The organism is Chryseobacterium sp. AG844 (assembly GCF_003182335.1).
GTDB classification, from domain to species: Bacteria; Bacteroidota; Bacteroidia; order Flavobacteriales; family Weeksellaceae; genus Chryseobacterium; species Chryseobacterium cupriresistens.
This window is the reverse complement of record NZ_QGTV01000002.1, coordinates 173,014-230,684: the sequence shown is the minus strand read 5'-3', so window position 1 is coordinate 230,684 and position 57,671 is coordinate 173,014. Positions and strand designations below refer to the sequence as shown.

At 35.3% G+C, this 57,671-nt stretch carries 47 protein-coding genes and 1 riboswitch (2 of these 48 only partly in view); of the genes, 30 read left to right on the top strand and 17 right to left on the bottom strand.

Translation table 11 applies throughout. From position 1 onward, the window contains the following. The 4 genes from DEU40_RS03085 to DEU40_RS03070 form a co-directional block, all read left to right on the top strand. A protein-coding gene (locus tag DEU40_RS03085) for an RHS repeat-associated core domain-containing protein (RefSeq protein ID WP_110008493.1) crosses the window boundary here: on the top strand, positions 1-2,882 show its final stretch. 3,736 nt of this gene lie to the left of the window's left edge; 2,882 of the gene's 6,618 nt are visible here — the last part of the coding sequence; the start codon falls outside the window, past its left edge; its stop codon occupies positions 2,880-2,882. Between the two features lie 2 nt (positions 2,883-2,884). Further along, on the top strand, positions 2,885-3,433 hold the full coding sequence (locus DEU40_RS03080; RefSeq protein ID WP_110008492.1) for a hypothetical protein: 549 nt from the start codon (positions 2,885-2,887) through the stop codon (positions 3,431-3,433). Between the two features lie 200 nt (positions 3,434-3,633). Continuing rightward, positions 3,634-4,485 (top strand): adhesion glycoprotein serine-rich repeat-containing protein, encoded by an 852-nt coding sequence (locus DEU40_RS03075; RefSeq protein ID WP_146207824.1) that lies wholly within the window; start codon positions 3,634-3,636, stop codon positions 4,483-4,485. A gap of 7 nt (positions 4,486-4,492) precedes the next feature. Then, the gene (locus tag DEU40_RS03070) at positions 4,493-4,975 is read left to right on the top strand and encodes a hypothetical protein (protein ID WP_110008490.1); all 483 of its coding nucleotides are present in this window, start codon (positions 4,493-4,495) and stop codon (positions 4,973-4,975) included. A gap of 988 nt (positions 4,976-5,963) precedes the next feature. On the opposite strand, the gene DEU40_RS03060 is transcribed toward DEU40_RS03070, so the two are convergent. Together DEU40_RS03060 and DEU40_RS03055 are read right to left on the bottom strand one after the other, a co-directional pair. Beyond that, positions 5,964-7,457, bottom strand: coding sequence for a RagB/SusD family nutrient uptake outer membrane protein (locus DEU40_RS03060; RefSeq protein ID WP_110008488.1), 1,494 nt, complete (start codon positions 7,455-7,457; stop codon positions 5,964-5,966). Between the two features lie 18 nt (positions 7,458-7,475). Continuing rightward, positions 7,476-10,409, bottom strand: coding sequence for a SusC/RagA family TonB-linked outer membrane protein (locus tag DEU40_RS03055; RefSeq protein ID WP_110008487.1), 2,934 nt, complete (start codon positions 10,407-10,409; stop codon positions 7,476-7,478). Positions 10,410-10,492: 83 nt separating this feature from the next. Further along, positions 10,493-10,591, bottom strand: a riboswitch (SAM riboswitch). Positions 10,592-10,834: 243 nt separating this feature from the next. On the opposite strand from DEU40_RS03055, the gene DEU40_RS03050 reads away from it, so the two are divergent. Beyond that, entirely contained in the window at positions 10,835-11,242 is a 408-nt protein-coding gene (locus DEU40_RS03050; protein ID WP_110008486.1) for a type II 3-dehydroquinate dehydratase, read from the top strand. Positions 11,243-11,306: 64 nt separating this feature from the next. Beyond that, positions 11,307-11,744 (top strand): hypothetical protein, encoded by a 438-nt coding sequence (locus tag DEU40_RS03045; protein ID WP_110008485.1) that lies wholly within the window; start codon positions 11,307-11,309, stop codon positions 11,742-11,744. A gap of 50 nt (positions 11,745-11,794) precedes the next feature. On the opposite strand, the gene pckA is transcribed toward DEU40_RS03045, so the two are convergent. The 8 genes from pckA to DEU40_RS03005 form a co-directional block, all read right to left on the bottom strand. Beyond that, entirely contained in the window at positions 11,795-13,411 is a 1,617-nt protein-coding gene (pckA, locus tag DEU40_RS03040; protein WP_110008484.1) for a phosphoenolpyruvate carboxykinase (ATP), read from the bottom strand. Positions 13,412-13,538: 127 nt separating this feature from the next. Next, positions 13,539-14,444 (bottom strand): GYDIA family GHMP kinase, encoded by a 906-nt coding sequence (locus DEU40_RS03035; RefSeq protein ID WP_110008483.1) that lies wholly within the window; start codon positions 14,442-14,444, stop codon positions 13,539-13,541. Positions 14,445-14,454: 10 nt separating this feature from the next. Beyond that, on the bottom strand, positions 14,455-15,330 hold the full coding sequence (fabD, locus tag DEU40_RS03030) for an ACP S-malonyltransferase (protein WP_110008482.1): 876 nt from the start codon (positions 15,328-15,330) through the stop codon (positions 14,455-14,457). Between the two features lie 70 nt (positions 15,331-15,400). Further along, on the bottom strand, positions 15,401-17,362 hold the full coding sequence (locus tag DEU40_RS03025) for a LysM peptidoglycan-binding domain-containing protein (RefSeq protein WP_228406431.1): 1,962 nt from the start codon (positions 17,360-17,362) through the stop codon (positions 15,401-15,403). Between the two features lie 38 nt (positions 17,363-17,400). Further along, entirely contained in the window at positions 17,401-18,987 is a 1,587-nt protein-coding gene (gene bshC, locus DEU40_RS03020) for a bacillithiol biosynthesis cysteine-adding enzyme BshC (RefSeq protein WP_110008480.1), read from the bottom strand. Between the two features lie 12 nt (positions 18,988-18,999). Beyond that, positions 19,000-20,937, bottom strand: coding sequence for a putative porin (locus DEU40_RS03015; protein WP_110008479.1), 1,938 nt, complete (start codon positions 20,935-20,937; stop codon positions 19,000-19,002). Positions 20,938-21,029: 92 nt separating this feature from the next. After that, the gene (locus DEU40_RS03010) at positions 21,030-22,685 is read right to left on the bottom strand and encodes a RagB/SusD family nutrient uptake outer membrane protein (RefSeq protein ID WP_110008478.1); all 1,656 of its coding nucleotides are present in this window, start codon (positions 22,683-22,685) and stop codon (positions 21,030-21,032) included. Positions 22,686-22,697: 12 nt separating this feature from the next. Continuing rightward, entirely contained in the window at positions 22,698-25,562 is a 2,865-nt protein-coding gene (locus DEU40_RS03005) for a SusC/RagA family TonB-linked outer membrane protein (protein ID WP_110008477.1), read from the bottom strand. A gap of 401 nt (positions 25,563-25,963) precedes the next feature. Here DEU40_RS03005 and DEU40_RS03000 point away from each other — a divergent pair, with 401 nt between their 5' ends. After that, a complete protein-coding gene (locus DEU40_RS03000; protein WP_137904384.1) occupies positions 25,964-26,644 on the top strand; it encodes a hypothetical protein in 681 nt (226 codons plus the stop codon). 69 nt (positions 26,645-26,713) lie between these two features. Here the strand turns inward: DEU40_RS03000 and infB are convergent, their stop codons facing one another. The 3 genes from infB to rimP all read right to left on the bottom strand — a co-directional run bounded on the left by infB (position 26,714) and on the right by rimP (position 31,479). Beyond that, positions 26,714-29,683: a translation initiation factor IF-2 gene (gene infB / locus DEU40_RS02995; protein WP_110008475.1), complete on the bottom strand. Its 2,970-nt coding sequence runs from the start codon at positions 29,681-29,683 to the stop codon at positions 26,714-26,716. A 76-nt stretch (positions 29,684-29,759) separates the two neighbouring features. Then, positions 29,760-30,995 carry a transcription termination factor NusA gene (nusA, locus tag DEU40_RS02990; protein ID WP_002982960.1) on the bottom strand — a complete coding sequence of 412 codons (1,236 nt, stop codon included), beginning with the start codon at positions 30,993-30,995 and terminating at the stop codon, positions 29,760-29,762. A gap of 16 nt (positions 30,996-31,011) precedes the next feature. Beyond that, entirely contained in the window at positions 31,012-31,479 is a 468-nt protein-coding gene (rimP, locus tag DEU40_RS02985; RefSeq protein WP_110008474.1) for a ribosome assembly cofactor RimP, read from the bottom strand. Between the two features lie 213 nt (positions 31,480-31,692). Between rimP and DEU40_RS02980 the strand changes: the two genes are divergently transcribed. The 21 genes from DEU40_RS02980 to DEU40_RS02880 all read left to right on the top strand — a co-directional run bounded on the left by DEU40_RS02980 (position 31,693) and on the right by DEU40_RS02880 (position 51,796). Then, positions 31,693-33,006 (top strand): UDP-glucose dehydrogenase family protein, encoded by a 1,314-nt coding sequence (locus DEU40_RS02980; RefSeq protein ID WP_110008473.1) that lies wholly within the window; start codon positions 31,693-31,695, stop codon positions 33,004-33,006. 4 nt (positions 33,007-33,010) lie between these two features. Next, positions 33,011-34,090, top strand: coding sequence for a dTDP-glucose 4,6-dehydratase (gene rfbB / locus DEU40_RS02975; protein ID WP_110008472.1), 1,080 nt, complete (start codon positions 33,011-33,013; stop codon positions 34,088-34,090). A 94-nt stretch (positions 34,091-34,184) separates the two neighbouring features. After that, on the top strand, positions 34,185-35,048 hold the full coding sequence (gene rfbA, locus DEU40_RS02970) for a glucose-1-phosphate thymidylyltransferase RfbA (protein ID WP_110008471.1): 864 nt from the start codon (positions 34,185-34,187) through the stop codon (positions 35,046-35,048). Positions 35,049-35,222: 174 nt separating this feature from the next. After that, positions 35,223-36,071, top strand: coding sequence for an ABC transporter permease (locus DEU40_RS02965; RefSeq protein ID WP_110008470.1), 849 nt, complete (start codon positions 35,223-35,225; stop codon positions 36,069-36,071). Positions 36,072-36,103: 32 nt separating this feature from the next. Beyond that, positions 36,104-37,363 (top strand): ABC transporter ATP-binding protein, encoded by a 1,260-nt coding sequence (locus DEU40_RS02960; protein WP_110008469.1) that lies wholly within the window; start codon positions 36,104-36,106, stop codon positions 37,361-37,363. Continuing rightward, the gene (locus tag DEU40_RS02955; RefSeq protein ID WP_110008468.1) at positions 37,360-37,761 is read left to right on the top strand and encodes a sugar 3,4-ketoisomerase; all 402 of its coding nucleotides are present in this window, start codon (positions 37,360-37,362) and stop codon (positions 37,759-37,761) included. Before DEU40_RS02960 ends, DEU40_RS02955 begins: the two co-directional genes overlap by 4 nt. After that, a complete protein-coding gene (locus DEU40_RS02950) occupies positions 37,751-38,173 on the top strand; it encodes a sugar 3,4-ketoisomerase (RefSeq protein WP_110008467.1) in 423 nt (140 codons plus the stop codon). The genes DEU40_RS02955 and DEU40_RS02950 overlap by 11 nt, the downstream gene beginning before the upstream one ends. Next, positions 38,163-38,711 carry an N-acetyltransferase gene (locus DEU40_RS02945; RefSeq protein WP_110008466.1) on the top strand — a complete coding sequence of 183 codons (549 nt, stop codon included), beginning with the start codon at positions 38,163-38,165 and terminating at the stop codon, positions 38,709-38,711. Before DEU40_RS02950 ends, DEU40_RS02945 begins: the two co-directional genes overlap by 11 nt. Further along, a complete protein-coding gene (locus DEU40_RS22830) occupies positions 38,708-39,766 on the top strand; it encodes an acyltransferase family protein (RefSeq protein ID WP_110008465.1) in 1,059 nt (352 codons plus the stop codon). The genes DEU40_RS02945 and DEU40_RS22830 overlap by 4 nt, the downstream gene beginning before the upstream one ends. Then, positions 39,763-40,863 (top strand): DegT/DnrJ/EryC1/StrS family aminotransferase, encoded by a 1,101-nt coding sequence (locus tag DEU40_RS02935; protein ID WP_110008464.1) that lies wholly within the window; start codon positions 39,763-39,765, stop codon positions 40,861-40,863. Before DEU40_RS22830 ends, DEU40_RS02935 begins: the two co-directional genes overlap by 4 nt. Next, positions 40,863-41,759 carry a glycosyltransferase family 2 protein gene (locus DEU40_RS02930; RefSeq protein ID WP_110008463.1) on the top strand — a complete coding sequence of 299 codons (897 nt, stop codon included), beginning with the start codon at positions 40,863-40,865 and terminating at the stop codon, positions 41,757-41,759. Before DEU40_RS02935 ends, DEU40_RS02930 begins: the two co-directional genes overlap by 1 nt. Position 41,760: 1 nt before the next feature. Then, the gene (locus tag DEU40_RS02925; RefSeq protein ID WP_110008462.1) at positions 41,761-42,351 is read left to right on the top strand and encodes an acyltransferase; all 591 of its coding nucleotides are present in this window, start codon (positions 41,761-41,763) and stop codon (positions 42,349-42,351) included. A gap of 1 nt (position 42,352) precedes the next feature. Beyond that, positions 42,353-43,531 carry a glycosyltransferase family 4 protein gene (locus DEU40_RS02920; RefSeq protein WP_110008461.1) on the top strand — a complete coding sequence of 393 codons (1,179 nt, stop codon included), beginning with the start codon at positions 42,353-42,355 and terminating at the stop codon, positions 43,529-43,531. A gap of 1 nt (position 43,532) precedes the next feature. Continuing rightward, complete coding sequence (locus DEU40_RS02915) at positions 43,533-44,402, top strand: glycosyltransferase (RefSeq protein WP_110008460.1); 870 nt, start codon at positions 43,533-43,535, stop codon at positions 44,400-44,402. Positions 44,403-44,429: 27 nt separating this feature from the next. After that, positions 44,430-45,098: an NAD(P)-dependent oxidoreductase gene (locus DEU40_RS02910; protein WP_110008459.1), complete on the top strand. Its 669-nt coding sequence runs from the start codon at positions 44,430-44,432 to the stop codon at positions 45,096-45,098. Position 45,099: 1 nt separating this feature from the next. Beyond that, positions 45,100-46,029: a glycosyltransferase family 2 protein gene (locus tag DEU40_RS02905; protein WP_110008458.1), complete on the top strand. Its 930-nt coding sequence runs from the start codon at positions 45,100-45,102 to the stop codon at positions 46,027-46,029. A 30-nt stretch (positions 46,030-46,059) separates the two neighbouring features. After that, the gene (locus tag DEU40_RS02900; protein WP_110008457.1) at positions 46,060-46,785 is read left to right on the top strand and encodes a class I SAM-dependent methyltransferase; all 726 of its coding nucleotides are present in this window, start codon (positions 46,060-46,062) and stop codon (positions 46,783-46,785) included. A 2-nt stretch (positions 46,786-46,787) separates the two neighbouring features. Next, complete coding sequence (locus tag DEU40_RS02895; RefSeq protein ID WP_110008456.1) at positions 46,788-47,711, top strand: glycosyltransferase family 2 protein; 924 nt, start codon at positions 46,788-46,790, stop codon at positions 47,709-47,711. Positions 47,712-47,913: 202 nt separating this feature from the next. Beyond that, the gene (gene asnB, locus DEU40_RS02890) at positions 47,914-49,710 is read left to right on the top strand and encodes an asparagine synthase (glutamine-hydrolyzing) (RefSeq protein WP_110008455.1); all 1,797 of its coding nucleotides are present in this window, start codon (positions 47,914-47,916) and stop codon (positions 49,708-49,710) included. Continuing rightward, positions 49,710-50,648: a glycosyltransferase family 2 protein gene (locus DEU40_RS02885; RefSeq protein WP_110008454.1), complete on the top strand. Its 939-nt coding sequence runs from the start codon at positions 49,710-49,712 to the stop codon at positions 50,646-50,648. The genes asnB and DEU40_RS02885 overlap by 1 nt, the downstream gene beginning before the upstream one ends. A 206-nt stretch (positions 50,649-50,854) precedes the next feature. Continuing rightward, the gene (locus tag DEU40_RS02880) at positions 50,855-51,796 is read left to right on the top strand and encodes a glycosyltransferase family 2 protein (RefSeq protein WP_110008453.1); all 942 of its coding nucleotides are present in this window, start codon (positions 50,855-50,857) and stop codon (positions 51,794-51,796) included. 45 nt (positions 51,797-51,841) lie between these two features. Here DEU40_RS02880 and DEU40_RS02875 read toward each other — a convergent pair whose 3' ends face one another. From DEU40_RS02875 to DEU40_RS02860, 4 genes are all read right to left on the bottom strand, one after another. Beyond that, positions 51,842-52,759 carry a hypothetical protein gene (locus DEU40_RS02875; RefSeq protein ID WP_228406430.1) on the bottom strand — a complete coding sequence of 306 codons (918 nt, stop codon included), beginning with the start codon at positions 52,757-52,759 and terminating at the stop codon, positions 51,842-51,844. 1 nt (position 52,760) lies between these two features. Next, positions 52,761-54,194: an MBOAT family O-acyltransferase gene (locus tag DEU40_RS02870; protein ID WP_110008451.1), complete on the bottom strand. Its 1,434-nt coding sequence runs from the start codon at positions 54,192-54,194 to the stop codon at positions 52,761-52,763. Between the two features lie 201 nt (positions 54,195-54,395). Beyond that, positions 54,396-55,424, bottom strand: coding sequence for an acyltransferase family protein (locus tag DEU40_RS02865; RefSeq protein ID WP_110008450.1), 1,029 nt, complete (start codon positions 55,422-55,424; stop codon positions 54,396-54,398). 88 nt (positions 55,425-55,512) lie between these two features. Next, positions 55,513-56,283, bottom strand: a complete 771-nt coding sequence (locus tag DEU40_RS02860) for a class I SAM-dependent methyltransferase (protein WP_110008613.1) — start codon at positions 56,281-56,283, stop codon at positions 55,513-55,515. A 309-nt stretch (positions 56,284-56,592) separates the two neighbouring features. Between DEU40_RS02860 and DEU40_RS02855 the strand changes: the two genes are divergently transcribed. Next, a complete protein-coding gene (locus DEU40_RS02855; RefSeq protein ID WP_110008449.1) occupies positions 56,593-57,429 on the top strand; it encodes a glycosyltransferase family 2 protein in 837 nt (278 codons plus the stop codon). Positions 57,430-57,554: 125 nt separating this feature from the next. Next, positions 57,555-57,671, top strand: partial view of an acyltransferase gene (locus DEU40_RS02850; RefSeq protein WP_110008448.1) — the start only. It continues 426 nt past the right edge of the window; the window shows 117 of its 543 coding nt (coding positions 1-117); its start codon is at positions 57,555-57,557; the stop codon falls past the right edge of the window.

The window sequence follows — 57,671 nt, the reverse complement described above, 5'->3', positions numbered from 1 at the left end:
ATATAATTAGTTATGATGATACAGTTTTTCCTGCTAAACTAACTACTACATCATTGGCATCATTAGATACATCAGGAAATATAACTTCATTTTCAGGTAAAAAAACAGAAACATCTGTTACGGGATTAACCACAACTCTAACAGAAGTTAATAATTATAATAAAGTCACATCTAAAACATCTGATGCTTTAGGAAATATAGTTTCTACCACAGACAAAGGAGGAACTATACAGTTCTCTTACAATGCCGCCGGAGAACAAATTAAAGCACAATATGCTGAAAACATTGTAACTACCCAATATGATGTCTGGGGAAGAAAATCAGAATTTATTGATCCATCAAACGGATTGTATAAATATGAATATGACGGATTTGGACACCCCAAAAAGACCATAAGCCCAAAAGGAACGAAGGAATACACTTATAACGCTATGGGGCAAATGATTTCTCAAAAAGAGTTATCTACAGCCGATGGCGGGCAGGCAACCAATAAATTGATTTCTTATTCGTATGATAATAAGGGAAGAGTCATTTCAAGAACCGGAACATCTAAAGGGAAAGTTTACAGCTCTAATGTGGTATACGATCCGCAGGGAAGGCTCTTATCTTCATCTGAAAGCAGCAACGATAGATACTTTATTCAGAAAGGAATTACTTATGACGACAAAGGAAGGGTGATTTCTTATGAAAAGCAATTATACTCTTCCGGGGTTCTTACTAAAGTTCAAATCGAAAATGTATATAGTACATGGGACGGAGAACTTTATCAGGTAAAAAACAAAGTAACTGGTAAAAGTCTGTGGGAGCTGCAAGGAACCAATGCCAAAGGTCAGGTATTATCAGCAAAGCTTGGTGCATCGAATATTATTAATTTATATGATGATGCCACAGGGTTTTTAAAAGAAATTAAACACCTGTCCCCTTCGCAGCAAAGTATTTTAAACATTCAATACACTTTCAATGCTGTAAAAAATGAATTAAACCTTAGAAAAACATTGGGAGATTTTAACATTATTGAAACATTTAATTATGATGATAATAATAGATTAATTAGCTGGACAAACCCTAAAACAGGACAGCTTTCACAAAATACTTATGACGCTAAAGGTAGAATCATGGAGAATGACCAGGTGGGAATCATCAAATATGAGAACCCTGCAAAGATTTACCAACCAACAGGAATGACCTTAAATGCTGCAGGGACTCAGAATTACAATAATGATCTGATTCAGAGTATCGCCTACAACGAAAATAATGACCCTGTGTTCATTGATGGAATGAAAGGTGATGCAGCCTTCCAGTATGGTTTAACTTCAATGAGACAGAGAGTCACTTATGGAGGTAATTTCAGTGCCGATAGTGATGGTAAGTTCACTAAATTTTACAGTGAAGACGGAAGCTATGAAGTAATAAAAGATAATACAACCGGAAAGGAAAAGCATATTCTTTATATTGGTGGAACACCATATGAATCAAATATTGTATATTTAAAGAACTTCGCGGAGAGCAGTGGTTCTTATAAATTTTTGCATAAAGATTATATCGGAAGTATTTTAGCCATCAGTGATGAAGCAGGAAATAAACTGGAGCAGAGGCATTTTGATGCGTGGGGTAATTTCACCCATTTAAAAATCGGAAACGGATCCATCATTACAGACAAAAATGTCATCCTGAGCTTGTCGAAGGATCTCATTATTGATCGCGGTTACACTAGCCATGAACATTTTGGAGAAGTAGGCATCATTCACATGAATGGTAGATTATATGATCCGTTATTAAGAAGATTCCTGAACGCGGATGAAAATATCCAGGATCCTTACAATACCCAAAACTATAACAAGTATGGGTATGTATTGAATAATCCTCTGATGTTTAATGATCCTAGTGGAGAGTTTGCCTGGGTAGCCGGATTTTTCTTAACGTATGTTGCTCCGGTAATTTGGGGAGCAGTAGTAGGAACACTGATCAGTGCAGGGATGTATGCAATACAATCACTGGTCATGAACAGCTGGTCATGGAATGGTTTTGCAAATGCACTCTTAATGGGTGCAGTCACAGGAGGCGTCTCCGGTGGATTGGGACAAGTCTTCAGTGCCAGTGGTTTCTGGGGATCTGTGGGAAGCAGTGCCTTCACTGGAGCAGGAACAGGTGGTGTTACAGCCTTACTTACCGGACAAAACTTCCTTGAAGGGGTACTGAAAGGTGCTGTTATTGGTGGAGCTGTAGCAGCGGTGAGCTGGGGAATTGACAAAATGGTAACTGCGGCTAATATTACAAAAGGAAATCATGAATATAGAATATCTGATAGTCCAATTAGTGATTCAGCAAATTCAACAGATAATTTAAAATATTCATATGGTACTGTACATGAATTTCAAGAAGCGTATGGAGGATTGGGAAATTATGGTGTGGAGAATGTATACCTTAAAGCTCCTGAAGGATATGGCATTGCACAAAACGGAGGCTTCTATAAGAAATCTTGGTGGGAAAATTTATGGGGAATAGATAGAAAAGTTGCTGAGGCCGACCTTCTTGGAGTAACTACACCTTCAAATAATATCTATCTTGCAAAAAGAGCATTTGCCTCCAAGTCGCAGTTTGTTGATACAATAACTCATGAGGTAGGGCATGTAGTTTTAAACAACTCAAAGTATGCATTATTAGCACAAACAGTTACCAAAAATATGGGTGTGTTTCAGGGAATTTTAGACTACGAAGGTCATGTTTCGATAAGAAAAATGACAATAGATTTATTTAATAAAAATTCATGGTTAGATAAAGCCGATTGGATGAAATCTCTTTATTTTCAAAGATTTTTACAAAATTCTAATCCTAATTTAGATAAATTGCTTTTGCCTCTAATAAAATCATTTAAATTTTAACAATGAAAAAGAAATTAAAATATTTTGGAATTATTTTCCTAATTGCATCATTTTGTACGGTGTTTTTATTTATTTATAAACTTGATGATGTAAAAATTGATAAGAGAATAAAAGCAGAAGTGATACAAGAGTTAAAAACAAAAAAATATTTGTCATTTTCACATTTTGGTAAAAAGCAAGTTTCTACAGATCTTTCTCTGGTAGAAAACGATACAGACACAGTCTATTGGCAATGTAACATTAGAGAATGGGAAAAATTAAAGTCAATACAAGAAATTAATTTTCATATTGGTGATGGATATAGCGGAACGAATATCAATATAATTAGACTATCTACCAAATATAAGGTCTTTATAAAAGATTATAATGACGATCATCACGTTCCTCAAAAAAAATATTGTATTGAGAATCCAAACTTGATTTTAGATAAGAAAAATTATATAAAAGGAGATAGTATTTATGGTAAAATTGATTTCACAATAAAAGAAGAAATTGATAGAGAAAGTTCTGTTTATCATGTTAGAGGACATTTTAAAAGTAAAATAAATTGAATAGGACTTACAATATCCATAATTTAACAAATATGAGAATCAGGATAATAATCTCTTGATTTTAACGATCTAAACGGAGAGTCTTGGGTTTCTGGATTCTTTTTAACCTATTTAGCTCCAGTAAATTGGGGAGTAGCAGTAGGAACACTGATCAGTGTAGGGATGTATGCGATACAGGCACTAGTAATGAACAGCTGGTCATGGAATGGTTTTGCCAATGCGCTGTTAATGGGTGCGGTCACAGGAGGAGTCTCCGGGGGACTGGGACAGTCTTCAGTGCCAGTGGTTTCTGGGGAACGGTAGGAAATGGTGCACTGGCAGGTGCAGGAACAGGAGGAGTAACAGCCTTGCTTAACGGGGATAATTTCTTAAAAGGATTAGCAACAGGGGCAGTAATTGGTGGAGCTGTAGCTGCTGTAAGTTATACCGTAAATTATTATGCTCAAGGATATAATAAGACTAACTATAAAACCGCTTCTTCAGAGATTAAAAGTAATGATACTCCAACATATGATATAAATATTAGTCGTGATACCATGCAGAATGATATAGATATTATGCGAAGCAAAAACTTTACATTATCAGAAATGGATCAATTTGGAGTAGGAAAGGACACCTTAGGATATGGGGGATTTGATGGATATATATATCCTGGGGATGGAAGTAAAGTTTATGCATATACCACCCCAAAAAATTTCTGGACGGGTAAATCTGATATTGTATACGCACCTATAACAGCACAAAACAAAAAGCTTTTAGCAGCAACGATGGTACATGAGACAGGGCATGCATATTCTCAAAAAATAGGATTGCTTGATGTGCAGCTAAAATCAGATAGCAGCGAACATTTAGGGATGGCTAAATTAGAGCACTTATACGCAGACAGAAATTTTGTAACACCGACAGAAAGATTAAACAGCGGCTTTTACTGGAGACCATCCGTTATTAGTAGACTATATAATAATTTAGACCAAATCTCCCGAAGTATAGTTGACAACGCATATAATAAGCTTATGCCAGTATTCAACCGATTTATGTTTTATACAAAATAAATGTCATATGAAAAATTATAAAATAATCACTTTAGTTTTACTTATCTTAAGTACACAAAGTTGTTTCACCCAAAAAAAAGATAAACTTCATTTATTCTACAAGGATATTTTGTATTATAATAAAGTCATTGATGAAATTAAATCTTATGATAGTAAAACTGCAATTTATCAAGTAAAACAATTATATCCTGATGGGAACTATAAGACAAAAGCAGTCAAGGTAAACCTGACACAACAAAATCTTCAAGACATTTATGATTTATATTTAAAGCTTAAACCTAAAAATTTACGCAATTGTATATTTGCTGATAATAACGAACTCTTATCAAGCTCAACAATCAGTTTTAATAAGGATAAAAATATTGAGAATTTCCCATGCAATGAAAGCTTTACTGATAAGGAGAAATATGTCCAGATTGAAGCAAAACTATATGAATTCATTTTACCTACGTATAGGTTGCAATTTCCGGATGAATTTATACAAAAATAAATAGCAATGTTTTACATGTGCTAGCAAAACAAAACTATTATATAAATCAATCCCCCGAAAATTGGGGGATTTTTATTTAATAAAAATCATTAAAAAACCACCGCAAAAGCAGTGGCTTAAAAATCAATCTAATTATGGACTATATCTTATAAATTCGGGTTATTCTCAAACTCTCTCTGAGGAATACTGAATAAATAATAATTACTATTTGGTACAAAAGCAGATTTATCCGGTAAATTAAGAACAGAATATTCTTTATGATCCCGATTTTGCCTATGGTTAAATAGGGAGCGCAATCGACAAATATTTTAATGGAGGAAAATCTTTAGGAAAAGCCATGTACAAGAGTATCAAAAATACCATTAAACCCTTAATTAGTAATCAAAAGTTTAATTTTGCACACTAAATGAAATACTTTTTATTTATACCTTTCATGATCTATCAGTTTTTGAAAAAACGAAATAAAACTGATAGTGATGCTTATATGAATAGCATTCTCATTTTTTTTATATATACATTCCTCTATACTTTTTTTTTAATTCCTCAAAGTGTAGATTTTGTATTTATTATAATCAATAAAATTTCTACTGTTCTGGGATTTTCAACGAATAACAAGTTGGTGAAATATGCCTTTTTCATTATATTAACAATACCCTTTTTTGCTTTAATCAGAAAAAAAAGATTGGATACTATAAAATTTAATGACTTTGAATATAAAATAGCTTACGTGCTCACAGGTTTTATCCTCTGGTTTCCTATAGCTTTGTTTATTTTTTTACTTATCAAGCTTTTACTCGTTGAATAGAATGTACTATAAATTTGTAATCTATAAGTTACATCCCAGTGATCAGCTTATTGATAACTCAAACATACTTAAATCAGAGTAGGAATTTTCCTATTCTGATTTTGTTTTTTTGATACGTTTTAAAAATAAAAAACCACCGCAAAAGCAGTGGCTTAAAAAATCAATCTAATTATGGACTATATCTTATAAATTCGGGTTATTCTCAAATTCTCTTTGTGGAATACTGAATAAATAATAATTACTATTTGGTACAAAAGCAGATTTATCCGGTAAATCAAGAACAGAATGTCCTTTACCGTCTACAGTTTTCACGGTACCGTCCGGTGTAGTTACCTGAACTTTTATCGGTTTTCCATCTGCATCTACAAACGGTTTTCTCACTACTGTCCCTTGCGTTCTGATAATATCTGAAAGGGAAAATCCTTCTCCGAATAATTCTTTTCTTCTTTCAATCAGAACGGCATCTACTACTGCATTCTGTGTTAATGAACCATTATAAATATTAGCATTTCTGGCAGATTTCAACTGATTCAATACTACTACCGCTTGAGAAACATTTCCGTTTCTGGCTTCCGATTCCGCTTCGATCAGATACATTTCTGCAGCTCTCATGTAGACAATGTCTGCAATAAGAGTTGGCTTAAATTTAAACTTGGCATACCTCAGCAATCCTTCTCTACCTTTCTGTCCGTCCCATGAAAACAATTGAGATCTGATATCATTAGTATCAAAAAGGTCTTTAAAATAAGGATCCGCCATAAAGCTGTAATAATAACTTCCTGAGGAAGATACATCCAGATAATGGAAGGCATAACTTTCATCAGACTGTTCCTGGGTCTGTGCATGTCCCCAGATCCATTCTGCGTTGTTGATATCATTGAAACCTTCTTTATACTTTTCCGGAGCCATCAGCGGGAAACCTTCCCTTGCAATTTTTGCTGATGCTGAAGCTTTGCTCCATTCTCCTGTATTCAGGTAAGTTCTTGCTAAAAGTCCGTTTACCACAGAACGATTGATCTTATCCTTATTATTTCTTGTATAATTTTTCAATAGGTTATCGGCGTCGGTAAGATCACTTTTAATCAATGTATAGATTTCTTCAAGGCTTGCTCTCTTCTTCCCTACTGTGCTTGTTGTGGAAGGTTCTGTATAAATCGGGGCTGTCAATGCTGATTTGTCTTTAAGATAGCTGAACTGATAAAAGCTTGCCAGATTCAGGTAACAGAAAGCACGTAAGGCTTTTGCCTGGCCTTTCACCTGATCCTTTTTCTCCTGGCTGCCTTCTGTGCCATCAATTCTTGTAATCACATTATTCATATTATTGATAGTGGAATACAACATCGTCCAGATAAACAGCGGGCGGCTTGCTGTACTGTTAACCATTTCTGTAAAGGCATAGGTAGAAGCGAAACCATACTTGTTGGTCAATACTGCCACATCACTTCCCATAGCATCACTGGCTCTCAACACAGTGGAATACCCGATATTGGCATAGGTTGTTCCGTCATTATTAAACTTTGCCCAGGTACCGTTCACTACCGTCTCAGCACTTTCGGCTGTTTTGAAAACTTCTACACTGCTGGCCTGATCAGTAGGAGCTGTATCCAGCTCGCTTTCGCAGCTTGCCAACGACAAAAATCCGATAAGAGCAAATGATATATATTTTAATTGTTTCATTGTTTCAATTTTAAAAGGTTAAAGAGTTGCCTGAAGACCAAAAGTGATCGTTCTCATGGCAGGATATCTGTAATACGTGGTTCCGTCCAAAGCCTGCTCAGGATCCATTCCTTTATGTTTATAGAATGTGAGAAAGTTTTCTGCCTGGATATAAATTCTGAATTTTTTCAATCCTATTTTCTCAAAATAATCTTCAGGAAGTGTATATCCCAAGCTTACATTTTTAAGTCTTGCATAAGTACCTGAATACAGGAATCTTGAAGACGTTGATGTCCAGTTATTTGTTGTTGTGCTCAATGCGGGAACATCTGTATATGGATTATCCGGTGTCCATCTGTTCAGAATTTCAGAACTCCACGCACGTCCTCCGGCACTTCCGTTATGCATAATGGAAGTATAATCGGTATCCAGAATTTTCCCTCCGATTTTGAAGGTCAATAATCCTGAAAAATCAAAATTCTTATAGGTGATACTTGTGCTGATTCCACCTGTCAGTTTAGGCAATGCAGAACCTTGCAATAGTTTTGTCGCTTTTGAGTATTCTGAAGTCGTTCCTTCCACTGAATTTCCACTGGCATCGGTAGAAACTGTTTTCCACAATGGCTTTCCATTGCTTGGATCTACACCTACCCATTCCGGAATAAAGAAATCGTACACAGAACCTCCTACCGTTAACAGCTTGGTTCCTACTACAAGAGAACCGCCAGGTAATTTTGTGACTTTATTGTTTAAAGTACTTAAGTTCACATCCACATTCCACTGGAAATCAACATTCTTAACCGGTGTTGTAAATAATGAAAATTCAAACCCTGTATTCTGAATGGTTCCGATATTAGCAGGGTAATCACTGATTCCCAATGATGGTGCCACCGGCATGTTAAACAGAAGATCCTGGCTTTTTCTTTTGAAGTATTCAATATTTCCTTTAACTCTGTTATTCAAAATAGCGAATTCCAATCCTACGTTTAAGTTAAGGTTGGTTTCCCATTTCACATTATTGGTAGATGTTTTCTCCAATGTTGTTCCCGGTTCTCCACCAAGACTGATAAATCTGTACAGCTCCTGATAAGCGTAATAAAGCGGTTGTCCGTTGGGTCTAAGTAATTTATCATTCCCCTGACCTCCGTAACTGGCACGCAATGTCAACTGATTGAAAACATTCAGGCTTTTAATAAATTCCTCATTCGAAATTTTCCACGAACCTCCCACTGACCAAAACCTGCCCCATCTGTTATCTTTCGCAAATCTTGAAGAACTGTCTGCTCTTCCCGATGCAGATAAAAAGTAAGTATTATTGTAGTCATACTCTACTTTTCCAAGGAAACTCAATAAGCTTAATTTATTACTGTTTCCACTGAAACTTCCCAGCAGAGAAGCAGCATCCGGCTCATAGTAATAAGGCAGTGAAAACTGACTTCTCGTTCCTGAAATCGTCTGATAATCGTATTTGTAGAATTCATGACCTGCTAATGCATTAACGTGATGCTTTCCAAACTTTTTATCATACGTCAGAATATTGCTGGTTGTATAGGAAAGTGTTCTGGTATTGGTCTTCGTCACCGAACCTCCAATTTCAGCACCTTGCCCAAGTAATGGATTTGAATAATAATGTCCGTTATAATTCACCAGATCAACAGAGAAGCTTGTTTTGAATTTTAACTCCGGCAAGAAAGTGAATTCCATGAATCCTTTCCCTGAAAAGTTATCTTCTTTATTTTCGTTTTTGTCCAATGGCAACGTTGCAGCCGCATTTTGGTTCTGAAGTGCATTCGTAGGCCTGTATTTTCCAAAATCATAGATCGGATTTCCGTCGGCATCCAAAACGTAAGTGCCGTCTGCATTTCTTTCATAATAAGGATAGAATGAAGGAATGAATCTTGCCGCATTGATGATATTACTCGCTTTTGAATCCGAAGAAGTAGGCGCCTGCTGAATACTGTTCGTATAGCTTAAATTTACTCCAACATTCAGCCATTTTTTAACTTCGGAATTAATTTTCAGCCTGGTATTATATCTTTTAAAACCAGATTCAATGGCCATACCTTTGTCGTCCAGATAACCAAGGGAAAAGAAGTAATTACTTTTCTCACTTCCTCCGCTGATATCAAGATCCATCTGGTTTCTTGAGGCCACTCTCTGTAAAATATCTCTCCAGTCGTCATTCCAGAGTGGTGATGCTCCCGGTAATAGTTTTCCATCTGTTCCTACCGGTTTTGGATAAGCAGTTCCATAGGGATTGATCCCAAGGGTAGAAACAAGATTATCTGTTGCCATCTGAGCGGCCTGCTGAGAAGAAACTTTACCAGACTGATATCCGTTTCGTAATGCTTCCCAATATAATTGAAAGTACTGATCTGTGTTTACCTGTTCATAATCTTTGACAGCTCTTCCTGAGAATCCCTGGTTGATATTAAAATTAACTTTTGCGTCTCCTTTTTTTCCTGATTTTGTAGTGATGATGATAATTCCGTTTGCCCCTCTTGAGCCATACAAAGCACTTGCTGTAGCGTCTTTCAAAACACTGATGGATTCAATATCACTTGGGCTGATAGAGTTAATATTTCCGTCAAAAGGAATTCCATCCACTACATATAAAGGATCACTGGAAGCACTGATAGAACCGATTCCTCTGATTCTGATAGTAGAAACCGCACCCGGCTGCCCTGAGGCACTGGTCGTCTGAATCCCTGCAACCTGCCCTTCCAATGCTTTGGTAATATTGGTTACAGGTCTGTTATTGATTTTATCACTGGAAATGGTGGCTACAGAACCGGTATAGCTGTTTCTTTTTGCTTTTCCATAAGCTACCACAACTACTTCATCAAGCTCCTTTTCATGAAGACTATCTTTTTTCGCCCTGGAATTCTGTGCACTTACACTGGTGACTCCAAGAAAAAAAGCAGCAACCGGAGGTATCCAGGCTTTAGAATTGAATAAATTTTTGCTAATCATAATCAATTTTAGTTATCATATATTAAAATTTAGCCCTTTGCAGAAAAATCAGCAAAGGGCATCGATAAATACGATAAACCAAATGCTTATTTTTCCTTAAAAGGCTGAACGTAACACCTTGCCCCACGGGTAGGTTGTCAAGACTTCATAGGGTCAGTTCCCTCCATCTTTCTTTATAAGCCGATCGAAATATGGTTGCAAAGCTAAAAACTTTTAGTCTACAAAACAAGTAGACTTATTTATTTTTCATGATAAATTTTCAAAAATTAACTTAATTTTTTAATAAAATCCATCACAGTAAAGAGTTACAAGCTTTACTACTTTCTTAAACATGACAAATATCATTATCAATAATTCAATACAACAAATTAAATCTGTCCAGAAATTTTTGATCTTTAATTGAAAAAAGTTTTTAATTTTATGGTATGAAAGTTTTGATCATTAACGGCCCTAACCTCAATCTGTTGGGCACAAGAGAACCGGAAATCTATGGAAATGTTTCTATGGAAAGTTATTTGGAAAATTTAAGATCCGAGTTTCAGACTCATGAATTAAAATATTATCAGTCTAATATTGAGGGAGAACTTATCAACAGGCTTCAGGAAGATGACTTCGATGCAGTAGTGATCAATCCCGGGGCTTATACTCACTATTCATATGCGATTGCAGACTGTTTAAAAAATATCAGAAAACCTAAAGTAGAAGTTCATATCAGCAATATCTATAAAAGAGAGGAATTCAGACAGAAATCTGTAACAGCAGCTAATACGGATGCAGTCTTATCAGGCTTTGGAATGGATGGGTATCGGTTGGCCTTATTAAGTTTAAAATAACTTATACTTTTTTATTTAACCACGGATTTCACAGATTTTCACAGATGATTATGAAAAATAATTTATGAAGATAAAGGATAAGATTTACTGTAAAAGCATTGGGGTAAATTCCAGACAATTAACAAAAAGAAAATCTTATATCGTTGAAGAAATAAATGCTGAAAATATAAGAATCTGGAATGATGAAGGAAAGCTCAGATGGTATTCTAAGTTTTATTTCTGCTTGGAGAAAGAACCGGAAATTATTTCCATTCATATTGATGATGAAATAGTAGAGGATACTGAATCTGCAATAGAAGTCACCATTGAATTTTCTGACAAAACAAAATATTGGATGACCTTCACTACCCCAAAGTATTTAAATAAAATATTGGACGGAAAGTCTTACTTTTCTTCAAAGCATTTTATGATTATAAAATATCTGACTGAAGAATCAATCAAATCAACAGTCCTGAAACTGGATGAACAGAATGAATTGATTGAAAGTTGTAAAAAATACTAATAAGAAAGCCTCATCAGTGATGAGGCTTTTTGTATGTTGATTGGTAACTATTAGATAGTCTGTTCCTGCAATTGAGGTCCTGAAGCAACTAATTTCTTACCTTCTTCAGTATTACAGTACTGCTCAAAATTCTTGATATATCTTGAAGCAAGATCTTTTGCTTTTTCTTCCCATTCTGAAGCACTTTCATAGGTATCTCTAGGATCTAAAATACCTGTAGAAACATTTGGTAATTCAGTAGGAATTTCAAGGTTCATGATCGGAACCTGAGTTTTAGGAGCATTATCAATAGAACCGTCAATGATGGCATCAATGATTGCTCTGGTATCTTTAAGAGAAATTCTCTTTCCGGTACCATTCCAACCTGTGTTTACCAAATAAGCCTTAGCTCCGTGCTCTTTCATTTTGCCGATTAATGTTTTAGAATACATTGTCGGGTGTAAGGTAAGGAATGCTTCACCAAATGCAGGTGAGAAAGATGGTTGAGGTTCTGTAATTCCTCTTTCAGTTCCTGCCAATTTTGAGGTATAACCGCAAAGGAAGTGGTACTGCGCCTGATCTTCATTCAGGATAGAAACCGGAGGAAGTACTCCGAATGCATCTGCTGAAAGATAAACAATCTTTTTCGCATGACCTGCTTTAGACGGCAAAACAATTTTGTTGATATGATAGATTGGATAAGAAACTCTTGTGTTCTCAGTGATAGATCCGTCTGTATAATCTGCTACTCCATTGTTAACAACAACGTTTTCAAGAAGTGCATCTCTCTTGATGGCAGCGAAGATATCCGGTTCTTTTTCTGCGGATAAGTCGATAACTTTAGCGTAGCATCCGCCTTCATAGTTGAATACTCCGTTGTTATCCCATCCGTGCTCATCGTCACCGATAAGGTATCTTTTAGGATCTGCCGATAAAGTTGTTTTACCAGTTCCTGAAAGACCAAAGAATAAAGCTACATCACCTTTTTCTCCTACGTTAGCAGAACAGTGCATAGAAGCCATACCTTTTAATGGAAGATAGTAATTCATCATAGCAAACATTCCTTTCTTCATTTCACCTCCGTACCATGTACCTCCGATAATCTGTAGTTTTTCAGTAAGGTTGAACATGATGAAGTTTTCAGAGTTTAATCCCTGAGCTTCCCAGTTCGGGTTGGTAGTCTTTGATCCGTTGATAACTGTGAAATCCGGCTCGCCAAAGTTTTCAAGCTCATAGTGAGAAGGACGAATGAACATATTAGTAACAAAATGTGCCTGCCATGCTACTTCAACGATAAATCTTACTTTAAGTCTCGTATCCGCATTCGTTCCGCAGAATGTATCTACTACATAAATCTTTTTAGATCCGGCAAGCTGGTTCAGCACTAGTTCTTTACAAGACCCGAAAATTTCTGCTGTTGTAGGTAAGTTTACTTTACCATCCCAGAAAATTGTATCTCTTGTAACATCATCCTGAACAATATATCTGTCTTTAGGTGAACGACCTGTGAAAATTCCTGTTTTTACTGATACTGCGCCTGATTCTGTAAGCTCAGCTTTCTCAAACCCCTGATTTTCAGGAGAAACTTCAGCCTGATATAATTCTTCATAAGAAGGATTATACACTACTTCATAGTTTCCTTTAATCCCTAATTTCTCTAAATCCTGGATGATTTTAGTGTTTTTCATTTTACTTATATTTTCTATTTCTTTATTGCTTTCAACAAAAATAATATTAATTATTTGTTAAAGGTGGTTTAAATATACTGATATAAGTCAGAATGGCAAATAAAAAAACAGGATTGTAATATATTGATTATAAACCAATTATATTATCCCATTCAAAAACGGTCGTAAAACCTTTCTCCCAAAAATAGTTCTTATAGTCCCCAAATTTCGCACTCATCACAAAATCTCCACCCCATGCACCTAAACTTTTGACAAATGAAGGGCAATCTGAGAAAAATTTTTCTCTAACTGTGAGAATTTCAAGAAAATCGGCAATTTTTCGCTCATGAATCATCATTAATGCAGAAAAATTTTCCAATTCATCGCATAACATAATTTTCTTTGTGATATCCGAAAATTCATCAACCAATTCCGGGGACTTCTTTTTTGATTTGTAAAAATTGATTCCTTCTCTACTATCCTGCTTCTGATTTAAATGAATAAAAATCAGTTCATTTTTAAAGGACGGATTAAAATCTACTTTCTCATATTTTATCTCAGGTTTACTTTGGAAAAGCACTGCGGACTTTTCTTTTGCAACTGCAATGTCATATCCACTGCCTCCCAAACTGATGGTGTTAAGATGAAAAGGATCTATTTCAGCCCATTCCGCCAGGTTATTCATCAGGGTGGAACTGCTCCCAAGCCCATAATCCGCAGGAAACTGAAGATTTGTTTTTAAATAATAAGTAAGGTCTGTTTTGAATTTACTGTCAGAAAGCAGCTGAACATTTTGTAATGTTTTGGTAATAAACTCAGCGCTTGATGGAATATTGGTTTCTAAGATCTGCCAGTTTTTATAATCAATGACAGCTTTTAACCATAATGTATTCTGATGATAGGCTTCCCAAAGAATAAGAGATTTTCCATCTTCTTTTTCTTCAAAGAAAAACTCTTGTCCCAGCCTGGTAGGTACCGCTAAGACAAGAGCTCCATCGATTGCGAAATATTCTGAAGTAAGCATAAGCTTGCCCGGTGAAAAGATCGCGCTCATATTTTTTTATTTAGATTGCAGAAGTTGCTTCTACAGATCCGTCAATTTTTTTGATCAATCCCTGAAGGGTTTTTCCTGGTCCTACTTCCACGAAGTTAGAGGCACCATCTTTAATCATATTCTGAACAGACTGTGTCCATTTTACTGGACCGGTAAGCTGAGCGATCAGGTTTTGTTTGATCTCATCAGGATTGGTTACCGCTGTTGTCGCGATATTCTGGTATACAGGAATAGTTGCTTTTCTGAATTTTGTCTTTTCGATAGCTGCTGCCAGTCTCTCCTGTGCAGGCTGCATCAATGGTGAGTGGAAAGCTCCGTTTACCGGTAACAGCAATGCTCTTTTAGCGCCTGCTTCTTTCAGCTTTATACAAGCTTCTTCTACTGCAGGAGTTTCCCCTGAAATAACCAATTGTCCCGGACAGTTATAGTTAGCAGGAACAACAACCCCGCTAATCTGTGCACAGATTTCTTCAACCTTGGCATCATCCAATCCTAAGATTGCCGCCATAGAACTTGGATTGGCGTCACAAGCTTCCTGCATTGCTTTCGCTCTTTCAGAAACTAATTTCAAACCGTCATCAAAGGATAAAACTCCGTTGGCAACCAAAGCTGAAAACTCTCCCAAAGAGTGTCCTGCTACCATTTCAGCACCAAGACCATTTACGGCTTTTAATGCTGCTACTGAATGTATAAATATTGAAGGCTGGGTAACCTCTGTTTTCTTAAGATCCGCATCCGTACCGTTAAACATAATGGAAAGAATGTCGAAACCTAAAATTTCATTGGCAGATTCCATCAGATCTTTAATATCTTTTCTAGAATCATACAATTCTTTTCCCATTCCTACGAACTGAGAACCCTGCCCTGGAAATACAAGTGCTTTCATGTATTGAATTAAATATTATGCAAATATAACTATAATGTTAACAATATTCGTTTTAAGTGCTATAAATCATTTATTGTACTAACCTGATTACTCTGTAACCTGTATTTACATAAGCACCGTTAGCTTTAGATTTTACAAACTCAAATTTGGTCGCAAGCTGAGTCTGAACTTTATTCATTTGTTTAAAGATCTCTCCTTTTTTATTCTCTCTGGTTAACATGTCATTTACCACATCAAAACCTACGATAGCATATTTCGGTGGCGTTTTGCAGTATTTGCTTTTATAAGCAGCCAGAATTTCTTTCTCAAAGCTTCCGTCTGTATTGATCTTTCTATCCATCAGATATACAAGACTTGCCTGGCTCAGCTCATCCACTTTCTTCTCAAAAACAGGAGAATAGAACATACTGAAGGCTTTTATTCCCTGAACTTCTTTAGACATCGCAATCATTCTGTTGGCAAAAGCATCTCCTGCAGTATTATCATCATTTGCTAAAATGGCAATAACCGGTGCAGACTGTCCTGTCATCATATTCTGATCCGGCTGAATATCTGCCGACGAATTAACAATAATGATATTAGGATTTTTCACCGCTTTTTCAAGTCCGGCTTTGATATAGTTGGCATCTTCTTTTTTAGCATCTGCCACTATATATATTTTCTGATCTGAATACACTGCTTTTACTTCTTCTACAATCTTATCAGCATACGTCTGATTATTGGTTTCTACAATAATAAGGTTACTGTAGTTATAGAGTTCCGGAGAGTTGGCAAATGGTGCTACAATCGGGATTTTTTGATTTTTGGTGAAATCAAGAACATCAATGACATTGGATTTGAAGAAAGGTCCGATAATAAGATCTGTATTATCAGGATTAATCTGTGTCAAAGAGTTTTTGAACGAAGCTTCATTCCCTGAGTCTACTACTTTAATATCTAATTTTTGTCCTCCCCTTGCATTTCTTTCAATAGCAAGTTTAGCTCCTGTCAAAAAGTCAAGTGCCATTCCTCTGTACTGAGTTTCATTGGTACTGTACCCGAAAGGAAGCATCAGGATAACGCTTAAAGCATCACCATTTTTCTTTATATAAGCTGCATCCTGCTTTTTGATCTTTAGAACCATTCCGGTTTTCAAACCGTGTGAAAGATCCGGGTTGAGAGCGATAAGCTCATCAATAGAAACACCGAATTTATTAACGATAGAGAATACTGTATCTCCCTGCTGAACCGTGTAGGTAACATAATCATCACCTGCAACAACAGTGGAAGCAGCGGTTGATTTTTCGTTCCCTGAATCCATTTTTGCTTTTGGATTTGAAGTTTCAGCAACAGTATCAGTATTATTGTTATTGGATCTTTTTATTGTTATGGTATCACCAGGTTTCAGTCCTTTTTCTTCCAATCCCGGATTTAAAGCATAAAGGTCCTGCTGGCTGATGCCAAACTGTTTTGTAATTCTGTAATAATTATCTTTTGCCTGAATCACATAAGATTCTCCTTCTGCAGCAGTAGTAGCAGATGTAGCAGCAGTTGCTGTTACTTTTTCTACAGGAGTTTCAACGTGCTTTTCTGCTGTTACAGCCTGTTGCTCGCCACCATATTTTTTTATACTGGCAAGAGGTAATGTGATTTCGTCTCCGATTTTCATGTGAGAATCCAGTTCAGGATTCAGTTTTCTTAAATCAGTTTCAGAAATTCTGTATTGTTTTGTAATACCATAGATGGTTTGCTTTGGCATTAAAACAATTTTACCCAGAGAAGAAGCACCTGTATTTGAAGTTACTTTTCCTGCCGGAGCTGTTTTTGTTACAGCTGGAGTGGCTGCTTTTTCTGATTTTATCGTTAAAACATCTCCGATCGCCAGTTTGCCATCTTTATGTTTTGGGTTTAGCTTCAGCAATTCATCTACAGTCATTCCATACTTTTTTGCAATGTTGTAAGGATTGTCACCTTGCACAACCGTATGTGATTTCTGGGCTGAAACTCCCAAAACCATACATAAACTGGATAGAATAAAAAACCTCTTTATCATATTCGATAATTATAATTTACAAAAATACTTCTTTAAAATTAAATGGCAACAATTATTAATTTTGAATCTTGAACCACCATTTCTTCCAAACAATTTTCAAGCCACGCATAGCCATAATCTGAAAAGAATACACTAAAATTATATACCCTCTCCTGCCATGTTTTTGCGGGATGAACATCTAAAAACAGATTTTCAAGCCTTTCCAGCAATTCATTCTGTTTTATTTTTTCGGCGTGAAGCAGACGTTTTTTCATTCTTTTAAATGATTTTAATTGTCGTACTTCTTCTGCCTTCACCATATTCCCGAAAGATTTTTCAGTTGTTTCTGCTGAAGTTTTCAATGTAGAAAAACTATTGATGAGTAATTCTTCTTTCTCGTCAAGCAATTGTAAAATCGGATTATCTTTTAAAATCTTCTGATTGGTAAGTACTGAAAAGTTCTTGAAAAAATCTTCAATCTTAAGATCAAGTTTCTCTATTTTCCCCAATGTTTTTTCTTTCAGGAAAAGCATAGAATTTCTTGGAATCAGGATAGGAAAAGGAATATTGATTTTTGAGAAATAATCCTTCAGTTCCAGCCAGTACATGATTTCGGCATTTCCACCGATATAAGCCAGATTGGGAAGCACGTTTTCCTGATAAACAGGACGCATTAATGCATTCGGACTGAATTTTTCAGGATGATTTTCCAGTTCAGCCAGAATCTCTTCTTCTGTAAACTGGATGGTCTTATCCACAATGATATACTTCTGACCATTAAATTCAATTCTGTCTCTGGTGTCAGAAAGATAGAAAAGGTTAATTTCACGAGGGTTTACCTGAACCTTTCCATATTTCTCAGTAAGAAAATCTACTTTGTCTTTGGAAGTTTTCTGTAAACTGAAGTTCAGAAGCTCATCTTTAAAAATCGTTTTCATCTGATTCTTAAGTTCTACAGAATCTCCATCCAGAATCAAAAGTCCGAATTCTGAAAAAAGACGGTTGACAAGAATCTTAATGGCTTCCGTTAAGGTGTTTCCTGCTTTATAAGCTTCCTTCATCATTAAAATCAGCTCTGTCCCGAAAACAGAATCTTTAAATTCTTTTTCAAATTCAGAAATAAAATATGTATCACTGATTTCAATTCGTCCTACCGGGCCGCCGGATTTTCCGTTAGTTTCGTAATAGTTATTTTCAGTTTTAAAATGGTTGATCTCGGCAAAATCATGATCCTCCGAAGCCATCCAATATACCGGAACAAAATTAAAATCCGGAAAATTTTCTTTCAGATAGGTACATGTCTTTATCGTCTGAAGAATTTTATACACGAAGAAAACAGGACCGGAAAAAAGGTTCAGCTGATGTCCGGTTGTAATGGTAAATGTATTGGGCAGTTTAAGATTCTCAAGATTTTCTTTCTGCTTCGAAGAAAGAGAAAGATTTTCTAACTGACCTTCTAACACGTCAGCTACAATACTTCTTTTTTCTGATGCGAAAGAATCCTTTTTCAGATGAATCTGCTGTCTGAAATGATCTAAGGAAAATGTATTATTTTCAAAACCCTCAATATTCTGATTTAAAAAATCTTTTACCAGCTGAGGAATGCTTTCTATATCGTTAAATGATATTTTATTAATTGTTTTCAACCTGTACCGTTTTTAGTTGAACAAATACCACACGATTCCGATATTCAATCTGAAATCATACACCGGGTAATGTGGAAATGCATATGCTTTGTTGTTGGAGATCACCGTTCCTATCTGCTGTCCTTCTATGAAAAAGAACATTTTCTTCACCTTCATATTAATATAAACATCGGCGATAGGCTGTCCTCCAATTGAAAATGAATCTGCTCTTGGAAGAATATATTCATTAAGAACAGGGAAATATTCTCTTGATGCGAATTTAGAGAAATAATATACTTTAACCCCTGCCTGAATTTCCGCTGCTTTTTTAAAGGCCTGTGTCTGATAGAAGAAGTTGGCTCTACCGATAAAACCTGGTAAAGGAAGCAGTTCTTTATTGGTTAAAGTATTCTGGAAATGCACTCTTGTATTCAGGTGGAATTTATTGAAGCTGAATGTGGCATCTCCTCCGATCTGAGAAATATTCACAGAATTATCACTTTGTTTTGGACTTCCATTGCTGTCAAAGTACGTATAGTTATCGATTCTGAAATAATTGGCGAAAATCTCTGTTTTAAACCATTTCAGATTGATGCTACCTCCTACTTCCATTACAGACTGGTTCTTCGCATCTTCAAGATAATAATTGAAATTATTATAAACGGAAGTATTCAATAAGTAATTGAATGAAGGATATGCACTTTGGAAGTTTACTTTAGCATTAACGAAATAATCTTTGATAGGTTCGAACTTCAGATTATTGGTTGTCTTCAGGTAACTTTTAAACTGGCTTCCGTTTGAAAATTCCAGGAATGAATTCAATTGAATTTTATCCCAAAGTTTTACCTGCAGGTTTCCTACAGCTCCGATTCTGTTTTCCTTTAGTTCGCCAGGAAAAGGAACATTATTGAGTGCCACAACATCTCTTATCCCGAATTTAATCATCTGATAACGCACACCCGCATCCAGCTTGAATTTTTCATTATTAAAGATTAAGCTTACGGTATTGCTGAAATTCTCGGAATATTTCTTAGTTGTCAGTGGAAAGCCATTCACTAATTCTGTAGGAGCATCATACCAATAAGACTCCAAAGCAGTTTGATTATAGTAATATTTATTTCCCTGATGAGAAATAATATGTCTTATGCTAAAAGGAAATTTCCCGGAATTGAATGGAGTAAACTGATGGCTCAGATAATATCTTCTGTAAGAAAACTGAGAGCTTGAAGAGGCCAGATTTACCTGCGCATTTTGTCTGTTGCTATAATTACTGTCACCATTTTGAAACAGATTATCCTCTGTAATACCTCCACTCTCCTGATTATTTACATTCTGATGAAGATAATGGGCAAAAAGCTCATAATTTCCGCTTTTCGAAACATAGTGACCTGAGAATAGTGTATTGTTATTTGCTGACAATGAGTTTCTGTAAAGTCCCTGAGAACGAAGTCCCATATATTCAAGAGCAAAGTTGAATCTTTTTCCGATGTTCTGAGTATAGGTTGATTTCAGAGCAGCACCGTTTCGCATGGCATTATGATAAATAAATGATGCGGTAGGTGTTTTTACGTCGTAGTATTTCACATCATTGGCTCCAATGATCATGTAAGATTTATTGGAAGGCAGTAATGAAAGATTTTCTTCAGGATTTATTTCAAATACAAGTGGATTGAATCCTGCACCAATGTTGGCAGGCTGAACTTTTCCAAAATTATCTTTATTATTTTGCTGTGAAAAGATATAGGTTTTATCAAAAGTCATTACGGTATCAAAAACTTTCTTTTCAGAAAACTGAGTCTGATACTGGTAGTCATTAATGGTAGGTTTAAAAATTTTCAGGGAATCTTTTTTCCCGGAATCTATCACAAGGGTGTCTTCTTTTTTGGACTGAGGCTTTGTCTCTGCTTTATTCACGACCTGAGCCTTGGCTATAAAACCTAAAGAGAAGAGTATGAAAAGGATGTACTTCATTATTCATTATTGTACAGCAAAAATAAGAAATAAAAGGACATAAAAAACCCCTGCTTTGAGCAGGGGTTGTATATCAAATGATTATTGTATGATTAATAACCAGGGTTTTGCTGACAATTTGGATTGGCAGAAGTCTCTTGCACAGGTATAGGTAATGTATACTTATAACTATCATTTGGTAAGTTAAGAGATGGTAACGTGATAAAGTCATCTTTAATGTTTCTATCCATTGTTACTCCTGCAACTGTAGCAAGTCTTTTTAAGTCAATATATCTGTGTCCTTCTAAAGCAAGTTCGATTCTACGCTCTTTCAAGATATCAGCGTAAGCAAATTGAGCATTAGTATACACAGGAGTTGTTGCAGTACCTAAATAGTTTCTTGCAACTCTCACCTGTTGAATAAGTGCCTGAGCGGAAGCTAAGTTACCTGCCGCTACTTCTGCTTCTGCTAAAATAAAGTACATTTCTGACAATCTGAATACCTTAAGGTCATTTCTCGTTGCTGTACTTGTTTTACCAGGATACTTATCAATAACCAATCTATCATTTCTAGAATCAACATTTTGGTAATTTGCCGAAATAATTGATGTTGGATCTATATAAGTGTATCTTCTAATATCTCCTTTATCAGGTTGTCCGGCAGGAGTATAAATCAAATTGAATAAGTTTCTACCTAAGAACCACATTGGTACTCCACTTACTGTAGATTGGTTTGTATTCCATCTAGATCCAATTGTTGCACCAGCACCTAAAGGAAGTCTGTTCAAAGAGAAAATAATTTCACCTCTTGAAGAATCATTCCATAAGTTTCTGTATGGGTTGAAAGATGATGCCGTAGCATAAAAAGCTGAATTCCATGGAGCACTTCCAATAGGCTGAAATCCTAATTCAGGCTTGGTAGGGTCAATAAGAATAGAGCTAGGATTTGCTACAGTTAACTTAGAACCTGTTGCTGCATCCAAAATAGGAGAATTATTAATCACATCCTGAGCATATTGCTTTGCTAATGTAGTATTCCCTCTATATAAATTGAAACGAGCAGAAAGAGCGTTAACGAATCCTTTACCAACAGTGTATCTTGCAGCTGCAGTATTAGAATATGTTAAAATACTTCTGGCATAATCTAAATCTGCATTAATAAGGTCGTAAACATCCTGATTCTTAGCTCTTGGTAATTTAGCATCAGTTGCTGGAACATCTTTTATAAGAATAACACCTAATCCGTTAGGGTCTTTCATATTAGGAGCAAAATAAGTTTCCAATTGAACATAACAAAATGCTCTGATCGCTCTCGCCTGTGCAATGATACTGTTATATTGAGCAACTTCACCAGAACTAGGAGTGATATTTTTAGCTCCTTCCAATAATCTGTTAACTCTGTTAATTACTTTGTAATTGTTAAGCCAGATTCCATCACTTGAACCAGTACTTACTGATCCCCCTCCAACTACTTGAGTAGATGGATCTAGGAAAAATCTGTGTAGCTCGTACTCCTGACCACCACTACCGCTTCCAGGCTTAACTTCATCTGTGAAAACTGCAGTAAAATATATTTCATCGATTGGATCAAACACAGCATATACCGACCCATTTAAAGCTTCGTTCAAATTTGATACATTAGTAAATACTTCTTCAGGCTTCAATTCCCCAGCCTGTTTAATATCTAGTGCATCCTGGCAACTATTTAAAGCAAATCCTGTTGCTGATAAAGTTGCTAAAATTAAAACTGTATTTATAATTCTTTTCATAATTCTTTTTTATTAAAAATCAACATTTAACCCAACTGAAACTGTTTTAGGGTTAGGATATACATTTAATGAGTACGTAGTAACCGGCTCAGGGTCAAATCCTTTCCAGCTGCTCCATGTATATAGGTTTTCAGCCTGAACAAACACTTTAATACCTTTAACAGGTAATTTTCCTAACTGATCTTTAGTAAATGAATATCCTAAAGAAACATTCTTAAGTCTTATGAAATCTGATTTATATAAGAATCTATCTGAAGAACCATCTGTACCAGCGTTATCAGCAAATAAGTTAGGTACATCAGATCCAGTATTTTCCGGAGTCCAAGCGTTTAATAAATTAGCAGATACGTTAATGTTAGCAGCTGCATAATCAGGATTCATTACCCAAGAGTATAAATTGTCATAAATATATCCTCCTTGTTGGTATGAGAATAATGTATCAAGGAACCATCCTTTGTATTGGAAGTTAAATCCAAAACCTCCTGTAAATTTAGCATATGGAGATTTCCCTGTCAATCTTCTGTCTGAAGGTTGTGGGTTCTCTGTAATATTTCCATTGATATCAAGGAATTGCATATTTCCATTTGCCGCGTTTACTCCTACGTATGGATATAGCTGATACTGGCTAGCAGGACCTCCAATAGCATTAACAACATCTCCTGACAAATCTTCGTTACTCATAGAAACGATTTTGTTAGAGTTGTAAGCTCCGTTAACAAAGATAGATAGTTTTGTGTTCTCTGTTCTTATAGCATTAACCCTGATTAGACCTTCAACCCCTTTATTATCAAGGATTCCGTCATTCCCTCTAATACCGTAAGTACCTGTAACAGCTGATCTCTGCAACGTATTGAACATTCTTGTTGTTCTTTTTTGATAGTAGTCAAAGCTACCTTCTACAAGACCTTTATAGTTGAAATCAACCCCAACATTTGTTTGTTTTACCTGCTCCCATTTCAAATAAGGGTTAGATAAATTCACAAAATTATATCCCAATAAGTTTTGATATCCAGAGATTCCTGAATATAAATCAAGGAAGTTATTCGGAAGTAATGCTAAAGGGTTTTGGTTATTAGCTGCAACTCCTAAATTCTGGTTACCTGTAGTACCAATAGAAGCTCTTAATTTAAGCAATCTGAATCCAGACTCAGCCATGAAATCTTCTTTGTCAATATTCCATCTTACGGCAGCTGACCAGAAAGTTTCCCATCTGTTAGTAGGTAAGAAACGGTATGATCCATCTCTTCTGATAACTCCACTTACTCCATATTTATCTTTGTAATCATAGTCTACAGTACCGAAATAGGCCAAAGTACCTGCGGTTACTTTTGAAGCTCCTACAGTAGGTCTGTAAATATTCGGTGTATCAGGATTAAATGGAATATATCCTGTTCCAGCACCAAACTGCCATTGTAATGGGTTTAATCCATTTTGAGTTTGTGTATTTGTATTTACATGAGCTTTAATATAATCCATGTAAGCAGCAACTGAAATAGTATGGTCACCGAATGTTTTATTGAAAGTAATGTTTGTGATACTGTTAAATGTCAGATCCTGAGTTGTCGTAAAACTTTCTGATCCTCCATATTTAGCACCAGCTCCCGCTGCTACAGCTGTAGATAAATACCCTTGAGCACCTCTTGCAAAGATTCTTTCGTATTCTTTATATTCTATACCAGTTCTGTTACCTACACTTAGGTAATCAGTAATCTTATAATTTACATTTGCATTAGCAGAAATACTTAATTCAGTAAATCTGTTTCTAACTCCTCCATTAATATTATCCTGAAGGATCCAAGCTCTGTTTCCTGCACTGTTTTGTCCAATAGCATTGAATAGTTCTACTCCATTAGAATATGGATTAGGAGCCACATATGAAGGGGAAAGTACACTACCAAATAATGCATTCTGAATTACGTTGGAGCTGATTCCTGTATTCTCTTCATCGTCTAACTGATTTCTTTTGGAATATCCTAAACCTAGAATTGTACCGAAGGTTAATCTGCCATCTTTAGACTTACCACTTAAGTTGTTTCTTAATGTAAATCTCTTGAAATCGGTAGATTTTACAGTACCTTCACTGTCTAAATAACCTAAAGATAAGAAGTTGTTTATATTTTCACCACCTCCTGTAATCGCTAAATTATGTTGCTGAGAAATACCTACACGAGTAAATTGCTTTCTCCAGTCAGTATCTATTGCCCAGTTATCAATATCTTCCTGAGATAGGCCTTGATCTGCCGCAAAACCACCTCCGTAAATTTTTTGTATCTGTAACTGCTGTTTAGCACTAGACATATTATAGTCAGGCTTAGGTATCATTGAGAAAGAAGTCAGGGCATCATAAGAAATCTTCAATCCTGAATTAAATTTCCCTCCTTTTGTTGTAATTACAACAACTCCGTTTGCAGCTCTGTTACCATAAATTGCTGTAGCTTGTGCATCTTTCAGAATACTGAATGTCTCAATATCATAAGAGTTTAAGTTTCTGAACTGTGAACCTGAAGTGATAACACCATCTACTACGTATAATGGATCTCTTGAACCATTCAAAGAACTCATACCTCTAATCAAGATATTGAATTTACCAGAACCAGGAGAACCAGATCCAGAGTTAATCACAATACCTGGTGCTGTTCCCTGAATTGAATTCAGAACAGAAATGTTAGGTCTGTTTTCTAAGGTTTCAGCACCTACAGTTACTGAAGAAGTTGTAGATTTTGCTTTTGTAGCGGTCTTACTATATCCTAAGACAACTACTTCCTCAATTTTTGTCTCCTTGTCTTTTTTATCCTTGGAGTCTTTTTCCTGAGCAAATACAGCCTGTCCTGTAAAAAACAAAACACCAGCCGTTAATACACGTAATTTAACATTCATATTAACAAATTTTAATATATTTTAGGAGCAAATATGTTAATAAATATTAACACTAGCAAATTTTTCAGATTCACAAATCATAGATATATTCATGATAAATCAATCTAAGCCCACTACATACATTATAATTCATAATATTAGATGTAAAAAATTATTATAATTTAAATTACAAACTCAAATTATTCACTTTTTAACACTTTTAAATCAATAGAAAAATAATTATTTATAATGAATCTAAATTAAAACAATACTAATATTCAAGCTTATAGGTATTTTTTTTTAATTAACAACATCATTAATTTCAATCTTTTCAACACAACTACTTTCTCTGATTAAAAAAACAAAAAAGCACTGGTTTCTTTTAAAAAGTAATATATTTATAACTTTAAAAAAAATTAAACATGAAAAAAATAGTTTTAACAGCATTAGCCATATTTAGCTTCAGTTTTAGCTTTGCACAAAATACACTATCAGTGAACGGTGCTACAGGAGCACAAGCTGTATTTGACGGCATCAACTCGACTACAGGTAAAACATTTAAATATGATGAGATTTCAGGGGATTCACCATATATTGGTAAAGAATTTTCTGATGCAAAGATTGCTGTTAATTATGAACAGCTTCCCGTACGTTATAACAGCTACACTGATGAAATCGAATTTAAGAAAAACGGACAAGTTCAGGTTCTTCCAAAAACCACTGATTTTTCAAGAATTGAAGTTCTGTCTCCTAAGCAAGTATTAGTTTTAGTTGACACATCAGATGATCTCAACGGCTATTTTTTTGAATTGGCCAACGGAAAAAACACTCTGTACAAAAAAGTCAAAACTAAATTTACAGATGTTGTACCAGCGCCAAATTCTTATGCTAGTGAAAGACCTGCTAATTTCAGGAAATTACCTCCTGTATATTACATCAAAACACAAAACGGCTTTATCAAAAAGCCTAAAAACCAAAAGGATATTATCAACCAATTTCCAGATAAAAAAGACAGCTTAGCCAGTTTCTTTAAATCCAATAAAATAAAGTTTGATAAGGATGAAGATTTAATAAAGCTTGTGACTTTTTTGAACCAGAATTAGATTATTAATAACTATTATATTAATAAAAAAGCAGGCATCTGAGATGCCTGCTTTCTTTATCTTAAATTATTACTTCAGTTTTTTCTTAACTGCTACTTCTTCGTAAACTTCAAGAATATCTCCGATTTCAATATCATTATAACCTTTAAGGTTCAGACCACATTCGTAACCTTTTGTTACTTCCTTAACATCATCTTTGAAACGTTTCAAACTTTCAAGTTCACCATCAAATTTAACAATACCATCTCTTAGCAAACGTACTTTTGACTGTCTTGTTACTTTTCCGGTAAGAACCATACAACCTGCAATTGTTCCTACTTTAGAAATCTTGAATACTTCACGGATTTCAACATTACCAATCACCTGTTCCTGAATTTCCGGAGAAAGCATTCCCTCCATCGCTTCTTTTACTTCATCGATTGCTTTATAGATTACAGAGTAAGTTCTGATCTCAATTTCCTCACGATCGGCAAGTTCTTTTGCATTGGCACCTGCTCTTACATTGAATCCAATGATAATGGCATCTGATGCTGCTGCTAAGTTGATATCAGATTCAGTGATCTGCCCAACACCTGAGTGAAGAATCTTCACACTGATTTCCTCTGTTGATAATCTTTGTAACTGATCAGAAAGCGCTTCTACAGAACCATCCACGTCTCCTTTAAGGATAATGTTCAATTCTTTGAATTCTCCTAAAGCAATACGTCTACCCAATTCTTCAAGGGTTGTATGCTTCTTGGTTCTGATTGATAATTCTCTCTGCAGCTGCTCTCTCTTATTGGCAATTGCTTTACCTTCACTTTCATCAGCATATACACGGAATTTATCACCTGCAGTAGGCGCTCCGTCCAAACCTAAGATTGTTGCAGGAATTGATGGCCCTGCTTCTTTTAGATTTTTACCTCTTTCATCAAGCAAAGCTTTTACTTTACCGTGATTTTTACCTGCTACTACATAATCACCTACTCTTAAAGTTCCGGTCTGTACCAACATTGTTGCTACATAACCTCTACCTTTATCTAAAGATGCTTCAATAACAACTCCGTTTGCTGCACGGTCAGGATTCGCTTTCAACTCAAGCATTTCAGCCTGTAGTAAAACTTTTTCCAACAATACATCTACGTTATTACCGAATTTAGCTGAGATCTCCTGTGCCTGAACATTCCCACCCCATTCTTCTACTAAAACCGGTGGATTTAATCCTGATAACTGCTGACGGATGTTGTCCGGGTTTGCATTCGGCTTATCCACTTTGTTGATAGCAATAATCATTGGTACTCCTGCAGCCTGTGCGTGAGCAATTGCTTCTTTTGTTTGTGGCATTACATCATCATCGGCCGCAATTACGATAATTGCAATATCCGTGATCTGCGCCCCTCTTGCTCTCATCGCTGTAAAGGCTTCGTGACCTGGTGTATCTAAGAAAGTAATTCTCTGACCATTTTCCAGCTTCACATTATAAGCACCGATGTGCTGAGTAATTCCTCCTGATTCACCAGCAATTACGTTGGTTTTTCTGATGTAATCCAATAATGAAGTTTTACCGTGGTCAACGTGTCCCATTACAGTAACTACAGGAGCTCTCTGCAATAAGCTTTCTTCAGTATCCACTTCATCTTCAGCATCTGTATCTTCAAGATCAGCATCTGAGAATTCGATTTTATAACCGAATTCATCTGCTACTAATAATAAGGTATCCGCTTCAAGTCTCTGGTTCATGGTAACCATTACCCCTAATGAGAAACAAGCAGAGATTACTTCAGTTGGAGAAACATTCATCAAACTTGCCAATTCACCTACTGTGATGAATTCTGTTACTTTAAGAGTTCTGTCTTGTGCTTCAAGCTCCTGCTGGCGCTCATCCTGCTCTCTACGGAAAGTTCTTTTATCTTTTCTGTGTTTTGCAGATTTAGATTTTCCTCCTTTATTAGTAAGTTTTTCTAATGTTTCTTTGATCTGGTTTTTAACCTGCTCATCGGTTAATTCAACTGGCATAACTCTTTGCCCTGGTCTGTTGTTCTGACCTCCTTTTTTGAAGCCACCACCTTGACCCTGACGGTTTCCACCACCCTGGTTATTTCCAAAACGGTTTCCACCCTGGCCACCCTGACCTTGAGGACGGTTTCCTTGTCCTCCCTGACCCTGTCGGTTTCCGCCTTGTCCACCGTTATTATTCTGACGATTTCCCTGGCCCTGACCACCTTGGTTATTATTTCCTGAGTTTTGATTATTCCCCTGACCTTGTTGGTTATTCTGACCAGGTTTTTCAATTCTCTTTCTTTTCTTTTTTGCTCCGGCACCCGGCTTCGGCGCAAACTGAGTCAAGTCGATCTTTTCCCCAACGATTTTAGGACCGTCAAGCTTCTGATATACTGTCTCAATTTTCTGTGGTTCCTGAGATTCAGGTTCAGCCTCTGTTTTTGGAGTTTCCACTTTTTTCTCCTCTGCAACCACTGGTTTTGGAGTTTCTTTTACTGTTTCCACAGGTTTAACTTCTTCTTTTTTCTCCTCCATTTTTGGTTTGTCTTTTTTCACAGGTCTGTTTCTAGATTCTATTTGAGACAAATCAATTTTATCCAAAACTTTAAATTCCTGCTTTTCAGGCGCTGCTTTAACTTCCGGTTGTTCTTCTTTCACGATTTCTTCTTTCTTTTCTTCAACCGGTGTCGCAACAGGAGCCACAGGAACTGCAGGAGCTGCAGGAGCCTCTTCAGCTTCAGGCTTCTTAGGTTCCAAATCTATTTTACCTAAAATTCTAGTTTCTGGTTTATTTGCTTTAGCTCTTATCACTTCAGGGGTTTTCTTTTCTTCAATTTCCAGTTTTTCTTCCGGAACTTTAGTGATCACCACCTCATGGGAAGCCTTTCTTTGTTCGCCGTCTTTAGCAAACTCAGCCTCCAATGCAGAATATGCCGCTTCTTCCAATTGAGCGTTAGGATTGCTTTCAACCTCGAAACCCCTTGACTGTAAAAACTCTACTAATCTGGACATCGAAATGTTGAATTCCTTAACCGCTTTATTTAATCTAATTTTTGGCATTTATATTATTTACTGTTTTTAATTTTTAAAATTAAAGTATTTCTTTTTTACTGTTTATTAAAATTTATTTAAAATCTTAATCTTCAAATTCTTCTCTCAGAATACGTTTCACCTCTTCAATAGTTTCTTCTTCAAGGTCAACCATATTTAAAAGACTTTCAGTTTCTTTATCCAATACTGATTTTGCAGTCGTAAGTCCTACTTTCTTAAACTCATCCAAAATCCACTGCTCGATATCATCGTTAAATTCTTTCAATTCAACATCATCATCCTCGCTGGACTCTCTGTATACATCAATCTCATATCCTGTCAACCAAGAAGCCAGTCTGATATTCTGACCTTGTTTTCCGATCACTTTAGAAATTTCTTCAACAGGAGTATACACCAACGCGTAGTTCGTCTCCTCATTGATTTCAATTTTGTTAATAGTAACATTTCCTAATGCTCTCTTCACCAAGATCTCAGGGTTTTTAGACCACTGAATAACATCGATGTTTTCATTTCTCAACTCTCTTACAACGCCATGAATTCTGGATCCTTTTACTCCAACACAAGCTCCTACCGGATCAATTCTGTCATCATAAGCATCTACTGCAATCTTCGCCTTTTCACCAGGAATTCTCACTACCTTTTTCAGGATAATTGTTCCGTCCTGGATCTCAGGAATTTCCAGCTCTAATAACTTCTCAAGGAATTTAGGTGCAGTTCTGGAAATAATAATCTGTGGTTTAGAACCTTTAAAATCTACTGTCTCAACAATAGCTCTGATATTCTCACCCTTTTTAAAGAAATCGGATGGGATCTGGTTTTCTTTTGGTAAAATAAATTCATTTCCTTCATCATCCAGCAGAATCACGTGCTTATGACGGATGTGGTGTATTTCCCCTACAACAATTTCACCAATTTTATCTCTGAACTGTTCGTACAGCATTGCATTATTGTGTTCCTGAAGTTTTGTAGCAAGGATTTGCTTAAGGGTAAGAATATTTCTTCTTCCCAACTGTGCAACAGGAATTTCCATTGTAAAGTCTTCACCTACTTCGAAGGTAGGATCAATCTTCTTTGCTTCAGAAATTTCAATTTCCAAATCATCATCTTCAGACATTTCATCCTCTACAATTGTTTTATTTAAAAATATCTGAAAATCTCCTTTATCCGGGTTTACAATCACATCAAAATGATCATCTGAATCGAATCTCTTTCTTAAAAGAGTTTTCAGTGAATCTTCAATAATTGCCATAAGATCAATCTTACTGATCCCTTTTTCGTCTTTAAAATCACCAAAGGATTCAATCAACGCTATATTATCCATCTATTCTTTTTTCTTTTTAAAATTTAATTACTACTAATGCTTTTTTGATCTCAGGATAAGAAATTTCTTTCTCCTCCTCCACATCTACTTTTCCTTTTCCGATATCTTTCGGTTTCCGGTAACGTAGAACAAGTGTGATCTTCTCATCGTCTACTTTTGACAATTCCCCTTCAATTTTAGAAGAATCCTCCAGCATCACCTCAATCTCTCTTCCAATGTTTTTACTGAACTGTCTTGGTGTGGATAATGGCTCGCTCAGTCCTGCAGACATCACCTGAAGGCTGAAGTCATGCTCTTCACGATCCATATTGAATTCAATTGCACGGCTTGCATCAAGACAATCCTGCAAAGAAACTCCGTTATCACCATCCAAAATCACTGTAATATCATCCCCTGCAGAAATTTTAAGATCAATAAGAAACAGATCTTTTCTGGTGTCAAGGAATTCATTTAATAATTCTTCAATTCTTTTTCTAAACTCCATATATTTTTATCTTGATTTACAGTACGAAAAAAGGCTTTCTTCCGAAGCCTTCCCATTTTTTCCGTAAATCCATTGCAAATATAAGCTTTTTTTCTAAAAAAGCAAAATAATCTTAAGTATCAGGTAAATAGCGTAAGATTCATTTACAATAAATTAAAAGAATATGTCAGAAGATTTTTATTACTTTTGTCTTAGAATTTAAAAACAGACATTTTGAATATAACGATTGTAGGAACAGGTTATGTAGGTCTGGTTACAGGAACCACTCTGGCAGAACTTGGCAATTCAGTATACTGTGTTGATATTGATGAAAAAAAAGTAGAAGGTATGAAAAACGGCATTGTTCCCATCTATGAGCCGAACCTTGAAGAAATGTTTTTAAGAAACATTCAGTCTGAAAGATTATTTTTCACTACCAACCTTAAGGAAGCTTTAGACAAAAGCGAAGTGATTTATCTGGCATTACCTACTCCTCCGGGAGAAGATGGATCTGCAGATCTGTCTTATGTACTTCAGGTAGCTGATAATATTGGCGAAATGATGACAGAATACAAAGTCATTGTCAATAAAAGTACGGTTCCTGTAGGAACTGCAGACAGAGTAAGAGAAACCATCTCAGCAAAAACAAATATCCCTTTTGATGTTGTTTCAAATCCCGAATTTTTAAGAGAAGGATTTGCGGTTGAAGATTCAATGAATCCCTCAAGAGTAGTGGTTGGTTCAAGTTCGGAAAGAGCCAAAGACATCATGTCTAAAATATACCAGCCTTTTACCAACACCGGAATTCCCATCATTTTCATGGATGAGAAATCCTCAGAACTTACAAAATATGCTGCGAATTCATTTCTGGCAGTAAAAATTACCTTTATGAATGAGATCGCGAACTATTGTGAAAAAGTGGGCGCAGATGTAGATAAGGTAAGACTTGGGATGGGTAGTGATGACAGAATCGGACACAGATTCTTATTCCCGGGGATCGGATATGGAGGTAGCTGCTTTCCTAAAGACGTAAAAGCGCTTATAAAGTCCGGAAAGCAGGAAGATTTTAATTTTCAGATCCTTGAAGCTACGGAAAATGTAAATACAGCCCAGAAGGTGATCTTAGTGTCTGAAATTGAAAAATATTTCGGAGGAAGTATTGAAGGAAAGAAAATTGCTATGTGGGGGCTTGCCTTCAAAGCCAATACAGATGACATCAGAGAAGCTTCATCTTTAGATAATATTGCTCTTTTATTGGAAAAAGGTGCAAAAATTGTAGCATATGATGCTGTTGCAGAAAATAATGTTCAGAAGCTTTTAGGTGATAAAATACAATACGCCAAAGGAATGTATGATGCACTCGAAGATGTAGACGCACTGTTTATTGCTACAGAATGGCCGGAATTCAAAAATCCTAATTTTGACCTTATGGCCAGAAAAATGAAAAACAAAGTCATTTTTGACGGCAGAAATATGTACCCACTGGAAATCCCTGAACAGAATGGATTTCATTATAAAAGTATAGGAAGAAAGACCATTACAAAATAAATCAATGAAAAATATTATCATTACAGGAGGTGCCGGATTTATCGGCTCCCATGTTGTAAGAGAGTTTGTAAAAAACAATCCGGATACTACGATCATCAATCTTGATGCTCTTACCTACGCCGGAAATCTCGAAAACTTAAAGGACATTGAAAATGAACCGAACTATGTTTTCGAAAAAGCAGATATTACAAAACCGGAAGAGCTTAGAAAAGTTTTCGAAAAATATAACCCGGATGCTGTTGTACATTTAGCAGCAGAAAGCCATGTAGACAGAAGTATTACAGATCCTATGGCATTCATCAATACGAATGTGAACGGAACCGCTAATCTTCTGAATCTTTGTAAAGAATTCTGGACATTAAATCCCGATCACACCCACGGCAGATTCCCGGATGAAAAAAGAAACAATCTTTTCTATCATATTTCCACGGATGAAGTATATGGAAGCTTAGGGGAAACAGGTTTCTTTCTGGAGACCACATCATACGACCCTCAATCTCCGTATTCAGCTTCAAAAGCAGCCTCTGACCATTTGGTAAGAGCTTACGGAAATACCTATGGAATGCCTTTCATTGTATCGAACTGTTCCAACAACTACGGTCCGAATCATTTCCCTGAAAAATTGATTCCTCTTTGTATTTCGAATATTATCAACGAGAAACCACTTCCTATTTACGGTGATGGAAAATATACCAGAGACTGGTTGTTTGTCATTGACCATGCCAAGGCGATTCATCAGATCTTTAAAGAAGCAAAAACCGGTGAGACTTACAATATCGGAGGATTCAACGAGTGGCAGAATATTGATCTTGTCAAAGAACTGATCAAACAAATGGATGCCAAACTGGAAAGACCGGAAGGTTATTCAGAAAAGCTGATCACTTTTGTAAAAGACAGACCGGGTCACGACAAACGTTACGCTATTGATGCCACAAAACTGAATAAAGATTTAGGCTGGAAACCTTCAGTTACCTTTGAAGAAGGACTGGCAAAAACCATCGACTGGTATCTGGAAAATAAGGAATGGCTGGAAAATGTAACTTCTGGAAATTACCAGGATTATTACAATAAACAATACAGCTAAATATATTATTGAGATAACAGAGCAATAGAACTCTTTATCTTCACAGAAATTCAACTCACAACACAAAAGAAATAAGCGTATTACGCACCAAAACATGAAAGGAATAATATTAGCCGGAGGTTCCGGAACAAGACTTTACCCTCTAACCATTGCAGTAAGCAAGCAGCTGATGCCCGTTTACGACAAACCTATGATCTACTATCCGCTTTCCACACTACTTTTAGCAGGAATCAAGGATATTCTTATCATCACCACTCCACATGACCAGGAAGGTTTCATCAAACTTTTGGGCGACGGCTCACAAATCGGCTGTAATATAGAATATGTTGTACAGCCCAGTCCAGATGGTTTAGCGCAAGCTTTTATTCTGGGCGAGCAATTTATTGGTAACGACCCCGCAGCGCTGGTATTGGGAGATAATATTTTCTATGGTTCCGAAATGGGAACTTTATTGAAAAACAAAACCAATCCGCAGGGAGGAGTTGTTTTTGCTTACCACGTAGCAGACCCTGAAAGATATGGTGTAGTAGAATTCGACAAAAACCTGAAAGCTGTTTCTATTGAAGAAAAGCCTTTAAACCCTAAGTCAAACTACGCTGTTCCCGGCCTTTATTTTTATGATAACAATGTTGTTGAAATTGCTAAAAACATCAAGCCCTCTGCAAGAGGTGAGCTGGAAATCACAGACATCAACAATGTTTACTTAAGCAATGGAAAACTTGAAGTAGCTGTTCTTAACAGAGGAACGGCATGGCTGGATACAGGAACCTTTGATTCTCTTCATGACGCTTCAGAATTTGTAAGTGTTATTGAAAAAAGACAAGGATTTAAAATCGGCTGTATTGAAGAAATTGCATTCAGAAACAAATTCATTGATGAGGAGAAACTGCTTGAAACGGCTACCAAATATGGTAAAAGCGGATACGGTGAATACCTGAAACAACTTATCAGAAAATAACAATTATAATTTATAAAATTCATAGACTATTGGCTTTATGGCCAATAGTTTTTGCTCATGCCGACAAATATCAATATATTAGTTGTTGATTTTTAGTTTTATGGACTATGAAAATTTATAAACTAATACATACGGTAAGAATTAATTATTATAAATTTGCAAAAACTTACACAGATGAATGAACCACAACAAAAGTGGACAGAAACGATTGATGCTGATCATTCGTTATTTGACTTGAAGCTAAAAGAAGTCTGGAGATACAAAGATCTTGTTTATATGTTTGTAAAAAGAGATTTTGTATCCAGCTTTAAGCAGACTATTTTAGGCCCGATCTGGTTTTTTATCAATCCAATTCTAACGACAATTGTTTATTTAATTGTTTTCGGAAGAATTGCCAACCTTCCAACTGACGGAGCACCACCATTACTTTTCTACCTTGCAGGAGTTACTCTCTGGAATTATTTTTCAGCTTGTTTACTAGGAACATCTTCAACGTTTGTTGGTAATGCAAATATTTTCGGCAAAGTATATTTTCCAAGACTGGTTTCTCCTTTATCCATTGTAATTTCCAACCTAATGCGTTTTGGAGTACAGTTTCTCCTATTTATTATCGGCTGGGGTTATTATTTATCAAAAGGACAAATTCATCCTAATATCTGGATCTTAGCAACTCCCTTTTTAATTTTACTAATGGCATTATTTGCATTGGGAGTAGGAATGATATTTTCTGCGTTAACCACAAAATATAAAGATTTAAGTATGTTGTTGGGGTTTGGAGTGAGTCTGTATATGTATGCAACACCAGTTATTTATCCAACCTCAGCTTTACCAGGATTCTTTAAAAGCATTTCATTTTACAATCCTTTAACAGGGATTTTCGAATGTTTTAAATATGCCTGGCTTGGTGTTGGGGACTTTTCTCCAATAATGCTCACTATCAGTACATTTATCATCCTTATTTTATTGGTAACAGGTACTTTCATTTTCAACAAGGTGGAAAAATCCTTCATGGACACAGTTTAAAAATTTATTAACTTCCCCTAAACAATTTAAAAATGCTAGCTTTAAAAGCAGAAAATATATCAAAACAATACCGTCTCGGACAAGTCGGAACGGGCACCTTATCTCATGACTTAAACCGATTCTGGCACAAAGTAAGAGGAAAAGAAGATCCATATCTTAAAATTGGTGAGGTAAATGACAGAACAACCAAGGGAACTTCTGAGTACGTTTGGTCACTTCGGAATATTAATTTTGAGATTGAACAAGGAACTGCAGTAGGGATTATAGGGCGAAACGGGGCCGGAAAATCTACCCTGTTAAAACTTTTAAGCAAGGTAACAAAACCTACAACCGGTAAAATATACACCAACGGAAGAATTGCATCTTTATTGGAAGTCGGAACCGGGTTTCATCCTGAAATGACAGGACGCGAAAATGTTTTTTTAAATGGAGCAATTCTTGGAATGACCCGTAAGGAAATTTCAAGAAAATTTGATGAGATCGTAGCTTTTTCAGGAGTAGAAAGATATATTGACACTCCGGTAAAAAGATATTCATCGGGAATGTATGTTCGTCTGGCCTTCGCTGTAGCAGCTCACTTGGAATCTGAAATTCTAATTGTAGATGAAGTATTGGCTGTGGGTGATGCAGATTTTCAAAAAAAATGCCTTGGAAAAATGAACGATGTAGCAAAAGGAGAAGGAAGAACCATTCTTTTTGTAAGTCATAATATGACTGCCGTAAAAGAACTTTGCAACAAAGGAATCCTTTTAAACCAAGGAACTTTAGCCTATGAAGGAGATATGCTAAATACAATTATAGAATATCAAAAAAGCAGTACAACAGCAAGTTCTTATTATTACAATGGAAATATTAATGAAGCTCTAGGAAATAATAACATCAGAATAAAAGAATTTTCTGTAAATCCTATTCATGGAGATCTCATCGATATTGATTCTGGAATTCATGTAAAGCTTGTTTTCCAGAATAATTGTGCTAATATCAATCTGGATGCTACTTTTGAACTAAGAAATTATGAAGAGCTTATTATCTTCCATGTAGGAAAACTTATTACTGAAAATAATAATTCTGAAATTGGGGATTATACAGTAGAATTTGATATTCCGGCAGGTTTAATTAATGCAGGAAATTACTATTTTAAATTAATTTTCGGAAAAAATCAAACCGAAGTATTATTTGCAGTCGACAGTATTGTAGGCTTTGAGGTTGAAAATGTAAAAGTGGGCAGCAAACTTCATTTGTATCCGGGAATTACAAGACCGAATTTTGATTATAAAGTACAGACTCCATGATTCCAAAAATAATAGAACTTCCAAAAATTTATGACAAAAGAGGAAATCTTTCCTTTTTTGAGCACCCCAATCAACTACCCTTTGAAATTAAACGAACGTATTGGATTTATGATGTTCCGGGAGGGGAAACAAGGGGAAGTCACGCTTTTAAAGAACAGCAGGAGTATATTATTGCTCTTTCAGGAAGTTTTGATGTAGTGATTCATAATGGTAAAGAAGAGCAGCGGTTTTCCTTAAACAGATCCTATTATGGATTATATATTCCGAAAATGTTTTGGCGGAAACTAGAGAATTTCTCTACCAATTCACTTGCTCTTATTGTTTCTGATCATACTTATAATCAGGATGATTATATCAGAGATTTTGAAGAATTTAAAAAGCTGGCAAATGAAAAATAAGCTTTCAGTATTTGATTGTAGTGTTATAGACCTTGGAAAAATAAGTTTTGATGAGGGTAATCTTACAGTGGTTGAAAACAATTCAACCTTCCCATTTGATGTTAAAAGAATATTTTATTTATACGACATTGCGGGTGGAGAAAGCCGTGGTGCACATTCTCATAAAGAATGTCATCAGTTTTTGATTGCAGCTAGCGGAAGTTTCGAGGTTTCACTGGATGATGGAAAGTTTAAAAGACAGGTTTTTCTGAACCGCCCGGATATTGGGCTTCATATTCCACCGGGAATTTGGGCTTCAGAAATTAATTTTTCATCAGGTGCAATTTGTCTGGTTCTGGCATCTCATCATTATAATGAAGAAGACTATGTCAGAGATTATGATACATTTTTAAAAATACAGAATGAAAAATAAAATTCATCCATTAGCCGATGTCCAAAGTGAAAGCATAGGAGAAGACACCATGATTTGGCAATTCTGCGTTGTTTTAAAAGGTGCTGAAATTGGTAAAAATTGCAATATAAACTGCAATGTTTTTATTGAAAATGACGTGAAAATAGGTGATAATGTAACCATTAAACCCGGCGTACAGGTTTGGGACGGAGTAACATTGGAGGACAATGTATTTATCGGTCCAAATGTAACTTTTACGAATGATCTTATTCCGCGTTCAAAACAATATCCTTTAGAATTCAGTAAAACACTTGTGAAAAAAGGTGCTTCAATTGGGGCCAACTCTACAATTATTGCCGGGAATATAATCGGAGAAAATGCTTTGATCGGTGCCGGAAGTGTCATTACGAAAAATGTGCCTTCAAATACAGTTTGGTATGGAAATCCTGCCAGACAAACTGGTTTTATAACTTTAGACGGAAAGATTTTAGACATGAATATGAGAGACAAGGAAGGAAATTCCTATCAAATTCAAAATGATGAATTTTTGAAAAAATGATTAAGCCATTAACCTCTTTAAGATTCTTTTTTGCATTTTGTGTCTTTTTAAGCCATTTATCTTATTTAAAAGATGATGAGCGCTATAAAGACATTTTCAATAATGTTTTTTCTGAAGGTTTTTTAGGGGTAAGCTTCTTTTTCATACTAAGTGGATTCATACTTGCTCTCAACTACAGAGATAAATTTAAAAATAAAGCTATTACATTAAAGAAGTTTTATATTGCACGGTTTGCAAGAATCTATCCGTTATATTTTATCACAACATTGGTTTCTATTCCGGTTTTGTACAGTAGTTTTAAAATACTTCTTTACAATATTTTTTTAGTTCAAAGCTACATACCGGATCAAAAATACTTTTTCTCATACAATGCGCCCTCATGGAGTATTTCAGATGAAATGTTTTTTTATGCTTTGTTCCCGATTTTAATTGGGATAAGTTATAAATTCAAGACAATATTTAAAATAGGATTATTAATTGTTTTTGTCTCATTTCTATTTTTTTTAAACAGCTTTCTTTTTGAGCATGAAGCTCATTATTGGCTGTATATATCGCCTTTTATCAGAGTTTTTGATTTTATTCTAGGTATTCTGTTATTCGATTTAGCTCTTTATCTAAAGACCCAAAACACAATTTTACACAAAGGCATATTCAAGTTCTCCGAAATCGGAGCACTAGCTGTTTTGGTCCTATTTTTCATTTTTCACAGCAGCTTACCTATCAGTTTCAGATTTTCAATTTATTATTGGTTGCCAATGTGCCTTATTATTTTGACCTCTGCAAATTCTTTTATTTCAGCAAAAAATGTTACCTGGATTACAAAGTTCCTGTCATGGAAATGGTTCGTATATTTGGGTGAAATAAGTTTCGGATTTTATCTGATTCATTATTTAGTTATAACTTACACACATAAAAATAATGGTTTAAGAGGTATTCATCTTGATGGTATTCCCTTGGCATTACTAATGTTTCTCATTACGTTCATTGCAAGTATTTTCACGTATGAAGTAATAGAAAAACCGTTCAACAAAAAAATAAAAAATTTATTCTCATGATTAAGTTCCTCGATCTACAAAAAATTAATCTACAGCACCAAGAAGAAATTGAGGCGAAGCTCTTGCAGGTTTTCCGTTCCGGATGGTATCTTATGGGCAATGAACTGAATCTATTTGAGAAAAATCTTTCTCAATATATCGGAACAAAATACGCAATCGGTGTTGCCAATGGTTTAGACGCTCTTCGTCTTATCCTTAGAGGATATATCGAAATGGGATTAATGAAAGAAGGAGACGAAATTTTAGTTCCATCCAACACTTATATTGCTTCTATTTTAGCCATTTCCGATAATGGACTCGTACCCGTTTTGGTAGAACCAGATATTGCCAACTATAATATTGACATCTCAAAAATTGAAGAAAAAATCACTCCAAAAACAAAAGGTATTTTAATTGTGCATCTTTACGGAAGAGTTATTTTCTCTGAAGAATTGCAGCAATTGACTCAAAAATATAATGTAAAAATCATTGAAGATAATGCTCAGGCTATTGGAGCAGAATGGAAAGGAAAAAAAACAGGAAATCTTGGTGATGCCTCTGGTTTTAGTTTCTATCCCGGAAAAAATTTAGGTGCTTTGGGCGATGCCGGTGCAATTACGACTAATGATGAAGAATTGGCAAAAACCATAAGAGCCTTGGCAAATTATGGTTCAAATAAAAAATATGTAAATATTTATCAAGGATTAAATTCCAGACTAGACGAAATTCAGGCTGCTGTTTTAGATATTAAGCTAAAATACATTGATGAAGAAAATGAGGTGAGAAGAAAGATCGCAAGACAATATATCAGCGAAATTTCAAATTCCAACATTATTCTTCCGGAAAACCCTGAAAATGAGAACGAGCATGTTTGGCATATTTTCCTTATCAGAACAGAAAAAAGAGACGAGCTTCAGGCTTACCTTACAGAAAACGGTGTCCAAACTTTGATTCATTATCCGATTCCTCCCCACAAACAGGAAGCTTATAAAGACTGGAATTCACAATCTTTTCCGATCAGTGAAAAGATTCATCAAGAAGTTTTGAGCCTGCCTATTTCTCCGGTAATGGAAAACGAGGAAATAGCTAAAGTTATTGAATTATTAAACAAATTCTAATGGAGAATCCGTTGGTAAGTTTTATTGTTGTTTCATACAAACACTCAGAATTTATCCCTGAGTGTTTAAATAGTATTAAAAATCAAACTTATAAAAACTGGGAACTCATTATTGCTGATGATGCTTCACCAGACAATTCTGTGGAGATCACAAAAAACTGGCTGAACGAAAACAACATTTCTGCAAAAACCAATTTTCATGAAACAAACATAGGATTCGCTGCAACACTTAATGAATGTATTGAGATGACTGAGGGAAAATATGTAAATATTATAGCTGCCGATGACTACCTTCATCCTTCATTTCTTGAAAAATGCGTAGCCAATTTAGAAAAAAAGGGGAATGATTTCGGAATGATTTTTTCAAGCTGCTTTATCATCCAAGAAGATAAAACGTTAATTAATTATCTTGATGATCTGAGTTTTTATAAAGATGAAAATCAATTTAAAAGTACTTTGAAAAAGATGAACCTTATCCCTGCTCTTGCTACGTTGGTTAAAAGAACGGTTTTAATTGAGACAGGTCCGTACGATAAAAATATTCTTATCGAAGATTACGACAGATGGTTGAGAATTAATGAAAATTATTTTATTGATTTTATTCCTGAAAATCTTGCATATCATAGAAAGCATGGTGAAAACATTTCTAAAATAAAAGAAAGGATTGTTTTTGTAGAAGAAATACTTTTAAGGTTAAAATATGATCATAATCTTGAAAATAAGACAAAAATAAATAACGACATCAAAAAGATCTACATAACATCTACAGATAAAAAGGAAATCCTGAAAGTGTCTGAACAATATTCTCAATATAAAGGAAAAGAACGTTGGCTGAATCTATGCCTGAAATATAACCTGCCTGTAAAATTATATTATCTGAAATATAAATTTTTCTAAAATGCTTACAAACATAAAAAAAAATATCGCACAAAAAATCATTACTCTTGTCGAGAACAATGATAAAAGAAAAAAACAGGAAAAATGGAATATTTTCATGTCCAAACCTAATATAAATATTCATCCAAGTTTTTCTCCAAAAGATGCAGATATTTTTAAAGGTGAAAATAATCAAATAGGAAATATTACAATTAGTGAAAATTTTTTATTGAGAAAATACTGCAATATTGTAGTTTTTCCGAATGCTGAGCTTAGAATCGGAAAAGGTGTTTTTTTCAACAATTATTGTTCTATCAATTGTTTAGATAAAATTGAAATTGGTAATGATACCATTTTTGGTGAAGGTGTAAGGCTATACGATCATAATCATCTTATCGAAAAAGGTGAAAAACTTTTTGTAGAAAAAGAAAAATATATGACGTCTCCTATTAAAATTGGTAAAAATTGCTGGATTGGAAGCAATACTGTAATATTAAAAGGGGTTACGATCGGAGACAATTCTATTATTGGAGCCGGCTGTGTAATACACAAATCTGTTCCCGAAAACACAATTATGAAAAATAGTCAAAATTTAATTTCTCAAACCCTCTAAAATGAGTACAAAAAAAATATTATTTATTTCGCACGAAGCTTCTTTATCCGGTGCTCCCATTCTTGTTTTAGATTTAATAAAAAGATTAAAAAAAGAAAAAGAAAATTATCAGATCGATATTTTATTGATCAGAGGAGGAGAATTGTATGAAGAATTTGCAAAAGTGGCTAACAATATTGTTGTTGCTCATTATCATTTACAGTCTTTTTCATTTTTAAAAAGAAATTTAAAAAGAGTTCAATCAATTGTTTTCAGAAAAAAAGAGACTCAACAAGACAAAATTGATAAAATTACCATCTCTCTTCTTGAAAACAAATACGATCTGGTATATGGAAACACAATGGAATCATTGATTTGGACGCTTCCTTTCTATAAAAAAAACATTCCTACAATTGTTGCTATTCATGAGCTTAGTTTTGGGATTGAAAGTACTTACTCTAAAGAGTTTGTTTTAGAAAACATTTCAAATATCACCCAAATTATAGCAGGTTCGCAAGCTGTTGCCGACAATCTTATCAACAAGTACAATGCAGCCCCACAAAAAGTAACAGCAATACATTCTTTCGTAGACAATGTTCTCAACCTACAGAAGGATAAAGAATTATTGAAAAAGGAATTGAATATTAAAAATGAAGAATTGATCGTTGGAATTGCGAGTTCTCAGGAACTAAGAAAAGGTACGGAGATGGTTCCTGTTTTGGTTCAGAAAATAAAACAGAAAACTGATCTTAATTTTAAATTCATCAATCTTGGAGGAACATCCAAAAGTGCTGCTGTAAGATGTGCCAAACTGGATGCTGAAAAATTAGGGGTAGAAAAGGACATCATTTTTATCGATCATAACAAAACGCCAAATGATTATATAAATATTTTTGATGTTTTTCTTTTAATGTCCCGTGAAGATCCTTTCCCATTAGTTATGCTGACTGCTGCAAAACTAAAAAAACCCATCGTAGCTTTTGAAAAAAGCGGTGGTGCTGTTGAATTTCTGGAAAACAATCATGGAGTACTTGTTCCCTATCTGGATATTGATACTATGGCTGAAGAGACCGTTAAGCTTATGCAGGATGCCAATCTAAGAGAAAGTTATGGCGAAAATATTTATCAGAGATTGGAAAACGAATATTCTGACAAGAAATTGGCAGGTAAAATTTTTACAATAATTGATAACTTACTTTAAGATGATCTCCATCATAATCTCATCATACCTTCCCGGCTATTTTTCTGCACTTGAAAAGAATATTGCAGAAACAATTGGGGTGTCTTATGAAATCATTAAAATAGACAATCCTGGATTGATGGGAATTTGTGAAGCTTATAACAAAGGCGCGGAAAAAGCTGGTTTTGATTATTTGCTTTTCATCCATGAAGACATCTTATTTAAAAATGAAGATTGGGGGAATACACTCATAAATCATTTAAACCAGGAAAATACAGGAATTATAGGGCTTGCAGGATCATCCTACGTTCCTTCTGCTCCATCAAGCTGGACCGTTACTGAGAAATATAATTTCGTAAATATTTTACAGGGAAATAAAGAGAATACCCTGTATTTTCCCATTCAAACAACGAAGGAAAACAGAAATAAAGTCTTTGCTGTTGACGGTGTTTTTCTTGGAATTAAAAAAGAAATATTTAATCAGTTTAAATTCAACGAAAATCTATTGAAAGGTTTCCATGGCTATGATCTTGATTTTAGTTTAAGAGTTTCTACAAAAAAACAGAATTATGTGGTTAACGATATACTGATTCAACATTTCTCTGGTGGAAATCCGGATAAAACTTGGTTAGATGCCAATATCAAAGTAAGGGAAAGTATAGGATCTGACTTTCAAAAAGAAATCGACACCGAAGCTGAAAAGAAAATATTTCTAGGGTTTTTGCACAATTTTTTTAAATACTACCCTGTTAATAAAAAAAACCTATTTCTGACATTAAAATTTTATCCCAAAAAACTTAATTTTAATGAGCATTTGGAAATAGCAAAAAAGTATTACGGCTATATAAGATACGCTGGAAGTATCAATAAAAAACACAACTCAAAGAATTAAAATTTATCTAAAACTGTTTAATAAGATATGATCATAGGAAACGGACTTATTGCCAATTCATTAAAAAATATAGACTCAGAGGAAAATCTATTTTTCGCTTCTGGCGTTTCGAATTCTCTGGAAACAACAAGTTCAGAGTTTGAAAGAGAATTTACTCTTTTGAATAAATGTATTGAGAGTAATCGCAATCACAAATTAATTTATTTTTCTACTCTAAGCATTCATGATCAGTCAAAACAAGACAGTCTTTACGTTTTACATAAAAAGGAAATTGAAAATTATATCAAAAATAAGTGTAAAAACTACCTTATTCTCAGAATTGGAAATATTGTAGGAAACGGAGGAAACCCAAATACATTATTCAATTTTCTTAAAAATCAGATTAAAAATTCACACCAGTTTACAGTTCATACAAAGGCAAGGAGACTATTGCTGGATATAGATGATATTTCTAAATTTTTAGAGTCTTACTGTCTGCATCTTCCTAATAAAGTTATTAATTTTTCTTTCCCCTATAATTTTGATTTAAAAGAAATTATAGGTGCTATTGAAAAAGAAACCCATCAAAAAGCTTATTATTCAGAAGTGAACGAAGGAGACTTTTACAGAGTAGATTTTGATAAAGAAATTCACGACTTCTTCTCAGGTATCAGTCCTGAAAGTTATCTTGAAACGTTAACCCGAAAGTATATTTAAGATGGTGGCTATTCACGTAATCATTGTTACTTATAATGCCATGAAGTGGGCAGAAAGATGTTTTTCAAGCTTAAGAACCTCTTCAGTTCCTGTAAAATGTATTGTAATAGATAACGGATCAACAGACGGCACTCAGGAATATATCAAAAAGTATTTTCCTGAAGTAGACTTCATTCAATCTCCACAAAATCTAGGTTTTGGAAAAGCGAATAATGCAGGGATAGAAAAAGCGTATAAAGAAGGAGCAGATTTTTTCTACCTGATGAATCAGGATGCATGGATTTATCCGGATAGTTTTCAAAAGCTATTGGATGTGTACAACGCATCCCCCGACAAAAATCAACTGGGGATTTTAAGTCCGATACACATGGATGGCAGCGAGAAAAAGCTCGATATTTTTTTCGAACGCTACCTGGCAAGAAATACTCCGGATAACAGAATATTTTCAGACAGCTTTAACAATAGTCTTAAAGATTATTATGAAATCGATTTTGTGAATGCCGCTCACTGGCTGCTTCCCAAAGCAACCATTGAAGAAATCGGGGGCTTTAATCCTTACTTCTTCCATTATTCCGAAGATTATGAATACGTACAACGTATTTCTTTTTTCAGGAAAAAAATCATCGTATGCCCGCCCAGCAGAGTTGTACATGATGGCAAACAGGATTTCCATAAAACCAGCCACATCAATGCTCTGAGAGTACAGCGGGAACAACGCTATCTGAATCCGGCACTCCCGTTTGATTCCAAAGTACTTAACAGAGATTTCATTCCTAAAATGATAAAGCAAGCTCTCCAGCTGCAGTTTTCTGCTGCTTCCGATACTTTGAAAGAATATCAATATCTGAAGACCCGGTTTAATGAAATTATGAACGCAAGAACCATCATTAAAAATAAAGGGGCTGCATTTCTTAATTTAAAACAAGTATAATTCAGAATAAATCTAAACCCAACATTAAAAATGAATAGAATTCGTCTTATCAACAGTATCATCCAGAAAGCTAATTTTAAAAAATATCTTGAAATTGGTACCCGAAGTGGCACATCGCTATATGCCATAAGCTGTAAAAACAAAATTGCAATAGACCCCAACTTCATAATACCCAAAATGGAAAAACTCAAAAGAAGAGTCTTTGACATTAAAAATAATAGAAAAACGCATTATTTTGAAATGACCAGTGATGATTTTTTTGAGCAAAAAAAGGAGTTTCTTAAAAATTTCGGCAGTATTGAAATATCTCTGGTTGATGGTATGCATACATACCACCAGGCACTTAAAGATGTTCTGAATATCCTCCCTTTCATGGATGAAAAATCAATTATTGTCATGCATGACTGTTTTCCTGTGAGTGAGCCAGCCTCAACAGCGTACAACTCAGAAGAATTTTTTACGAAAGAAAAACATCCGGAATGGACTGGTGAGTGGAACGGTGATACCTGGAAATCTATCCTTTATCTGCTAAAAAAATATCCGAACGATCTTGAGGTTTTTGTTATTGACACAGATTATGGTCTCGGAATTATTCAGAAAAAACATAATCTTCCTATGAATTTTGAGCTGGATACTGAATTTTTCAGGCAGTTTATTTCCTACACGTTTCAGGATCTCAAAAAGAATCCGCAAGAATTGATCAATTTAAAATCGAAAGATATTATTCCATCCCTCCTTAACAGATTTCACTATTAGCAATGGAACCTAAAATATCGGTCATCATGCTCACCTATAATCACGCCCCCTATTTAAAGGAGGCTATTGAAGGTGTTCTATCCCAAAAAACAGACTTTCCGTTTGAGTTGATTATTTGCAATGATAATTCACCGGATAATTCTGACAGTATTATTTCAGAATTTGCAACGCAATATCCGGATATCATCCGATATTTTAATCATAAGACCAATATCGGTTTTGTTGAAAACCAAAGATTTGCATTCGCACAAGCTCAAGGAAAATACTTAGCCTACTGTGAAGGGGATGATTACTGGACTGACCCGCAAAAGCTACAGTTTCAGTATGATTTTCTTGAGAACAATTCAGAATATGTCATGGTGACCGCCAGAAATTTACTGTTTCATCAGGATGAAAATAAACTGACAGAAGATGGAAAAGACTCCATGTTCAACGAACAGAAATATATTGATTATACACAGGACAGCTTTTTTGTACAGCGCCCTACCCAAACTTTTACTTATCTGATCAGAAAAGACTGTATTGATGAGAAGTGGATTGACATTTATCCCAATTACAGGGATCTTTACTATTTTTATCATGCCCTTGAATTTGGAAAAGGCAGAAGCTTTAATAAAGTAGTGGGCGTTTACCGGCTTCATAGCGGCGGCGTTTACAGCTCATTAGAAACAGAAAAACAATACCGCACTTCTATTGATATCTTTAAAAATATTAAGAGGATTAATAATGATCAGAGAGCAGACCAGCAGATCGTAAAAACCCTGGATCAGCTCATCAATAAATATTATTACGAAAAGGAGTTTGTTTCTCCTGTATGGAACAGAAAGCTTTATGCAGCCATCTTTGAACGCTTTTCCATTTCCAAAAATATCGGAACGGGAATAAGCCAGCTACTAAAAATTATAAAATATACTTTCACCAGATAATCAATATCTACAATGGCTGATATTGATGAATATCCGTCAAAAATAAAATCATAGTTATCAGACCCTTGTACACAGATGATTCAGAACACAGCCGATTCAAATAGTTTGAGGCAACAGCTGATCTAAACCGATCGAACTTTCCTTAATTTATTGTAATTTAGCTTTACAAAATGATAAAATTAATGATGAAAAATAAAAGCATATGTGCGGAATAGCCGGAATTATAAGCAATAATGCAACAAATTATCAGGAGGAAATCAAAAAAATGACAGACTCTCTGATTCATCGTGGACCCGATTCTTCAGACTTTGAATTCTATGATAATGCAATATTAGGCCACCGCAGACTTTCCATTATAGACTTGTCCGAAAACGGGAAGCAGCCTATGTTCTCCAATACAAAAAATGAATGTATTGTCCTTAATGGTGAAATCTATGGATACCAGGATATTAAGAGACAATATGCAGAATATCCTTACCATGGAAGTTCCGACACGGAAGTCATTCTTGCGATGTATCAGAAAAAGCAGCAGAACCTCATCCATGATCTTCCGGGAATGTTTGCTTTTGCCATCTGGGATGACCGTGAACAGCAATTGTTCTGTGCAAGAGACCGTTTTGGTGAAAAGCCATTCTACTACGCCATCGGAAATAATAATGAATTTATTTTTGCTTCAGAGATCAAAGCGATTCTTGCATCCGGATTAATCCATCCTAAGGTAAATCCTGAAGCCATTTCTAACTATCTCCAATATGGGTATGTAAGCACCTATCAGAGCATTTATAGCAATATATATACTTTACCGCCCGCTCATCAGCTGATCTGGAAAGAGGGAAAGGTCATTGTTTCACGGTATTACAGCCTGCCGTCAAAAGACAGGGTGATCAGCCTCTCCGATGCTAAGGAGGAGTTTCGGTACCTTCTGAAAAATGCTGTTAAAAAACAACTTATTGCGGATGTGCAGGTTGGTAGTTTTCTGAGTGGCGGCCTGGATTCTTCATCTATAGTTGCTCTTGTGGATGAGTTCTTACCTCATCAGACGACAATCAGTTTCGGTTATGACCATAAAGACAGCGAGCTCAAATATGCCAAAGAAATCGCAGATAAATACAACACCAATCATATAGAAGTTCATGAGCAAAAAAAAGATCTGGCTGAATCATTACTGTATGTTTCTCCTTTCTTTGACGAACCTTTTGCTGATACCTCTTACCTTCCGCATTATGAGATCTGTAAAAATGCAAGAAAAAATCTGACTGTAGCCCTTTCAGGCGATGTTGGAGACGAGCTGTTCGGCGGATATCATTTTTATACGGTAGAAAATATGATGAAAAATCATTTCAGTTATAAAAATCTAATCGCCAGATTCGGACTTAACCTTTACAAAAAAGCAAAGACGGTTTCGTTCGTAACCCAACAGAATTTAAAGTACGACTCCATTCTGGATTTTCATCTGAATTCCGTCAGAAATGTTTTTAATAAATCGGAACGTGCCCTTTTGGGATGTTCACAGGATTATCAGCAGGGATACAGCTTTACTCCGAATCCTGATTCGTTGAATGACATTATGAGAGTGGATCTGGAAAATTATGTCCCTGGAAATATGATGGTCAAATCAGACAGAATGGCGATGGCTAATTCATTAGAAGTAAGAACTCCTTTTCTTGATATTGATTTTGCAGAATTCTGTATTCAGCTTCCTGATCAGCTGAAAATTACCGGTGAAAATGATAAAATTATCCTTCGTGAATCCATGAACAATTATTGGACCGATACAATCAGAAAACGTCACAAACAAGGTTTCGGACACAGTGTTAAGAACTGGTTTGATGAAGAAAACCTTATTAAGCTCTCCGACGATCTTCTGAGAGATTCATCTCAAAAGGTTTTTAACTATATTGATTTTGATACTACCAAAAAATTTCTGAACAAAGACTATAAGCACTGGAATTTATTGCAGCTTGCTCTTTGGGCCCATAATAATAAATATGTTCTCTGATGCTTGATATTTCTGTCATTATCCCTGTATATAATGCTGCTGATTTTCTAAAAAAATCAGTACAGTCAGCCCTGCAATTTGAAGAAGTGAAAGAAGTTATTTTAGTTGAGGATAAATCTTCCGATCACTCATTGGAAATTTGTAAAGAATTAGCTGACGAAGATCAAAGAGTTCATTTGCTCCAGCACCCTGACAAAGGAAACCATGGTGCTGCTGCTTCAAGAAATCTGGGTATTGAAAAGGCCGCCTCAAGCTTCATTACATTCCTGGATGCTGATGATTATTATCTTCCCAATAGGTTTGATGCGGAGAAAGAGCTTTTTAAAGAGCCGCAGGTAGACGGGATCTTCAATGCCATAGGGGTTGAATATCTCACTGAAAAAGGGAAAAAGGAATTTCAGTCTAAATTCAGTGACAATACATTGACAACAGTAAACTATCCGGCAGAAGGAAAAGAAGTATTCAGAGGGCTTCTTGGGCTTACACCGAAAACTTTCGGTACATTCTTTCATTTGAATGGACTAACCGTCAGAAAATCTGCCCTGGATCAGAATAAGCTAAGGTTTAATAATATTCTCCGCGTACATCAGGATTCTGATTTTATCATTAAACTGGCTTATCACTGCTATCTGAAATCGGGTAATATAGACCAGGCTGTTGCGATAAGGGGAATACATGATGATAACAGAATTACTAAGATTATCCGATACTCGCCACAGTATAACAGCAGACAATTCCTTTTCTGGAATTCCTTATACGAGTGGTCCCGATCTGTGCCCCTGGATAAAGATGCTGCAAATCAACTTTATTTACGGAAAAAAGCATTTGAACTTTCGGAGAAAAAAGGAATTTCCAAAATGATGAGTCTATTGGCTGCTATTCTAAAAAATCCAGATATTCTGAAAACGCAATACCGCTTTACGTACATGCGCTCATGAAGTTTAATAACCTGCAGAAATATTTTTCATAAAATTCAAAGCAGAAGGATATTCAATATTCCTTTTATATTTAAAATACTTGTGGTGACCGCATTTCTAAATAATTTGCAGAAAAAAGATAATCCATTACTAAAAATAAAATTAAAAGCTTAAATTCTCCTGGTAAGAAGATAACGCATAAACACAATATAATTTCTAATTGAAAAATGAAAATCTCAGTCATCATTCCCGTTTATAATGCAGAAAAATATGTCTCCCAAGCAGTAGAATCTGCGCTTCAATTTGATGAAGTTCATGAGGTTATTCTAGTGGAAGACAAGTCTCCTGACAACGCTTTGCAGGTCTGTCAGCAACTCGCTGAAAAATACAGCAGAGTTCGGCTTTATCAGCACCCCGACAAAGGCAATCATGGTGCAGGCCCTACCAGAAATCTTGGGATAGAAAAGGCTACCGGTGATTTCATTGCCTTTCTGGACGCTGATGACTATTACCTTCCCAACAGATTTGATGCTGAAAGGGAATTATTTAAAAATCCCGAAGTAGAAGGCGTTTATGGTGCATTGGGTGTACATTATTACTCGGAAAAGGCAAAAGAACAATATTATAGAATTTTTCAGGATCGCTTAACTACAGTGTATAAAATTCATGAGCCTCAGGAGGTATTTCCGGGGCAAATGAATATGTTGGGCAGCTTTGGTTTATTTAGTATTGATACTTTAACGATCAGGAAAGAATCTTTACTTCGCAAGATGAATCCTTTATTCAAAACAAGTTTAAGATTGCATCAGGATACTGAATTTTTATTCCGTTTATCCTATTATCTTGATCTTTATCCGGGTATTTTAGACAAAGCGGTTGCAGTAAGAGGTGTGCATGAAGACAACAGGATCACAAAGGTAGATTCTAAGAAAATAAAACCTGCTACAACAAGAGTTTTGCTTTGGAAAGAGGTGAAAGACTGGTCGGAAAACGAAAGTACGATTCCCGCTCATATGAAACTTCATATTAAAAGAATGCACCGTAGTTTTGAAATTGCCAATGCTCCCCTCCTCAAAAAGTGGAATATGATTTTAAAGTATCTTGTCACAGATTATCCAAGCATCCGTTCCGGCTTGTATAATATTAATTTCAGGAAATACTTATTCTGATCCGGATCTGGGAGATTCTACTGCGCTACATTCAGGACATTGTACTTATCTTTTTGTTTTAAACAGAATAGAATCCGCTATTTGTGAGGTAAATACTTTTCCGGATTCTTTATACATATGATTTCCATCTGTATATTGATATTCCCTGGCTTTGGAAGAGAAATCAAAGAAATAAACGCCATATTTTTTAGAGATATCTTTCATTTTTTCATTAAAATTGGGTGAATAAGACTGTTCCAGTGCTACCAATTTTTCTGAAGCAGGAATTCTTACCAGATAAACAGTTCCCTTACTTTTAAGAAATTTGATAATATCTTCTAAGGAATTAATCCTGGCTTGGGAAATATTCTGTTTCTGAGCTAATTGTTTGTAGAAATTTACTTTCTCAATTTCCCTTTTCGCTACAGAATCTTTCTGCATGTTTACCGTTACTTCCATCCAACCGTCTTTATGCAGATAGGTGCTTGATCTCCCTGCTTCTTCTCTCTCCGTGTAAATCTTAAACCAACTCCGAACGTAATTTCTCAGCAGATATTCATAATTCGGAGAGAGATCATAAAAATACATATTCTTTAACGGAGAATGATTTTCCGGAAAGTCTTCTTCTTTTTTCACATTCTTATCTAAGGATAGGTTCCATGGATCTACGGTGATAATAAATAATCCATTTCGAGTTTCAGGATCCAGTTTTCTTTGTAACGCCTTATAATAGATTGCTCCGTACGGAGACTGAACAACGTTCAATGCAAAATTATCAAAGTCTCTTCCCAGTTTTTGATTTAAAAGCCGGGGAAGAACTGCCTGAGCTCCTCTTGAATCTCCCAGAATAATATTCTGTGGTTTTTTTACTGCGAAATGCATATAATTATTATCTGTATTTCCATCCGCAAACCACCCCAAAACTCCGAATACGAGCAGAATTCCGATGATATAAAATGATATTTTAAATAAAAACTTTTTCATATTAAAACTGAAAATAAATAAATTCATTATTCCCGAAATTGGCATACCGGAGAATGATATAGATGATGATTCCGTAAAGAATACGGCGTACCCAAGGATTGAATCTTCTTATCTGAAGCCCGTGGAATTGTTCCCTGTTAATCCATTCTATAATCAGCATACAGGCAGTCAAAGCAAAAACTTTCACCGGCATCTGCGCCGGTAAGGAAAACAGTTCCAGGCTGAAGATACGTTTGATATACTCAAATGCCTGAAGTACAGATTCTGACCTGAAAAATATCCAGGCGATACAGGTAGCAGAAAAGGTAATCAGTATCTGCAGGATTTCCTTAAAAGATGGAAACCATTTTCCCTGCGCTGCAACTTCTATATTGGTTCTGTTTTTCTCCATAATCAGCAGTGGCATAAAGAATAAGGCATTAAGGCCGCCCCAGATTATAAACGTCCAGTTGGCACCATGCCAGAATCCGGAGACAAGAAAAATGATAAAGGTATTTCTTATTTTCATGCCCAGTCCTCCTTTACTACCCCCTAATGGAATATAAAGATAATCCCTGAACCAGGAAGACAATGAAATATGCCATCTTCTCCAAAACTCAGCAATATCCCTTGAGAAATAAGGGAAAGCAAAATTCTTGAGAAGTTCTATTCCAAACAGTCTTGAAACCCCTAACGCAATATCTGAATACCCTGAAAAATCCCCATAAATCTGGAAAGCAAACAAAACAGCTCCGATTAAAAGATTGGCAGGGCTTTCTGTTTGGTAATGGGTAAAAATCTCGTTCACTAATGGTGCACAATTATCAGCAATCACCATTTTTTTGAAGAAACCCCAAAGAATCTGACGCATCCCGTCTGCGGCCTGCTCGTAGCTGAATGTTCTTTTTTTCTGAATCTGGGGCAACAGATGAGTTGCCCTTTCTATAGGTCCTGCCACCAGTAAGGGAAAATAACTTACAAAAACTGCATAGTCAATAAAACTGCGTTCAGCACGGATCCTCTTCTTATAAACATCAATTACATAAGAGAGCCCGTGAAAAGTGTAAAATGAAATCCCCACCGGCAGAATCACATTCAGCAGCCAGATATTCACCTTAAATCCCATACCACCGAGTAAGTCTGCAAAACTTTCAATAAAAAAATTATAGTATTTAAAAAATCCCAGAAATCCCAGGTTGATCACAATACTTAAAGTAAGCCAGAATTTTGCTTCACGTTTATTCTTGCTATTTTCGATCTTAATTCCTGAAAAATAATCCAAACCAATGGAAAACATCAGTAAAAAAAGAAATCTCCAATCCCAGCACGCATAGAAATAAAAGCTTGCCAATAGCAAAAGCTTATTTTGATTCTGATATTTCTTATTAAAAACAAACCAGTATAAACAGAATACTATAGGTAAAAAAATAAGAAATCCTATTGAATTGAATAACATAATGTGTTTTTAAAAGTTATGAGATACAGGCTCCTGAAACTATGGATTTCTTCCGGAAATAAATATACATTTCTTTTTCATATAGCTGCCTGACGGTTTTTAGAGAAATGCACTTATTTCTGCTTGTCCGGAAAATATACGGAATGGTAAATTTTGATTTCATAATTGTGTGTAGGTATATTGATGTAAATTAGTATATTTTTATCTTATTCGTATCTTTTTCAAAGAATTTCTCAAAGGTTTTTCAATAAACTGATAAAACAAAACCGAAGTACAGGTTAAAACAATAATATAGATCCCAAATACCTTATCGATACCTATGTTACGGCCGCTCCATTGTATGGCTTCCCTCAGTATATATAATACAGGAATATGGGTAATATAAACGGCATAACTCGCTTCTCCCAGATATTCAAGTTGTTTTAAAGAGAACAATCTGGTAATCAATCCATTATTTTTAGATATAAGAATAATAAAAGGGATAAACAATATAGCCATTAAGCCATTGTGAAAGAAAAGAGGAATAAAAATAAGTGACAATATGATAAGCATAAAAATGATCATCACAGGTACATCATAATTCTTACGTTGATGATGATTCACAAAAAATATTCCCGCCAGATTTCCTGCTAAAAATTCGTTGATATGCATTAAAGGAAAATAGTAAAGCAGTTCATGACTTTGTGTATGCGGGCCTTCATAATAAGATGATTCCACATACAGCCCCGAAAATATCTGTGTTATAATCCATAGCATGAAGGTAATTACCCAAATACTTTTATTCCCTTTGACATAGACATAATTATAAAGGACAGGAAAAATCAAATAGAATAAAAATTCTACAGAAATAGACCAACCTGGAAAATTCAGGATCATTGCTTCTCCCGGAATCCAGCTCTGAAGACCAAACAGATATAAAAAAAGTTTATAAAAGCTGAAATTGGAATACCTTGTTACCAGATAAAGCAAAAGTCCCAATACATACAGCGGATAAATTCTTGCGAACCTGTTTTTGTAATAATCGAAATAATCTATCCTTTCTTTCTTATGATAGGCTACCACCATGATAAATCCCGAAAGTATAAAGAAATAACTTACTCCAACATTTGCCTTCAGAAAAACATTTGAAATGTAATCTATATTGTAGAGGAACATATCTTTGTTAAAATGGGAAATGACAATAGCCATTGCCGCAATAAACCGCGTAAATGTAATCTGAGGTATTTTCATAAGAACGGTCTAAACAGTCATATTATAAGTATATTTAAACTTTCCATGTTCCAGAATTAAATGATTTCCAACAACAGATTTATGCGGTTTACTTGATAAAAATTCCGATGTATTTTCCCTCGTATTCTACTACTGTTGTTTCTATATTCTTCTTGTCACAGAAATCCTGATAGGCAGAATTATCACCAATATCATCACTGATAAAAACCCCGCCTTTTTTTAAATGCGCATAAAGTTCATCATAGGCCCACATTCTCCCGTCATAGCTTTTATCGGAATCATAGTGAAGAACATCAAATACAGCATTTTCAGTAAAAATCTTAGGAAGCGATTCTCTATCAGCAAAACGGAACAGCTTCCAGTTGCTTTTCAGGTTTTCAGGAACAATGCATCCTACATACTGATCCCCATTCTGAGCTAAATAAGGCATATCCGAACTATAAAGGGTTCCTCCTCTCTTTGCAAGAGATAAGAGAGATGCCAATGAAGACCATCCGTAGGCAACGCCTGTCTCCACCACATTCTGTGCATGGGTAAATTCGCAGGCATAGTAAATAAGTTCCAGCGCTCCCGGCCCTCCCATTTTCACAGGGCAATTTTTTTCTTTCTGTGCAGCTTCGTCTAAAACCACCTGATATTCATTACGGAACGCCTTGATTTCAAGTCCGAAAAGCTTGGAAACCGCATCTCCCTGTGAAATGCATCTTCCTGCAGCCCAGGAGTTTGTTTTATCCTTCCCTTTAAAGGCATTTCCTCGACTGACTGTATTTTTAATAATTTTCCGGCATAATTCAGGATAAAGATCGGGTCGTCTTAAAAACCCTATAAAAGTTTTGAGAACTCTACCTATTTCAATCACTGTGTTGTTTTTATTGAGGCAAAAATAAAGTTTTTTTTTTATTTTCATTGTAAAACCTACCACGTTGTCACAATTAGACAGCATACCTTGTACAGACAGACTTATAAACCTTTCTTAATATTAATTTCAAAGTCTAAATTTTTGCTATATTTACAGCATACACAACGAAAAAAATTTAAAACATGTCTGAAAATCCTTTTGAGCTTACCGAAAGTAAATTATTCTTTGATAAAAATCGTTAAACGTATACCAATTCAGCAACTCAAATGAGTTACTATAGAATAATCTGCTCAATTTAAATTACCTAAGATGAAATTTTCGATATTAGTTGCCCACTTCAATAATGCAGTCTATTTCAAAGATTGTTATGAAAGTATTATTCAACAGACATACACCGATTGGGAAGTTATTATTGTAGATGACTGCTCAGAGAAGCAGGAAAAAGATGCCTTAAGGGAACTTATCCGCAACGATAAGCGTTTTTTTTTATATGAAAATGAAAAGAACCGGGGGGTAGGATATACCAAGAACAAATGCATAAAACTGGCAACCGGTGATGTATGCGGCTTTGTAGACCCTGATGATGCACTTACCCATGATGCCCTCGAAAAAAGTATAAAAGCCTATTCTAATCAGAATATTATAGGGACTTATTCAAGATTTTATATATGTGATGAGCATCTCACTGTCCAGAAGCTGTTTCCCCACTCGGGAAGGATAAAGAACGGAAGCAAGAACTTTTTTAATATCAATTTTGAAATTGCCCATTTTTTTACTTTTAAAAGAGATCAATTTATCAATTGGAATACGATTGATGAAACCCTGTCCTCTTCTGTAGATCAGGACCTTTACCTGAAACTTTATGAGAGGGGGGAATTTGTCTTTATCAACAAAAGCCTGTATTTATATAGAATTCATTCACAGGGGGTTTCTCAAAATAAAGGTAAAAAAGAAAAGCTTTACAAAAACTGGCATCAGGTATTATATAACACCCTTAAAAGGAGAGGAATTAAAGTTCTTTATAACACAGATATTCAACAGATTTCGAGACTTCCCGATTTTATTTTTAAAAAGCAAAATACATTAATATCCAGGTTTTTTAGAAAAATAACCAGAACAATAGATAACTTTTATAGGGAAGTATAATGCATTACCCTCTGTTTATTTTAATCCGGATGACTTCTGCAAACGGATGTTTATAACAGAAACATGGCTTTTACATTAGATAAAAAAGGTATATTTGTATAACCCAAATGATCAAAAGATAGTATATGTTCTATGATTTTTTTGAAAAAATAAACAGGAAAAAACAACTGTTTCTGCTGAAAAAACATCCTAATGTTTTTTTTGAAAACCTCAGATTAGGTGTTGGTAACCGCTTTATTTTG

Excerpts from the sequence above, each read along its gene's own strand:
- DEU40_RS02880 (WP_110008453.1), top strand. The coding sequence starts at position 50,855 with ATGAAAATCTCAGTCATCATTCCCGTTTATAATGCAGAAAAATATGTC.
- DEU40_RS03080 (WP_110008492.1), top strand. The coding sequence starts at position 2,885 with ATGAAAAAGAAATTAAAATATTTTGGAATTATTTTCCTAATTGCATCA.
- DEU40_RS03005 (WP_110008477.1), bottom strand. The coding sequence starts at position 25,562 with ATGAATGTTAAATTACGTGTATTAACGGCTGGTGTTTTGTTTTTTACA.
- DEU40_RS22830 (WP_110008465.1), top strand. The coding sequence starts at position 38,708 with ATGATTAAGCCATTAACCTCTTTAAGATTCTTTTTTGCATTTTGTGTC.
- DEU40_RS02950 (WP_110008467.1), top strand. The coding sequence starts at position 37,751 with ATGAAAAATAAGCTTTCAGTATTTGATTGTAGTGTTATAGACCTTGGA.
- DEU40_RS02960 (WP_110008469.1), top strand. The coding sequence starts at position 36,104 with ATGCTAGCTTTAAAAGCAGAAAATATATCAAAACAATACCGTCTCGGA.
- DEU40_RS03010 (WP_110008478.1), bottom strand. The coding sequence starts at position 22,685 with ATGAAAAGAATTATAAATACAGTTTTAATTTTAGCAACTTTATCAGCA.
- DEU40_RS03075 (WP_146207824.1), top strand. The coding sequence starts at position 3,634 with ATGGAATGGTTTTGCCAATGCGCTGTTAATGGGTGCGGTCACAGGAGG.
- DEU40_RS02965 (WP_110008470.1), top strand. The coding sequence starts at position 35,223 with ATGAATGAACCACAACAAAAGTGGACAGAAACGATTGATGCTGATCAT.
- infB (WP_110008475.1), bottom strand. The coding sequence starts at position 29,683 with ATGCCAAAAATTAGATTAAATAAAGCGGTTAAGGAATTCAACATTTCG.
- DEU40_RS02875 (WP_228406430.1), bottom strand. The coding sequence starts at position 52,759 with ATGAAAAAGTTTTTATTTAAAATATCATTTTATATCATCGGAATTCTG.
- DEU40_RS03070 (WP_110008490.1), top strand. The coding sequence starts at position 4,493 with ATGAAAAATTATAAAATAATCACTTTAGTTTTACTTATCTTAAGTACA.
- DEU40_RS02915 (WP_110008460.1), top strand. The coding sequence starts at position 43,533 with ATGATCTCCATCATAATCTCATCATACCTTCCCGGCTATTTTTCTGCA.
- pckA (WP_110008484.1), bottom strand. The coding sequence starts at position 13,411 with ATGAAAAACACTAAAATCATCCAGGATTTAGAGAAATTAGGGATTAAA.
- rfbA (WP_110008471.1), top strand. The coding sequence starts at position 34,185 with ATGAAAGGAATAATATTAGCCGGAGGTTCCGGAACAAGACTTTACCCT.
- fabD (WP_110008482.1), bottom strand. The coding sequence starts at position 15,330 with ATGAAAGCACTTGTATTTCCAGGGCAGGGTTCTCAGTTCGTAGGAATG.
- asnB (WP_110008455.1), top strand. The coding sequence starts at position 47,914 with ATGTGCGGAATAGCCGGAATTATAAGCAATAATGCAACAAATTATCAG.
- DEU40_RS03055 (WP_110008487.1), bottom strand. The coding sequence starts at position 10,409 with ATGATTAGCAAAAATTTATTCAATTCTAAAGCCTGGATACCTCCGGTT.
- DEU40_RS03000 (WP_137904384.1), top strand. The coding sequence starts at position 25,964 with ATGAAAAAAATAGTTTTAACAGCATTAGCCATATTTAGCTTCAGTTTT.
- DEU40_RS02855 (WP_110008449.1), top strand. The coding sequence starts at position 56,593 with ATGAAATTTTCGATATTAGTTGCCCACTTCAATAATGCAGTCTATTTC.
- DEU40_RS02865 (WP_110008450.1), bottom strand. The coding sequence starts at position 55,424 with ATGAAAATACCTCAGATTACATTTACGCGGTTTATTGCGGCAATGGCT.
- rimP (WP_110008474.1), bottom strand. The coding sequence starts at position 31,479 with ATGGAGTTTAGAAAAAGAATTGAAGAATTATTAAATGAATTCCTTGAC.
- DEU40_RS02895 (WP_110008456.1), top strand. The coding sequence starts at position 46,788 with ATGGAACCTAAAATATCGGTCATCATGCTCACCTATAATCACGCCCCC.
- DEU40_RS02955 (WP_110008468.1), top strand. The coding sequence starts at position 37,360 with ATGATTCCAAAAATAATAGAACTTCCAAAAATTTATGACAAAAGAGGA.
- DEU40_RS02935 (WP_110008464.1), top strand. The coding sequence starts at position 39,763 with ATGATTAAGTTCCTCGATCTACAAAAAATTAATCTACAGCACCAAGAA.
- DEU40_RS02930 (WP_110008463.1), top strand. The coding sequence starts at position 40,863 with ATGGAGAATCCGTTGGTAAGTTTTATTGTTGTTTCATACAAACACTCA.
- DEU40_RS02885 (WP_110008454.1), top strand. The coding sequence starts at position 49,710 with ATGCTTGATATTTCTGTCATTATCCCTGTATATAATGCTGCTGATTTT.
- DEU40_RS02905 (WP_110008458.1), top strand. The coding sequence starts at position 45,100 with ATGGTGGCTATTCACGTAATCATTGTTACTTATAATGCCATGAAGTGG.
- DEU40_RS03035 (WP_110008483.1), bottom strand. The coding sequence starts at position 14,444 with ATGAGCGCGATCTTTTCACCGGGCAAGCTTATGCTTACTTCAGAATAT.
- DEU40_RS03060 (WP_110008488.1), bottom strand. The coding sequence starts at position 7,457 with ATGAAACAATTAAAATATATATCATTTGCTCTTATCGGATTTTTGTCG.
- DEU40_RS02870 (WP_110008451.1), bottom strand. The coding sequence starts at position 54,194 with ATGTTATTCAATTCAATAGGATTTCTTATTTTTTTACCTATAGTATTC.
- DEU40_RS02920 (WP_110008461.1), top strand. The coding sequence starts at position 42,353 with ATGAGTACAAAAAAAATATTATTTATTTCGCACGAAGCTTCTTTATCC.
- DEU40_RS03025 (WP_228406431.1), bottom strand. The coding sequence starts at position 17,362 with ATGATAAAGAGGTTTTTTATTCTATCCAGTTTATGTATGGTTTTGGGA.
- DEU40_RS03045 (WP_110008485.1), top strand. The coding sequence starts at position 11,307 with ATGAAGATAAAGGATAAGATTTACTGTAAAAGCATTGGGGTAAATTCC.
- DEU40_RS02945 (WP_110008466.1), top strand. The coding sequence starts at position 38,163 with ATGAAAAATAAAATTCATCCATTAGCCGATGTCCAAAGTGAAAGCATA.
- DEU40_RS02910 (WP_110008459.1), top strand. The coding sequence starts at position 44,430 with ATGATCATAGGAAACGGACTTATTGCCAATTCATTAAAAAATATAGAC.
- nusA (WP_002982960.1), bottom strand. The coding sequence starts at position 30,995 with ATGGATAATATAGCGTTGATTGAATCCTTTGGTGATTTTAAAGACGAA.
- DEU40_RS02925 (WP_110008462.1), top strand. The coding sequence starts at position 41,761 with ATGCTTACAAACATAAAAAAAAATATCGCACAAAAAATCATTACTCTT.
- rfbB (WP_110008472.1), top strand. The coding sequence starts at position 33,011 with ATGAAAAATATTATCATTACAGGAGGTGCCGGATTTATCGGCTCCCAT.
- DEU40_RS02900 (WP_110008457.1), top strand. The coding sequence starts at position 46,060 with ATGAATAGAATTCGTCTTATCAACAGTATCATCCAGAAAGCTAATTTT.
- DEU40_RS03050 (WP_110008486.1), top strand. The coding sequence starts at position 10,835 with ATGAAAGTTTTGATCATTAACGGCCCTAACCTCAATCTGTTGGGCACA.
- DEU40_RS03015 (WP_110008479.1), bottom strand. The coding sequence starts at position 20,937 with ATGAAGTACATCCTTTTCATACTCTTCTCTTTAGGTTTTATAGCCAAG.